This window comes from Paenibacillus plantiphilus, from assembly GCF_927798095.1.
Taxonomy (GTDB): Bacteria; Bacillota; Bacilli; order Paenibacillales; family Paenibacillaceae; genus Paenibacillus_Z; species Paenibacillus_Z plantiphilus.
The window spans coordinates 172,408-230,078 of sequence record NZ_CAKMMF010000005.1; the positions used below are offsets into that span (position 1 = coordinate 172,408).

The window sequence follows — 57,671 nt, forward strand, 5'->3', positions numbered from 1 at the left end:
CACAGCCCAGCAGCTTTAGCCGCAAGAATATCCGCATGGCTGTCACTGATAAATACAGCACTCGACTGATCCAAGCCCAATAGATGCAACGCTATATTCAGACCCTCGGGGTCTGGTTTAGCCTTATCAACGTCATCATCTGTAATAGCAATGTCAAAGAGGTCTGGTAAATGTAAAGTCTCGAATGCCAGCTGAAATGCGTGCTTGCTTTTTCCAGTTAAGATCCCAATTTTCATACCGTGTGCCTTTAAAAAATGAAGTGAATCTACAATCCCCTTATTGTTCTGGAATGTATCATAATGGCCTTTGTCAGCAAGTGTTCCGTCAAAATCCAATAATACAGCCTTAATTGACATGCAGATACTCCCTTTCTTTAAGGATTTCCGTGCGCCTCTTCCTTTTTATTGGTTTATCGTATCAATTAATGTAAATTTAAACAATAGCGCACGCAATGCGGAGTATTGTTCAAATTACGCAGCACAGGCAGTTGTATTTCGCGTTCAATAAGTATAGAATAAGATGACAAAAAAATTATGGAAGGAGTGGGAATATGAGGTGGAAACGGGAGATTGACATTCAATCGACTTTCACAATTTCATATTTTCATTCCATTGGGACACTAAAGCAATCATTGCTTTAGTGTTTTTTATTTTACGGAGGTGTGCGTATTGATCAGGTACAAGAGGGTCCTTATTAAACTAAGTGGCGGAGCAGTTGCGGGCAGCACGGAATTTGGTTTTGAGCCGGAAAGACTGAATTACATTGCCAACGAAATTATGTCCGTTGTGAATCTGGGTGTCGAGGTGTCATTAGTTATTGGCGGGGGCAATATATTCCGTGGCAATATGGGGGAAAGCTGGGGAATAGAGAGAGCGGAAGCCGACAACATCGGCACGCTGGCAACGGTTATTAATAGCTTGATGCTCCGTGGAGTTCTCAAAGCGAAGACAGGCAAAGAGGTGCGTGTCATGACAGCACTGCCTGTTACATCCGTTGCCGAGCCGTATATCAGACTAAGGGCAGCGCATCACTTGGAAAAGGGGTACATTGTAATCTTTGCTGGTGGCAACGGGCAGCCTTATGTTACAACAGACTATCCCTCGGTGCAAAGGGCGATTGAAGTTAATTGCGAGGCGCTGTTAGTTGCCAAACAAGGCGTTGATGGCGTTCTTAATGCAGATCCCAAGCACGACAACGGTGCACGAAAATTCAAGGCCCTTCATTACAACGATGTTCTGCAGCATAATTTAAAGGTAATGGATCAGTCAGCTTTCATCTTGGCCAGAGACTACAATCTGCCCATGCATGTGTTCAACTTCGACAGGCCGGGCTCGATGAGAGAGATTTGCCAAGGGGCAAATAACGGAACGATCATTAGTCGTGAATCTGTTCTGGAATTGGAGTAACCTTGAATGGGAAGTGCGTGTCTCAGATTTCAAGTCCAGCGGACTCAAAATGACTCACTGGTGCTCTGCCTATCGGTAGACTTGTAATGTTATGAGGCGCAGCTCATAGAGAGCCGACCGGTCCTTGATGTGTTCTTGAAGTGGTTGGAAGATCAGCAGCTTTGCGTCGGCATTTAACTGCTAAAGTACCTCTCCTGCATCCAATATAGCTGCCCAGATTCGGAATAACTGCAATAATACATCAACTATTACCAGAAACCAGCATATTCCGTAATTTGTTGCTTTTTTGCTGCACTATTGCAGGTAAGAAGCTTGAAATGGTCCATTCTGGTCATGTTACCTGTATTTTTGCAGTAACGTAGATGAAAGCAGCGATTGGAGCGGAATATTGTAGCGGACGCCGCAAAAAAAGAAGCTGCTCAAAAGTTCGCACTTGAGACAGCTTCCTCATTTAGATTCGTATAAATCCAGGCTCCACATGTGTGGAGCTAGTCACATCAAAGCATTCAATTCGCTGCCCGCCCCGCTATTCTTTCTCAGCAGCAATAATCAAGAACATCGGTCTTCGATTCTCATCGTTCATCAGGGGATCGCTCTTCAGCATTTCATCGGATGGCATCGTCTCTTTAACAGCCCTTAATGCAAAGCCGGCTCCAATCAAATCATTGATGTAGGTGGAGATTGTACGATGGTATTTCATCACATCTGCTGTCAAGAAGGCTGTTTCCCGCATTCCTTCTGACTGATAGTGATCTACCGGCCAGTGCAGACGGTTTCCTTGATCATCGTAATGCCAATCCTGCTCATGGCGGGAGGTGAATATAGGGTGCTCGACAGAGAAAATAAAGGTGCCGCCTTGTCTCAGACAATGATGCACCTTCCTGCTAATGGCTTCGAAGGATTCGATATAGTGGAAGGCCAACGAGCTGATAACGACATCAAATTGCTGCTGTGAGAAATGGATGTCCTCAATTGGCATTTGCAAATATGAAATTGCAGGATCGTCTGTTTGCTGACGCGCCTTTTGAAGCATTTTTGCAGATATATCAACGCCTACTACTGAGCTTGCCTGCTGTTCTCGGGCATACCGGCAATGCCAGCCGAAGCCGCAGCCCAGATCCAGCACGTTCTTATTGCGCAGCTCCGGCAGCAATGACCGGAACACATGCCATTCTCCCGCAGCAGCAAGTCCGCCAATTGAACGGGGCATTTGCTCATAGGCAGAAAAGAAGTTGGAATCATCATATTTGTTTTGTTTCATTAGATACAACATCTCCTATACAACTGCTCGAACTTTTTCAATACGATACCAGTATTTGCTCTAAACATTGTACCAATGCGATGGCCTCAACGCCACCGGATGCGGCAAACCTCGCAATAATTGTCGAAGACAAACAGGAATAGGGTGCTGATACAATGCAGTTGCAAAATAAATTAAAGGCGTCACAGAGTCCCTTTGTGCTGATGCCGATTTACTGCTAATGTGGGGTTCGCTTGCGGCTGTAAGCAAACTGCTGCTGAATCATTTAGACAGCTATCAGGTTTTATTTTATATGTACGGACTAGGGGCGGCTGTGTTTGTTATCATTATGTGCTTCAAAGCGTCCCTGACCGAGCTAGTAACTTGGAGGGCATCGGAGCTTACTTTGTTGCTCTTATGCGGCATTCTCGGCTTTCTCTATGATTTCTTTTATTTGAAATCCCTTGGGCTTATTCCTGCAGTGGAAGCGTCGATGCTTAACTACTTATTTCCGATCTTCATTGTTATATTTGCTGTTCCCATCCATAAAGAAAAGCTGGACCGTTATAAGATCGCTTCCATTGCGATGGGCCTAATGGGGACTGTTCTTCTTATGACTTTATACTGCCTGGCATGGTGGATTTCTACGGTGTTCTTTGGTTAAGCATGAGCAATATCATGCTTGGATTCTTTCTATATTTTCGAGCTTTGAAATATTCACCGGCTTCTATAATCGCCAGCTTCACCTTCTTCACCCCGTTTGTTACCCTGATCTTTATTATGCTGCTGTTGGGAGAGAAGCTGACTGCCCTGGACGGCGTCGCAGCGCTGCTCATTCTACTAAGCTTGCCTGTTCAACGAATAGGCAATCGTTCTCTGTCGAAGAGGCGCTCAGAATGAAAGCAGCCTTCATCGTTGCGGATGAAAGCTGCTGCTGCTGTTTGTCGTATGAATTGTCGTATAAGGAAACGAACGATTGGAGGCGGCGGCTATTCCTTCTGCTCCACACTTAATTCTTTAGATACGCCGAAGCTTTCCGTGTGATTGTTCTCAGCTAACACAAGTTTGATCGCATACGTACCAGGTTCCACTATTTGTAAAGGAAATGGAGCAGCATCCTTGATCGGGCCTAGCAATTTGCCGTCCAAATAAACATGGATATGTCCTTCTCCATCGACGGGTTCTCCTCCATAATGCTCGCTGGACAGCTTCAAGTCAGTAACGGCCTTAATATAAAATGTGCCCTTTTCTTCATAAGCGGTCGCATCAAGCGAATACGCTGCTTCCCCAGCAGGAGGGGTGCTGGCAGGCTGCACAGCAGGGTCCGATTGTGCAGCATGCTGATTATGAGATGGATCACTTGCCGTGTTATTCCCGCATCCAATCATGATGATGCAAAGTACCGATAGTGACAATACAACGAGCTGCTTCTTTATCACTTGTCCAACCATCTCCTTTAGGCAATAATTGTATCTGAGGGATATCCTCTAGTCATTATTCTAACGCGCGAGTTCACCTGCTTACATGCATTCATCAAAGAGTTTTCCTGATATGACTTAATCCGTGAAAGGATGGAATGAAGTGCTGGACCACATTGACATGGAAATCATACGCTGCTTGCAAAATAACTCAAGAATGCAGTGGAAACAAATCGGAGAGATCGTTCATATGTCCGGGGTAGCTGTCGCCAACCGCATTCAGCGATTGGAGGAGCTCGGGGTTATTGAGGGATATACAGTCCGTTTAAATGAGAAATTGTTAGGCAATATCTTCTGTATTTTCGTTATCGTGATGATAAAGGACTACAAGCATACGAAATTTCAAGAATTCATTCAGGAGCATGATGAAATCAAAGAGGCTCACCGTGTCAGTGGGGAGCCGTGTTTTATTCTCAAAGTACAAGTGCCTGATCACAACCGACTTTCCAAGCTTCTGGACGATATCCTATTCTTCGGCAATTATAAAATCAATATATCCATCGGCCAGTATAAGTAATCGGAGACTGCGAATTAAATAGATGTGTCGAACACTATTCACAAGCCCATATTCGTTGTAAAATGAATCATATAGTTCTGTCTGATAAAATGAAGTTCCATTCAATGAAACTCATTTATGGGAGGGATTCGTTTTGAACAGTAAAGAACGATTTTCGAACCGGGTCGATACATACGTAAAGTACCGCCCGACTTATCCGAGTGAAGCGATTGATTATTTGTACGATGTTGTCGGACTGCGCATGCATGGTGAAGTGGCGGATATCGGTGCAGGAACGGGCATTTTCTCTGAATTGCTTGTGCAGCGCGGGAGCCATGTGACAGCGGTCGAGCCGAATCAGGAGATGCGGGAGGCTGCCGTGCAGAAGCTTGGGGGGAAGCCGAATTTTCGCGCCATGTCCGGGTCAGCCGAGGCAACGGGGTTGCCGGATCACTCCGTAGATTTAATTGTTTGTGCGCAAGCGTTCCACTGGTTCGACCGTCCGGCGGCGCAAGCGGAATTCAGACGTATTCTGAAGGCGGGCGGGAAGGTTGTTTTGATATGGAATTCACGGCTTACGCACGGAACCCCGTTTCGGGAGGATTATGACCGATTGCTTCATACTTTCGGGACCGACTACCACAAGGTGAATCATAAGAACATTTCGCCTGAGGCGCTGGCCACCTTCTTCAAGGCAGGGGAGATGCACGAAGTGCGGTTCACGAATGGACAAGCATTTGATTTTGAAGGGCTGAGCGGCCGGCTGCTCTCCTCATCCTACAGCCCAGAACCCGGGGATCATAACTACGAGCCTATGATACAGGAGCTGCGGAGTCTGTTCGACCGGAATAAGCAGGACGGGAAAGTGTCGTTTGACTATGAGACGGAGCTGTTCTGGGGCGAGATTTAGTTTACAAAAACATAATTAACCTATAAAATAGTGGAAGATTATTGTTGGAAGGGGAATTCATACTTTATGCCAGTTTCTTTGTAATGGACTCAGAGAGCATCGGAAATTCTCGTTATTTACGTTAACGGGATACGTGCGTCTTCTTGACCCATCTCAAGGAACTTCAAGCAAAGTATGTGATCGATACTTGCGGAGTGCCCTTATTGGGGCACTCCTTTATTTGCATCGCCCTATCCAAAATAATCCACGAGGTGTTTGATAATGAGTAATCAGTTTACGATAGATGCAGCTTCCATTAGATTAAGAAGATTCTCGCAGCATGATTATGACGCGCTTTATGAGCTTACAAGGCAACCGGAAATTACAGACCTTCTACCGGATTGGCGCATGACGGAGGAGCAGCTCACGGAGTTTCTCAGCTTTATCATAACAAGCTATGAGAAGTTTGATCCTGAGGATGTTCGAGTTTTACTGGCCGTTGAGCATAAGGAGGAGGCGCGGCTTATTGGATGGTGCGGCGTATTCCCGAACGATATGCTGGACCCGTCAGTCAGAGAGGTGGCCTACGCCATCTCCAACAATTACCGCAATCGGGGTTATACGACGAGCGCAGTTCGTGCGCTGGTTTCATACCTGTTGGAGAACACGGAGCTCCATCAGATCGTTGCGATTGCCAAACTCTGCAACCCTGCTTCACGCAGAGTGCTGGAGAAAGCGGGCTTCCGCCACATTCATCAGGTCAAGCTATCGGATCAGGATAACTACGATTATTTCGAGATACGAAGCAGGGAGTGCGGTACAATGGCTCGCGCTGACATGCTGGATATTCGCAGAGCAGCGGTTGATGATGCGGAGGTGTTAATGGAGATTGCAGTAAGAGCATTTGATGCAGAGATGACCAAATGGCTTCAAGAGGGAGAAACGCCTGACAGCAATCTGCGCCCGCCAAGCTATGATTCGATAGCAATGCACAGCTACACGATTCGGGAAATGTTCAGCTATGTTATCGTATTCGAGGGACGAACGATCGGCGGGGCCAGCATCAATTATGCGGGGAGAAGACATGCGAGACTGGATAAAATATTTATAGACCCGATCTATCAGGGACGAGGGATTGGCTCGAAGGTCATGTTCCTCCTTGAAGGCGAGTTTCCTCTTGTTGAAGTGTGGAAGCTGGAAACCTCCGGCAGACAGGTCAGCAATCATCATTTCTATGAAAAGGCGGGCTTCACACGAACGTATGAGTCAGAGTCGGAATTCGGTTACGAGAAACGCAGGAAGGCGGTCAGTTCCACCACATCGGATAAAATAGAAACCAAGCAGATTGAGATGGTTCAATCCAGAATTGTGAAGCAGAACCTTTCGCATGCGGAGTTTGAGGAATGCTCCATGCAGGAGATCGATTATTATGGCATCCATATGGAGCATTGCCGGTACAGTAACAGCAGCTTGCGGGGCAGCCAGTTTACCGATTGCAATATGAGCGATGTCAAATTTACGAATATCAATTTCACCCATGCTCTTCTGGCTGATCTGAGGTTAAGCAATAGTGAGATTGGACTTGTTTCCTTGGACGGCGTCCACTTCCACGATACGAATCTAGGGGCAGAGAGGAATCCTATTCTCTTCGAACGATGTGATTTAAGCGGCAGTCAAATTCGCAGCTGCAATCTTTCGAACGTCAATATTCAACTATGCGAGATGTCGGGGATGCGTATCAATGACATACCGATTGAAGAGCTGTTGACGGCGTACTATAGAAGGGCAGCCAAACGATAGAAGGCTCCGCCCAGATTGCAAATATATGTTAGGGTTTCGCTGCTCCAACCTCTTGCTTGCATCTTCGTTGCTGCATAAATACATATGATTGGACTAGAAAGCGCTATTTCAAGCCAATTACGTGCAAAAGTGCAGCAAAAAAGCAGAGAAGTACCATATACGCTGGGGTTTGGCGATATCTGATGTATTTTTGCAGGTACTCCGTCTGCGCGAAGCTCTATTGGATGCAGGAGATGTACTTTTGCAGGTATGTACGATTGATAGCAGGGATGGTGGAGTTTGCAACTCATTCATATCCATCGGATTTTCTCAACAGCCTGAATATTGCAGGTATATGGGGAGTGGGAGTAGTTTCTTAAGATGGGTGACGTATTCGACGTCATGAGAGTTTTTGTTGGAATCTGCGAGTGAGTCAGTCCCTAATAATGAGCAAAGACGCCGCCAAAGCCACTATGCAAGTGGGATTGGCGGCGTCTTTGCGTATACAAATTCGGATGCGGCAGCCGCATCCTCTTCTCTGAGCGGGCTGTGTTAACCCTTGGCAACTAGCAGGATGTAGGATACCGCTTCGTTCGTGAGCTTGAGCGTCGTCTTGCCGTCAAAGCCCATGCGGTAGAGGGAGCCGCTGTCCGCTTTATTAATATAGAAGATACCATTGATATCGGCCTCATAGTAGGATATATCCCACAAAACACCCTCCATCTTTTTGAGCGTGGAGTCAGGTCTGACGATATAAGAGCTGTCCTCTGTGAACAATATAGTGGCCTGCACTTGGCCATTCTTCATCAGGTTGCTGACACTGACTACGTCCTTAACAGGGAGTGTCTTCGTGCCCGTTACTTTATTGTTGGCAACTGTGCTGACAAAGGCTTTGCCCGCGTCATTGAGATAGACGTATTTATTTTTATCCACGGCAGCAATGTCGGTCACACTGCTCTTGCTCAAATCGATTCTTGCACCGCTCTTCTGGATCAGAACGCCCTTGCCCTTCGTATAGTCGAAGTTATGCTCGGCATCGAGAAGAATGCCTTTGTTGTATAGAAAACTGCCATCGCCCGCCCATGAGCCGGAATCTACCGCATTGGCTTCGATCGGACTTTTGGCATTGACCGCTGTAGCCTTGCCGCCCTTCTTCGGAAGCGTGTAGAGCACCATGCAGTTGGTGGAGTAGCTTTGTTCCTCCGGTTTGGTATTGATCATGAGAGTAAGATGCGTACTGTCGGTGCGCGCGTAGTAAATATCTTCAATTGCGCCTGCTGCTATCCACTGCAGCTCTCCGCGTCCGTCAGCGGATCTCGAAGCAACCCATGTTGCACGGCCGTTGCGAATAGCGTTGTAGTAGACCCTTCCTTCCACAATTTTGAAGCCTGGAAATTCGGTGTCTGCCTTATCTACGACCAGCTTGGCTTCCTTGTAGCTTTTGGCGGTAGAGGGAGCGCGGTAGAGATTGCCCTTATCATTCATGAAATAAATATAATCGCCATGTGTTTCATAATACACGATTGTCATATCGCCACTGAAGGCAGACTCGCTCGGGCTCTCGTCTGTCGTCGATAAACGCAGCAGAGCTGAGGAGTTATTGTCGCTTTGGTAGTAGATGGAGCTTCCGGCAGCCTTGAGATCATAGCCGTCGAAATCCGCTTGGATTTTTTTCGCAGGCGACCCGTCAGTCCGAATACGATACAAGTCATCATTATGGAGATAATAGACGACAGCAACTTCCTTGGCATTGGCTGCTGCCCCTTCAACCTGATAGCCTTCCGCTCCTACTCCGGTCAATACAAGCGCAAGAATGAATAGCGATACTACGATTCGTTTCATAGAGGCTTGGATGATGTTCATTGAGAAATTCCCTTCTATATTGGATGATATTCAATACCATACAATATATCGGAAAATTTAGGAATACAATTAGATGCGATTTTATATGAATAATTGCCCTGCCGCTCGTGCCTGCAATCGCGGAAGCTCTACGATTTTACTCGTTTCAGTCGAATGAAGGCAACTGTAAAGGTCATGAGAATCGGTACACTGACAATTAAACTTAGCGCGCCTGCTGTTATGAGGATGTTCTCCAGAAGGGTGGTCTCTCCGGCAGATTGGAGCAAGGCGTACAGAGCAAACATGATCAATGTGAAGAGGGGAGCAGCAAGGAACGGCTTCATCAGCCTTACCAGATGCGCGTATTTCTCCACCTTCGTGTCGGTATCAGTGTATATCGGCTTAGTGCCAACGGGTGCGGAGAAAATATGGATGCGTTCCTCTGAACATATATGTGTCCAGCCGCTGGCTTCGAATATGTCGCAATAATCTGCCCGATCGCTATCGCTTACTTTGTTGTAATCTACGGCATATGTTAATTGCTGAGGCTCGCTCCTTCGCACATAATAGCCTAGAAAAGCAAAGGATTCGAGAATCCAGCCCTCGGCAGCGAGCCGGCTTAATTTGTTCATGTCCCGTTGTTCTGAGAAGGCAAGTCCGCCTGATAGAATGAATCGTCTGTTGTTAACCATGATATCCTTCCTCCTTCGCTGATTGCAGCGCTTGATGGCCGTGATCGGCCATTGTGCGTCTGCGTTCCATTTCTTTGTCCACTATGCGCTTGCCGATAGCTGTAATGCTGTACGTCTTGCGCCGGTCATTGTCTTCCTTGTCCGCCAGCACGATATACTGGTTATCCTGGAGCTTCTTGATCAAGGTATAGGCTGTCGCTGGACCGATTACAACCTCGCCCTCGGTCAGCTTCTCGATATAGCTCATAATGCCATAGCCATGTCTGGGGACGAGCAGGGACAGCAGTATATAATAGGCTGCGTCTGTAAGCTGTTCGGAATCGAACGTATTGTTTCTGGACAAGCGCGATCACCCCCAATTGGTATATCCATTCTTGTTATATCCGAAATAGATATATCTATAATGGATATATTACAGCGAAGTAATTCCCGTTGTCAATATGGTTCTAGAGTTGGACTGTCGAGATTAATTTTAATTCACAGTTGACGGGTAGGAATAGTTGGTATATGATGTTGATATTAGTAAAAAAAAGAAGACCTGCCGGTCTACCGGAGGTTTCCTGACCAGTACCTTCACGATGGAGGATTGGATCCAAGGAAACCTCCTTCTTTATTTTGCACACATATTATTAGGGGGACACATTCATGGGAACAAGAAAAGCAGGCAAAAGCATAACGGTAATATCCGTTGTTATATTAAGCATCGTATTGGTGCTGTCGGCTTGCTCGTCGAAGAATGGCAATAACGAATCTGCTGGGGGCTCATCATCAGCGCAGGGCAACACGAGCGGGGCGGGTGCGGACAATGCAAAATCGCCGGAATCCGGGAAAGCTGCGGAGGAGGAGCCGAAAGAGAGCAAGGAGCTTCGTTTCGGCTATCAGAAGTACGGTACGGTTAACATTTTGAAGGCGCAAGGGCATTTGGACAAAAGGCTGGAGGCGGAGGGCTACAAAATAACATGGACCGAATTTCCCGGTGGCCCGCAGCTGCTGGAGGCTCTGAATGTCGGCAGTATTGATGTCGGTCATACGGGGGAAGCACCGCCGATTTTCGCGCAAGCTGCTGGCGCTCCGCTCGTCTACTTGGGTCATGAGCCGGCGAGCCCGGGCAGTGAGGGCATTCTTGTGCCGAAGGATTCGAAGATCGGGTCTGTAGCAGATTTGAAGGGCAAGAAGATCGCTTTGAACAAAGGCTCCAATGTTCATTACTTGCTCGTCAAGGCGCTGGAGCAGGCCGGTGTCGCTTATGAGGATGTCGAAACCGTATTTCTGAAGCCGGGCGATGCCAGAGTTGCATTCGATAATGGCAACGTCGATGCATGGGTGATTTGGGACCCGTTCCTTGCGGCTGCTCAGACCGCGACAGGGGCGAAGCTGCTGCTGGACGGCAAGGACCTCGTGGCCAATCATGAGTTCTATCTGGCATCGCGCTCCTTCGCTGAAGGGAATGGGGCAGCGATCGATTCCGTGCTTGATGAGCTGAACAAAGTCGATGCGTGGGCCAAGGCGAATCAGAAGGAAGTCGCGGCACTATTGTCTCCGCAGCTAAACATCGACATTCCTTCACTGGAGCTGGCCTCCGGCAGGCGTGAATACGGCTTGCTGCCGATTGATGATTCCATTATTAGCGCGCAGCAGCAAATTGCGGACACCTTCTTCAAGCTTGGCCTGATTCCGACGGAAATTCAGGTTAAGGACGCAGTGATCAAATAACGAAACGTTCGGGTGGAGAGAGTGAGGCATACGTCATGAGTAGAAGAGTGAAGTGGAAGCAGAATGGATTCTCGCTGGGGCTGCAGTGGCTCATTCCTGTTTTTATCGTCGTTGTTTGGCAGTGGTTCGGAAGCCTGGGATGGATCTCGAATCGGGTGCTGCCGACGCCGTTGTCAACGCTTGAGGCAGGTGTGAAGCTTATCCGCAATGGCGAGCTGTTCGGATATATCGGCGACAGTACGCGTCGGGCATTGATCGGGTTTGCGATTGGCGGCAGCATTGGATTCGTATTGGGCTTCCTGAATGGGATCGTATCGCTCTCCGAGAAGCTGACGGATACAAGCATTCAGATGATCCGCAATATCCCGCATCTTGCACTTATTCCGCTTGTTATCGCCTGGTTCGGTATCGGTGAGGAGGCCAAAATATTCCTGGTCGCGCTCGGTGTCGCTTTCCCCGTCTATCTGAACACCCATCATGGCATTCGGTCTGTCGATCCCGCTCTGATCGAGATGGGTCGGACGTACGGACTGAAGGGCTTTGCGCTGTTCCGCAGCATTATTCTGCCCGGAGCGCTTCCGGCGATTCTGGTCGGAATCCGCTTCGCGCTGGGTATTATGTGGATTACGCTTATCGTGGCGGAGACGATTTCCTCAGACTCGGGTATTGGTTACATGGCGATGAACGCTCGTGAGTTCATGCAGTTGGACGTTGTCGTTCTCAGCATTCTGCTGTATGCCCTGCTAGGCAAATTATCTGACTGGTTAGCCAAACTGATGGAGAGGAGCTGGCTGAAATGGCATCCCCAATACCGATAAGCGACGATATTGAAGTACCCCGCTCGGAGAGGCCGGGACATGTTCGGCAGAGAGCTGGCGAGGCTACCCAAGCCGTGGAATCGGAAGGGCAGGCAGGTTCAGAAGCTGCGGGATCGGGAGGGACGACAACTTCAGAAGCTAAGAAATCGGATGGAACGTCGGCCTCAGAAGCCGTGGAATCGAAAGTGCAGGCGGCTTCAGAAGGGCTGGCTATTGAGGTTGAAGGGGGGCTCGTGCAATTTGGGCAGCAGACGGTGCTTAGAGGCTTGAGCGTCAGTGTGAAACCGAACCAGTTCCTCGCTATTGTCGGGAGGAGTGGATGCGGCAAGAGCACGCTGCTGCGGCTGATTGCAGGTCTGGAGAAGCCTGCAGAAGGAACAGTAGCATTCGATGGAACAGCGACAACGGGGCTGCGATCTGATGTCCGCATTATGTTCCAGGATGCGCGTTTGCTTCCATGGAAGTCGGTGCTCGACAACGTAAGAATCGGCGCGCCGGGAGGCGACCGGAGCAAGGCGCTGGAAGCGCTGGAGCTGGTGGGGCTTGCAGATCGAGCCAGCGAATGGCCTGCCGTGCTGTCTGGCGGTCAGCGCCAGCGCGTTGCATTGGCCCGGGCGCTGGCCGGCAGTCCGCGGCTGCTGCTCTTCGATGAGCCGTTAGGAGCGCTGGACGCCTTGACCCGTATCGAGATGCAGGAGCTGATCGAGCGGCTATGGCAGGAGCGCCGATTCACCGCAGTCATCGTTACGCATGATGTGAGTGAAGCGGTCGCGCTTGCGGATCGCGTGGTGTTGGTGGAGGATGGCATCATTTCGCTCGATGTCGATATTGCCCTGTCGCGCCCAAGGGATAAAGATACCGGCTTTGCCTATTACGAGAAAGCGATTCTGGATCGTGTCATGACGCGCAGCATGGATGGCACTGCGGCGAAGGATGGCTATTCCATCTGAGACGTCGAAACTTGCAGTGAGGCGGTATGCAGTGTTTGAAACAAGTCGTGGCTACGAGCGGATTAACCGTACAATATAACGGTTATTTCTGGTTCCAAATAAGCGACAATCGCCTATTGGCCTCCCATGAATCTTTTTCGAATTTCTTCAAATTTTTGCTTAGCCTCTATGGAGTTATCTATTTTCAGTACTGAGAAACCAACACTTCTATCTATTGGTTGTGCCCTTTCAATGGAATAGAGTTTATATCTTCTTCTGCTAGGAGGAAAGATTACAAAGGCTTCATAATTCGATGCAGGTTTGAACCCCATCTTTCTTAGCTTAGCTTTAGTGAACAAATTAGAAGGAACCTCTGATATGAAAATTTTCAACAATAGATCCTCCTTACGTTTTTTCATCTTGTTATATTGTTACACAAAGCTACAGTAGATAACATTAGCTGCTCCTTGCTTCAGTTCGAAGTCAAGGAACAGCATCTTGTCCACCTAGAGGAGTTGCTTAATATTATTTTACGGTCACACTAGCTGATTTGACAGGTAGTATATTGTACTGTGCAGATCTACCCACAACTACACCACTGGATTGAAGTCCATCTGACCGTTTAATGTTGCACCATCAACACCAAGCGGCTCATGCGTAAAATAGCCCACACCTATTCATCAGGATGTGGGCTTTGCTATGCTTCAATCAGCTCTTAAATACACGGCAGGTCAGCGGGATTTTATGTGATCACGCTGTAGATCGTCGCGCTCGCCTTCCCCGCGAGGCGTGTTGGCGAACAGCCACAAATCGCTTACGAACAAGAGGCGGACATGAATATTCGTTATTATTTTACAACAATCTATATGCTATAATGGTGGCGTTAACAGGTCGAGGGAGGTTATCCTATGTCCATAAATATGGCTCGGTTACAGCAATTATCCTTTTTTGACAGTATGAATGAAGAAGCTTTGACGGCGATAGCCGACTTATTCGTTACGGAGCAGTTCGATAGAGACCAGTATGTTCTCAGGCAGGGAGAGGACGGCAGCAAGTTTTATATTATTGAGAGCGGCAGCGTGGAGATTAGCCGGCTGCAGGAGGATGGGAATCGGGTGCTTCTGGCTGTGCTCAAGGAAGGCGATCATTTCGGCGAAATTGCCCTTATGAGAAAGACAGCCCGCAACGCAGACGTAACATCTGTGACGCCTTGTACATTCATAACGATCACCCGCGAGAAGTTCCATGCTCTATTGGAACATCAGCCTTATATTAAATCCAAGCTGGAGAAGCTCCTTTCCGAGAGAGCTTGACCATCTCAGGATGCATGCAAGCAGCGCGGGAACAAGAAAGAACCTCCAATGGTCCACTGACAAAGTGGTTCCATCGGAGGTTCTTTGTACATTTCACCGAGACTCGCGAGGCCTGCAGGCCTCGCCTGAGAATTCGTCTATTTGTTGTAGTCTTGCAGCAGTCGTGTGAAAGTGTCCTGGGAGCGTTTGATCTGCTCGACAGGCACACTGTAGGAGAGGCGGAAGAATCCTTTTCTGCCGAAGCCTGATCCCGGAACAATGAGCAGGCGGTAATCCTGCGCTGCTTTGAGACAGAATTCGACATCGTCCTCGATGGGGCTCTTAGGGAAGATGAAGAAGCCGCCGCGAGGCATGACGAAATCATAGCCTGCCGATTGAAGGACCTGTACCATCAGGTCTCTGCGCTCGCGATACTCGTGCTGAGGGACACGCAAGGAATCCATGGCGGCTATCGAGCGCTGCACAAGAAGTGGCGCATTGACGAAGCCGAGCGTCCGGTTGCAGAATACTAGCCCCGCTATAAGCGTTCCAACATCCTCCATGGATGCGTCGATGCCAATGTAGCCGAGTCGTTCACCTGCAAGACCGAGATCCTTGCTGAAGGAGCTGGCCAGAATGGTGCGATGATAAGCAGCAAAAGGATTAGGCGCTTCCGCATCATAGATCAATTGTCCGTAAGGATCATCGCAAAGCAAATAAATGGTGCTGCCGTATTTCTTCTCCGTATCAGCCAGCAGGTCGCCAAGAGCATTCAGAATGTCCTGATCCAGCAGCGACCCCGTCGGATTGTGCGGCGTGTTAATAATGATAGCCCGCGTGCGTGCAGAGAGTGAGCGCTCGATCTCGGCAAGATCCAGCGAGAACTGCTCATCAAGCTGGCAATGAACGACCGCTCCGCCATGATTAGCTACATAATAATCGTATTCGACAAAGTAGGGGGCCGGAATAATGACCTCTTCGCCAGCATTGAGAATACCCTTCAAGATGACGTTCAGCGCCCCGCCTGCACCGACGGTCATGACGACAGTGCCCGCCGTGACCCCGGTCTGGAAACGCTCATTAATAAAGTCGGCTACTTTGGCGCGAGCCTCGGGAAGACCTTGGTTCGGGATATAACGATGCTTGCCGGGCACTTCGGCGGATACGACCGATTGCAGAGCCTCCAGGAAAGCAGCGGGCGGTTCAACAATGGGATTGCCGAGAGAGAAGTCAAAGACGCTCTCTTCCCCATGCAGGCTTCTCAGACGGTTTCCTTCGTCGAACAGCTTGCGTATCCAGCTCCCTTTCTCCAAATGGTCCGCGATATAATTTGAAATTGTATTCATACATTGCCTCCGATGGATTAGCATTATAAACCTGTCTCATAATTGTATCAAATTAATCGCCCTTAGAATATTCCTTGTGCTCTTCAATCTTCGAATAAGTTACCGGCAGCAGCAATGCCTGTCCTATCAGTGAAGAGAGCGGCTGCCACTATCCCTTGCCCTTGTTGGTTGGCGCTATTGAGTGCGAGTATTTCCTTGCTTGTATGTTTGCGCCCGCAATTGGCGTTTTCGAGCAGGCTCTTCATTTTGAATCATCCATTAAACCTACCAGTGTACTATGTTTTGATGCTATAATGGTTTCAACATGAATGAGGGGTATCGGCATAGTCGCCAGTGGCGCTGAATCACATATGAGGAGGAATGGATGATGAGCGAAGCGGAGCTGTTGGAGCAATCCTTCGAGCTTGATTTGGGTGACGGGCTGATTGTGAGAGGCGAGGTTAGAGTGCGCGATGACGGGCGCGTTAAGCCTGCATTAATTGTGTCGCATGGCTTTAAGGGCTTCAAGGACTGGGGGTTCTTCCCCTATGCTGCAAGGTCATTGGCAGCCGGAGGTTATGCGGCAATCACGTTCAACTTCTCGTGCAGCGGCGTGAGGGAGACGGATTTCGATGAGCTGGGCAAGTTCGGGGTGAATACGTATTCGAGAGAACAGGCCGATCTGGCGGCGCTGCTCGCTGCGTTAATGGAGGGCCGTCTCCCGCTGCTGCATCTGGTTGACCAGAGCAGCATCTTCCTGCTGGGGCACAGCCGAGGCGGCGGCAACAGCGTGCTGTTCGCGGCTGAGCATCCTATAATCCGGGGGATTGTCAGCTGGAATGGCATTGGCGATTGCAACCTGTTCGACGAGGCATTCCGGGAGGAGGTTCTCCGCAATGGGATCGGCTATGTAGCCAATGCACGGACGAAGCAGCAGATGCCGATTGAAAGGGTGTTTTTCGACGATCTGGACCGCAATCGCGAGCGCTTCGATATTCCGGCGAGAGCTGCAGCCATCGATACGCCGATCCTGTTTATTCAAGGGGATGGCGATTCCGAGCGCCTGCTTGCGGGCAACCGCCGCTTGCGGGAAGCGGCCCCGAACAAGGCGCATGTTACGCTGGAGGGAGCCAATCATGCCTTTGGCGCTGTCCATCCCTTTGCCGGCACGACCAAGGAGCTGGAGAAGGCTGTCGAGCTGTCTCTTGCATTCTTGAACAACATTCAGGTCCGTATATAGAATGGGCTAAGGCTTTGGCATGTTCGCTGGGGGCCTTGCTCCGCGCTTCAGCTCGCGGATGGAGTAGCCGAAGTCCATCTGCAGATGGGGATAATCACGGAAGCTCTCCCAATCCCCGCCCCATGTGAAGCCCAGCCTCTTGGCAATCTCCACGACTTCCATCCAATCCGAAGCTCCATTCCCGTTCCCATCATATTCCAGGTCCCAGATTGCATCCCCACGCTTGTCAATTAGCGCGAAATCAATCGCCAGCCCGTAATTATGATACGAATCGCCGCCCTCCACCTTCGTGACAATGGAGCCTTCATCGCTCCGTCCTTTTCGATACAGAGCATCCTGCTCCTCCGAGCTGCGGAAGCCGTCCGTAATCAGAATGGTAATCCCCTTGCGCGCGGATTCCTCTGTAAGCTGTGCGCTCTTGGCGGCAACCTCAGGGTGCAGCTCCGTAACAGGTGGAACATCTGCTATAGGCGCATCCATAATCGTGCGTCCGAGAGAGAGCAGGTCTTCCCGGTAAATAACAGCAATCATCAGGAGTGCTGCAATAACCAGCAGTCTCCGCTTCCTTGATCTTTTGCGCGGTGGCGGTGGAGGTGGCGGTGAGGGAATGCCATATTTTCTGTGATCGATAATGTGGTTGTTTGTTCTCATTGTTCCTGCCTTTGTGTATCCTCTATTTTGATTTCCAAGGGAGTCTCTTTTCTGTAGAAGCGTCCTACTGTCAATCCTTCTATTGTAGGCTATATCGCTATCTATGGGAAACAGACGCGAGTTGGATTGCCTGCTGGACTTTGGTCGTGAAATGCTGTCATATGGAGAGAACGGTTATTCATTTTGTGCCGCCAGCCGTGTATGGAATACGGGAAATCGGAAACGCTACGAGTAATGACGGACGAATTGTTGCATGAATGAGGGAAAGTTGATGCAAATTGTCGTTATGTACACAGATTTGACGAACATTTTTGTCGTTTTAAGGGCGATTTCCAGCAGTTTTAGTTTACATTTCATGTAACATCTTTATACTTAATAGAGAGCTATAGAAAATTTAGGAGAAACAAGAGGAGGGCTTTATCTGAGCAAGGTTATTAAAGCAGGCATTGTCGGTTATGGAAATCTGGGTAAAGGTGTGGAGAAAGCAATTGCACAAAACCCCGATATAGAGCTCGTTGCCATATTTACACGGAGAGAGCCAGGACAGATGACCGCTCATGCGGCAGGTGTGAAGTTCGAGCATATCTCGGCGGCAGAGCAGTATAAGGGCATCATCGATGTGATGCTTCTGTGCGGCGGCTCAGCAACGGATCTTCCCGAGCAGACCCCTGTAATCGCCAAAATGTTCAATACAGTAGACAGCTTCGATACCCATGCGAAAATTCCTGAGTTCTACGAGACCGTAAACGCAGCAGCCAAGCAAGGCGGCACGGTGAGCGTCATCTCAACAGGCTGGGACCCGGGCTTATTCTCGCTTAACCGACTGCTGGCTGAAGCGATCCTGCCCGAAGGCACGGATTACACGTTCTGGGGCAAAGGGGTCAGCCAAGGCCATTCTGACGCCATTCGTCGTGTGCCGGGCGTCAAAGCTGGCGTGCAATATACCGTTCCTGTCCAGCAGATGATCGACCGGATTCGCGGTGGAGAGACTCCGGAATTGTCTACGCGCGAGAAGCATCTGCGCGAGTGCTACGTCGTAGCAGAGGCAGGCGCGAACGAAGACGAGATTCGCGAGACGATCGTATCTATGCCGAACTATTTTGCAGATTATGATACAACAGTCACCTTCATTACGGAAGAGGAATTAGCCGCGAATCATAAGGGCATGCCGCATGGCGGATTCGTCATTCGCAGCGGAATTACCGGAGAGGGAACGAAGCAGATTATCGAGTTCGGCTTGAAGCTGGAGAGCAACCCGGAATTCACGGCAAGCGTGCTGATTGCCTATGCGCGGGCAGCGTATAAATTGAGCGCTGAGGGCGTTACAGGAGCCAAAACCGTATTCGATATTCCACTCGGTTACCTGTCGCCGAAATCGCCGGAGGAACTCCGTAAAGAATTGTTATAAAATGTTCAAAATATGCGGACCTTATCACCTGCAAGGGTGATGAGGTCTTTTTTTATGCTCGTATTCCATTTTCTTGGTAATCAGACATCCATAGTGAAATAATTTGATTGACGAATAGACGGTTGTTTGTTTAAAATTTGTAGGAGTAAAATGCAAAGTTTCGGGCAAATAGTACAAACATTTTTTGGCATAAGAAGCATCATGAGTATTAATGAGGCTTAATTCAGATTAAGGAGCGTTGTTGAAATTGATAACATTTATTTCTGAGGAAAATCAAACAGCAGCAGAACAGTACGTGCAATCGGTGTATCAATCCGTTATTAAACGGAATCCGCACGAGAGCGAATTTCATCAAGCAGTGAAGGAAATACTGGACTCCCTTACTCCTGTGTTTGTGAAGCATCCCAAATACATGAAGAGCGGCGTGCTGGAGAGAATCGTTGAGCCTGAGCGTGTCGTTTCCTTCCGTGTGCCTTGGGTAGATGATAATGGCAACGTACATGTTAACCGCGGCTTCCGTGCGCAGTTCAACAGTGCGCTTGGACCTTACAAGGGCGGCATTCGCTTCCATCCTTCTGTTAACGCGAGCATCATTAAATTTCTGGGCTTTGAGCAAATTTTCAAGAACTCCCTGACAGGCCAGCCAATTGGCGGCGGCAAAGGCGGCTCTGACTTCGACCCTAAGGGCAAGTCCGACAATGAAATTATGCGCTTTACCCAAAGCTTCATGACAGAGCTGTACAAATATATCGGACCTGATGCGGATATTCCAGCTGGCGATATCGGCGTAGGCGCAAGAGAAATCGGCTTCATGTTCGGTCAATACAAACGAATCAGAGGCGGTCACGAAGCTGGCGTTCTTACGGGCAAAGGGATCGTATACGGCGGCAGCTTGACGAGAACAGAAGCTACTGGATACGGCTGTGTCTACTTCGTCAATGAAATGCTGAAATTCAAAGGACTTAGCTTCCAGGACAGCACCGTTGTCATCTCGGGCTCCGGCAATGTATCCATCTATGCAATCGAGAAAGCCCAGCAGCTGGGTGCAAAAGTTATTGCATGCAGCGACTCCAATGGCTACATCCACGATCCGAACGGCATCAACCTGGAAACCGTTAAACTTCTGAAGGAAGTTGAGCGTCAACGCATCAGTGAATATGTGAAACATCACCCACAAGCCACTTATACAGAAGGCTGCCAAAATATTTGGTCCATCCCCTGCGACATCGCTCTTCCATGTGCAACCCAAAACGAAATCGATGAAGAATCGGCGAAAACTCTGGTCGCTAATGGTGTGAAAGCGATTGGTGAAGGAGCTAATATGCCATCCACGCTGGAGGCAATTGAAGTATTCCTGAACAACGAAGTTCTGTTTGGACCTGCTAAAGCAGCGAATGCTGGCGGTGTTGCCGTATCCGCGCTGGAGATGGCTCAGAACAGCATGAGATTGTCGTGGACCTTCGAGGAAGTGGACGCGAAGCTGCACAGCATTATGAAGAATATCTATGAGAGCAGCGTATTGGCGGCTGAAGAATATGGCTATTCCGGCAACCTTGTTGTTGGTGCGAATATTGCCGGCTTCATTAAAGTGGCAGACGCTATGATGCTTCAAGGCATCGTATAATACAATATTCAAAAGGACAATTCCGTTCTCATTTCGCAAGAAGGAAGCCCAACCTTGGCAAGACAAAGGGGGGGGCTTCCTTTTGTATGTATGGAATCAAGAGGATCTGCACCAATTGTACTCCGCTTATTTGGAATCGGAAGGCTTCACAGGTGTTGAGGATAAGTTAGTTGCCGAAAATAGGAGCCACAGCCATGTTTTAATTACGTGGGAAGAGAAGCAATAACGCAGATGAATGAACTGTTGTGAGCTATAAATAGGATTGTTCTGGAGTATGATCAAAAAAAATCAACCTTTGGCCCGTGGTTCCAGCTCCTTTATTGCGGTATATTAGAAACGTTCATAGTTCGAAATATCTATATCCGAATAAGGGAGGCTGAAGAAACCGATGTTGAAGACCAGAATCAACAACCTGGCGCGGTTCACGATTGTTATTGGACTACTACTATTAATGAGCGCATGCGGGCAATCGGCTACCATTAAGACCAATGACGGCAACATTGAAGTGAGCAGCAGCGGCAATGAAGTGAAGCTGACGACAGATAAAGGCGCTTCGACCGTTATGTCAGAGGGAGACGATGGCTCGGTAAGTATGGAGACGACAGACGAGAATGGCAAGTCGCAATCCACCCAGTTCTCGGAGAGCAAGGAGCTTCCGAAGGATTTCCCGGAGAGTGTCCCGCTGCCGGATGGCGCTAATGTGACCGGTTCGATCAAGAACATTGTCGATGGGGCGGAATCATTCATCATTACGTTTGATGTGGAAATGACGTCTGATGAATTGCACAAGCTGTATGCGGATTATTTGAAGAAGGAAGGCTTCACGGATGTATTCGATATGGCCCAGAGTGATGTATTGATGCTGTCAGGCAAGCTTGACAGCACCTCGTTCTCAATAACAGCATCGCAGAACACAGAGGATAACAGCCGTTTCGATGCTGTTTTAACGTGGACAGAAGAAGCGGGGAAATAGGCGACAGCAGCTGCAGCAGTGACACCGATAGAAACCAAAAAAGACCGTCAGGATGGAAACTTTCCCTGACGGTTTTCTGCATGCACTAGTATTGGAGGAGGGCTGCTTTTATTTTGACCACTGCTTTCTTAATAGAAGTCGGTTGCAGCTTGCAGACACCCGGACGATGTAGATCGGCAGGGAAAAAGATCGCGTACATGCCCGGCTTCAGCAGCAGGTCGATCTCATCCTCAGTATCCTCGTATAAAGCGTAGTCGCTGCTTGCCAGCTCATCCTGAGCGATGACATGCCAATCCGCCAGCCTCGCGTAGCCGATCTGCTCCTCCTCGCCGCTGATCAAATATTGAATATCGATATATTGAAGATGAGCTTCCAGCTTCTTGGCCGACTTTGGCGCTGTGTCGAACTGTTGAATCAGCACGAACATGTCCTCGCCATCCAGCTCGTATTTACCCGGGGCTGCTCCCGCAAGATCCATCTTGTATAAATGATGAAGTGCCCGCTGCAGAACGGGGTGCAGAACGGTGTTTTCTTGTCCGATCGTTGTTGTAAGATCGCCGTGTATCATAACATCCACTCCATTGTTAGCCTATAGGTTTGACTGCCGACACACTAGCGCTCCATCACCGCGCGATGGGAGCTGCGCATCGTTCATGTGGGCAAACGGTGGTGCTGCCTTTATCTTTACCAGGAGGTTAATCCGCCATCGATGACAAGGTTATGTCCGACTGTATAGTCAGAGGCTGAAGAGGCCAAATAAGCAATGGAGCCCTTCAAATCTATGCGATCCCGGCCCATTCGCCCGAGCGGCACGAGACGCGTATAATTCTCTACGAATTTATCCGGCTGTTCCCGATAGAAGCCGCCCGGGGAGATGGCATTCACATAGATGCCGAATGGGGCAAGCGAAACGCCGATTCCTTTGGTCAGATTGATGACGCCGGCTTTGCTGGCCAAATAATCGGGCACGGTGGGCGACAGCCCTGATCCGGGATAGATTCTCAGGTCGCGGCCGACGATTCCGTCGATAGACGCCATATTGATGATTTTACCGCTTCTGGCTCCCTTCATATGAGGGGCAACTGTTCGGCAGCCAAGGAAGACGCTCGTTAAGTTGGCGTCCATCGTATATTTCCAGTCCTCCAGCAATCTGGTTTCCAGAAACTCAAAGGATGGATCGTCCTCGACAGTCTCGGGAATGACCGAAACTTTGCGTCCGCCTGCATTATTGATCAGAATATCGATCCTGCCATACTTAGCAACAATATCCTCCACGACCGCCTTCCAGCTAGCCTCGTCAGTCACTTCAAGTGCCGCTCCTGCAACCTCGGCGCCCGTCTCCTGAGCAAGCTGGGCTGCCGTTCGGGCGGCAGCCTCCTGCTCTCTGCGGGTGATAACGACGATTGCGCCAAGCTCTGCCAATGTTTCTGCAGCATCGTAGCCCAGATTATTGCCGCCTGTGACCAGAGCGACTTTGCCGGTTAGATCGAATAGCTGCTGTACCTTCACTTTAGCTGTCATGCTGATCAACCATCCTCCCTATATTTACTTGACATTCAAAAAGGAAAAACGTTTGGCGACCTCGTAAATGTCAGCGCGCTGTGCATCGGTCAATTGCTGAATCGGCTTGCGAGGACTTCCAACCTCGAAGCCCTGCAGCCGCAGAATTTCCCGCTCGAACGCGATGAAATCATAGCGCAGCAGCTCCCGAATGACGCGGTTCACTTCATATTGAATGGTCCGTGCTTCCTCAAGCTTGCCTGCATGGAACAAGCGGTACAGCTCAGTGAAGGGAGCTGTCATGATGTTGTAGGTTGAACCGATTGCCCCGCATGCGCCCATCGTAAGTCCAGCGAGACAGATTTCGTCGGGACCATTGAATACGAGGAAGTCCTCACCGCAGCTGTCCATGATTTGCTGCATCTCGAAGACGTTGGTGGAGGTGAATTTCAAACCGATAATGCCGTCGACCTGCGACAGCTCCTTGTAGAAGTCTACCGATGCATTCGAGCCGGTCAGGCCCGGAATATGATACGCGATCAAAGGGATGTCAGCGGCTTCTACAATGTCGATGTAGTGGCGCATGACCTGTTCAGGTCCGTGCTTATAATAGAAAGGAGTGACCGCAGATACGGCAGCTGCACCAGCCGTGTGGGCATGGCGGGTTAATTGCACGGCGGTAGCCGTATCCATTGCGCCGACATGAGCGATGACAGGCACTTCATTCTTCACTTCATCGATGACGATCTCAAGCAGCTGCTGGCGCTCCTCCGTTGATTGGAGGAAGCCTTCACCGGTGCTGCCGCTCAGGTAGAAGCCTGCAGCGCCCTGCGAGATCAGATGACGAACGAGCTGCCGTGTAACGGAATCGCTGATTCCGCCGTCAGCTCCGTAAGGAGTAATAAGAGCAGGGATAATACCTTTGAATTGCTCGTAGTTGGAAGTTGTCTTGGTCACAAGTATAGTCTCCTGTCATAGTGGAATAGCAAGCAAATAGCTCTGTAGATGCTGATCTAGACTGTTTAGAGGGCTCAAATGGACATTCTCAGCGAACGAACGGTATCTGCCCTCGTTTCTCAGCGATGGACTGCATCAGACGACCGCCGAGAATAATAAACCGAACCGAAAAGCGAGTACCTCGCGCCGCGCCCCACTTTTTCGTGCTGTAACACGCTATTTCCTTGTCTTACGGCTAAAGGCGAAGAGGATGCAGCGACAACTAGCCATCTGTAAGAGGTTTTATCAGTCTTACAACGCGCCGCACCCCGCTTTTTCGTGCTGTAACACGCTATTTCCGTCTTACGGCTAGAGGTGAAGAGGATGCAGCGACAACTAGCCATCTGTAAGAGGTTTTATCAGTCTTACAGCGCGCCGCGTCCCGCTTTTTCGTGCTGTAACACGCTATTTCCGTCTTACGGCTAAAGGAGAAGAGGATGCAGCGACATCTAGCCATCTGTAAGAGGTTTTATCAGTCTTACAGCGTGTCGCGCCTCTCTTTTCCGTGCTGTAACGCGGCAGGCAATCGGCAACATTGGCTAGCCTTTAATGCCGCCGGCTGTCAGACCTTCAATAAGCAGCTTCTGAATGAAGGCGAATATGATGACGATCGGAAGGATGACGATGACGCCGCTGGCGAGAATGCCGCCCCAGTTCGCCGCACCCATACTTTCCATCACCTCGGCAATGCCGACCTGTACGGTTTTGGCCGCCAGAGAGTTGGTCAGGATCAGGGAGTATTGATAGTCGTTCCAACCGAGAATGAACGAATACAGGCTGATGGATACGAGGCCGGGAAGAGCCATCGGAACCATGATCTTGAACAGCGTCTTCAGCTTGGTGGAGCCATCCATATAGGCGGCCTCTTCAAGCTCCTTCGGAACGGTTTTGAAGAATCCGCTCATTATCCAGACACCGACCGGAATGGTCATTGTATTGTAGATAAGAACGAGCACGGTCTTCGTATTGAGCAGGGAGAAGGTGGAGGCCAGCTCGTACCATGGAATCATGATCAAGGGACCTTGAATCATCTGGGCCAATACGAACAAGATAATGACAAGCTTGATGCCCGGCACTTGGAAGCGCGCAAGGCCGTAGCCGCTCAGACAAGCGATCAGGCCCGTGCATAAAGCGGTAAGCGTACAGACGATAATGGAGTTGGTAAGCAGTTTGCCGATATTCATTCCCTGCTCGCCCAGCGCCCAGGTATAATGCTCCAGTGTGAAATTTTCAATCCACCACGAAGGCGTTGAGGCAAACATTTCCTCCGTGCTCTTGAAGGTTGTATCGACCAACCAGAGGAACGGGAAGAGTGTGCACACCATCAGAACTAGCAGACTCATATATTTGAGTGTGCGATACGAAAGTGTCTCCTTCATAACATCACCCTTCTAATCATTTTCCTTGCCGAATAGTTTCGCATAGATGCCTACAATGAGAAGGACGAATACCATCGATAGCGTCGCGATAGCCGAGCCTTTGCCAAGATCGTAATAAACGAACGCATTCGTATATACATAAGTCGGCAGGATACTGGTTTCAAAGCCTGGTCCGCCATTGGTGAGTGCCCATATCATTTCGAACTTCGTCCAAGAGGATACGATAGCGACCATTCCTGTTACGTACATGATCGGCTTCAGCAGCGGCAGTGTAATTCTGGTGAATCGCTGCCAGGCTGTCGCGCCGTCCACTTGAGCGGCTTCCATCATTTCCTTCGAAATGCCGGTCAACCCTGACAGCAGCATCAGTGCAATGTAAGGGAAGCCCTTCCATACGGAAGTGAGCAGAAGAGCAGGCCAGACCCAGAAGTCGTCTCCAAGCCATACGATATTTTCCTGAATAATGTTCAATGCGCTAAGGTAGTAATTGGCTAATCCGTTATGTCCGTCATAGATCCATTTCCATACAATTCCGATAATGACCACAGGCGCAACCCATGGCACCATCATCAGTCCGCGCCACAGTCCGCGGGAACGCAGCTTGGCGCTCAAGATAAGAGCGGCTGGAATAGCGACCGCGAATTGGAACAACGTTGAACCAAGCACCCAGACGACACTGTTCCACATAATCTTCCAGAACTTATCGTCCTCGGTAATGAGAAATTTGTAGTTGTCGAGTCCGATGAAGGACATACCCTTATTCGCAATCAGGGAATAATCATACAAACTGAGCCGAATCGTCTCGAACAACGGGTAGAACTGGAATGCGACCAAATAAATAACTGCGGGGGCAAGCAGCAGATAGCCGAAGCCGTGTAATCTAATAAATTTACGGGTCATGATGTTCACTCTCCTCACCCAGACAGCTTACATTGAGATAGAAAAGGGGACTCATGATTATAGGAGCCGTCTGAGTCCCCGGGTTAACTAACAACCTGCTTATTTGGCGTACTTCGCTTTAACTTGATCGACACCTTTAATAATAGCGGCATAGGTTTCTTCTGGATCAGACTTGCCAGTCAGCATCTTCACCATGTTCTCCTGAACAATCGTCTCCATTTCCGGCTGGCCGACAATCTTGTCCATCGGCACACCGGAGCTTGCAACGAGTCCCATGAAATCCTCGATAATGCGCTTGTGTCCGTCGATCGCTTTCGGGTATACGCTCTCAGCCTTCTTGATGACATCCTCCAGGCTTGTTTCCTTCTTGGCGGTAATGTTGAGGATGGCGGCTTGCGTGCTGTTGAATTCAGGCGACAATAGCTCTTGCACCAATCTCCACGCGACTTCCTTGTTCTTGCTGCCCTTGTAGATACCGAAGCCGGAGTTGGCGACAGGCGTCTGAATCTTCGTGCCTGATGGTCCCTTCGGATACGGAATCGCACGGGAAACATTGATGATTTCCGGATTGATGCTGTACACATTGGAGGAGAAGAACGTTCCTGCTGGAATCATCCCAACCTCGCCGTTGCTGTAAGCTCTGAACATTTCAGGATAACCCCAGGTTAGATGCGCTTTAGGCTGGTAAGCCTCCAAATTTTTGAAGTGCGTAAGCAGCTCAATGTATTTGGATTTGCTCCCTTCCGAGGTGTCGGAGATCAATACATCGTTGCTGTAGCCTGCTGTGAAAGGCACGCGGAAAGCAAATCGCGCCACGCCCAGCGGATAACCGAAGCCATATTTGCCGTCCTTGGTCATCAATTGAGCGGCTTTCTCTACATCAGCCCATGTTTGCAGTTCTTCAAGCTTCATGCCCACATCATTGAGCATCTTCTCATTGACCATCAGGTTGAATGCGTTTGCAGTTGCTGGAACCGCATAGATGCCGTTGTCTACCGTCGAATAATCCAGCGTTCCGGGAAGGAAATCGTCCTTCTTCACCGTGGAATCCGCCCGTTCCATGAACGGAGCCAGATCTTCAAGGCCATCCATCTGAACGAAATTCGTAACGTCCTGCGTCGTTGCAATATCCGGGACATCGCCCGTGTTGATCATAACCGAGATTTTCTTCTCCATGTCTGCCCATGACAGATACATGAATTCGATATTTACATTGGGGTATTTCTCTTTCATTGCGTCCTTGAAGGTTTCAGCGAACAGCTTCTCGGATTCAGACGTGCCCGGATAAACGAAGCGAATGTCGGCCTTGACCGTCTTCCAATCGATCTCTTCGCCGGATTTGTTATCCGTCGTGTTGGCCGGGCTCTTGTCGCCAGCATTATTGGCGGCGTTATTGCTGCCGCATGCTGCCAGTACCAAACTGAATACCATGGTCAAGCCAATCAACAGAACCAAGCTTTTTTTATAAGGCTTCATGCTAGTACCCCCTAGTTGATTTTGGTGGAGCGCCTTGCACCTTTATTGTATGTTCTCCGGCAAATGTCCCACAATGAGACAACCTCAAGATATGGTGGACATATTCTAGAACTCGTGAGCTTGTCCGCTTTAACGATTGTATCACCGCTTTGTTTTTGTTACGCTTCTTTTCAATAGAACCTTTGGGGAGGTAGAGAAATGCACCTATTCCGCAAGCTGCAAACGAAGATTTTTCTCTACTTCATTCTCGTCGTGCTTATTCCGCTCATCAGCATCGGGACCTTCTCCTACTTCACATCGACCGATCTGCTGGAGAAGCAGGTCGTTGATCACGGGACTCAGACGATTGGATTGATTGAGAACAATATTAAGCTGATGCTCGACGATGTGCAGGACATCTCATCCTATATTATGAACAATGAGACCTTTCAGAATTTACTGAACCAGCCGAAGCCGGACTCCTACAATCAGGCCCAGCAGACGATGTTCGCCTACTTGTCGAATTTGAAGATTGCCAAGAAATATATTTCCTTCATCATCGTATATGGTGAGAACGGCTTTCTGTTCCGCGATTTCAACGAGTTCTATAGGGAAGTCATTCCCTATGAGCAGTTGAAGGATACGCCGACCTATATCTCGACTGCGGCCAAAGAGGGCGAAGCCAACTGGATGTTCTCCAGTGATCCGCTCTTCCCTTACTTGCAGCAATATAATGAAACGATGATCGGACGCCGCATTACGAATGTCTATGACCCCGATCAGAAGCTGGGCATGCTGTTCATGGGGATTAGCCGCGATGCTATGCTGGACTCCATTAAGGATATTAGAATCAATAGCTCCACACATCTTCTTTTAATTGATGATAACTATAATCTTGTCGCCAGCAATCAGAGCAATCGGGATGTTCAATATTATCGGGAAGGGGATCTGGCGTTCAAAAAAGGGCTGCTGGGGCTGGACGAAACGTCGCTGCTTCATGTGAATGGAACCGATTATTACGTCTCGACCGCCAAGGTGGAGCCTTACGATTGGAATGTCGTGAGTCTTACGCCTGTGAAGGAAATCCGTGTTCAGCATCAGGTTCTGCTGCGGTTCACATTGATCGCATCGGTGTCCCTCCTGCTCATTGTAGGCTTGATCTCCATGTTCCTGTCGCGCAGCATCACATCGCCGATCCAGAAGCTGCTGCGTTCGATGAACAACTTCAAGCGGGGCGACTTCAATCAGAAGGTTCCTGTAGAGTCCAAGGATGAGGTCGGGCTGCTGACGCAAAAATATAACGGGATGGTCGCGGATTTGAACGAGCTGATCCAGAAGGTGTATATTAGCCAGACGAATCAGAAGATGATTGAGCTCAAGACGCTGCAGGCGCAGATCGAGCCTCATTTTCTCTATAATACGCTGGATTATATTTTCCTCAATTCCAAGATCAATGGGGATAACGATACCGCCGAGGTCGTTCGGTCGCTAAGTGAGCTGTTCCGGATATCGCTCAATCGAGGCAATGATTACTACAAGCTGGAAAATGAGATTAACCAGATCAAAGCCTATGTGCGTATTCAGCATGCCCGCTTTCCAGACCGCTTCCGGGTAGAGTATGACATTGATCCTGCAGTTGAGCCGTATTTGACGACCAAATTGCTGCTGCAGCCGATCGTGGAGAATGCGATCATTCATGCCTTTGATCATAGAAGCGGGCAGGAGGGCGTTCTTCGCATTACTGGCAAGAAGACAGAGGAGCATATTGTGTTCACTGTGACGGACAACGGCAGAGGGATGACGGCGGAGCAGATCGCCGGGCTGCTGGTCGTATCGCCGCAGGGCAGCGGCGGCTACGGGATCAAGAATGTCAATGAACGGCTGACGATGCTGTTCGGTGAGGAATACAGGCTGCGAATTGCAAGCATCCCGGGCAAGGGGACGGAGGTTACCGTCTTCCTGCCGATTATCCAATATGAAGAAGAATGGGTGAGGCTGTATGAAAGTCATGGTCATCGATGATGAACCCATCGTGCGCAAAGGATTGCAGAAGCTGATCGCTTGGGAGCAATATGGTTTTCAGTGGCTTGGGACGGCCGAGAATGGCGAGGAAGCACTGGAGCTTATTGAGGCGAAGCATCCTGATCTCATCATAGTGGATTGCAAGATGCCTTATATGGACGGCTTGCAGCTGCTTAGTGAAGTGAATGAGCGCGGCATTCCGCTCAAGTCCATCATTCTCAGCGGCTATGACGAGTTTATGTATGCCCAGCAAGCTCTGCAATTGGGCGCTTCCGATTACTTGCTGAAGCCGCCTGATTTGGAGCGGTTTCTGGAGGTAATTCTGCGGGTCAAAGGGGAGTGGGAGGCTGAGAATCGGCTGAAGCAGCAGCTCAAGGACAATCATCCTGTTATGGTCGAGCGTTTCCTGCTGAGCTTAATGGATGGGGTCAGACAAAGCGCGGAGAGCTTTCGGGAGAAGATTGACTATTTGAAGCTGCCGATTGATTCAGGGCCCTTCCGCATGTGCAGGCTGGAGATCGAGGATGAGACGGGACAGCTGGACCGTTATACGATAGAGGATCAGCAGCTCATCGGGTTTGCGGTCGTGAACATCATTGGCGAAACATTCCAGGAATGGCCGTCCAAGGTGTTCTTCCAGGAGGGGAACCGCCGTTTTATTATACTGTTCAACATGGAGGGTGACGAGCAGGTTCCGATGCTCCACCAGCTGTTGATGAAGCTGATCGATAATTTGAAGGCGACCTTGAAGCTTGCGTCGACAATCGGTGTGTCGCGGCATTTCGCCAGCGTTATCAATGAATGCAAGCCAGCGTATGAGGCTGCTAATATTGCGCTGCAATACAAGTATTATACAGGCGCGAATAAAGTGATCTTCCTCGATGACATGGAGGAGGAGCAAGAGGGTGTCGTTGCTGCCCCTAAGGAAAGAGCGCTGCTGCATGAAGAGGAGCTGCTCATGTCCATCCGGGTATGCAATGAGAGCGGGCTGGATTGCTGGATAGCATCGTTTATCCTGCTGCTGAAGGAGCAAGGCTATTCCAGCCATGAGACGAAGACGTTAAGCCTCCAGCAGATGATTGCGGTCACGCATACGATGATCGAGATGCATCCGCAGCTACAGCTGGACGAGCTGTTGACGGCGGGAGACATTGAGCAGATTTTCCAGGCGCATACATTGGATGAATTGGCACAGCTGCTGCGCCAGTTTCTGTTCAAGCTGCTGACACTTACGCAGAACCTGCGCAAATCCGGCAAGAATGCGGTTATTGAACGGGCGAAGGCATTCATTCAGACCCAATATGGAAGCAATATTACGCTGGAGACGATTGCAGCAGAGGTATTCCTGTCGCCCGTCTATCTCAGCTTCCTGTTCAAGCAGGTCGAAGCGATGAATATTACCGATTATATTGCCAATATTCGTATCGAGAATGCCAAGCGCCTGCTCAAGACGACTAGCAGCAAAACCTACGAGATCGCCAATTTGGTGGGCTATCAGGATGACAAATATTTCAGTCGGATATTCAAGAAGAAGGTAGGGATCACACCTACAGAATACCGTAATCAAATGTAGATCGGCTGATGGATGGCGCGGCGGATTATTAGCCGAAGGCCTGGATGAGCTGGATATCATGACTTTCGGCATCAGTGGCTGCGAACCGCAGCAGCCGCTCGCCCTCCTCCTGCAATGCGACACGATCCTGCCGAGCGAGCGGCTCGAACAATTCAATTGTCAGGACAGCAGCACTTCGCTGGCGCTCGATCTTCCAAATGCCGCGGACGTAGCCGTCGATGAGAACGGCTGCCCGAATAATGCCGTTTCTGGTGAATACCCGGGGGCGGTAATGATCTGCCATAATGCGGGTCCGATCCCCGTAAGACAGGAGCATATTGTCGAATTCGCCGAGGAAGCGGGGAGGAGCAGGAATGTCAGGGTCCGGCAGCGGAGCATCCGGCAAATCCAGCAGCTCATTCTCGTTCTCGTCCTTGAAGGAGCGCAATTGCTGCAGCTGCAGCAAACGGTCCACGGCTTCACGCAGCCGAGTCAGCCCCGACCATACTTGCATATCCTTGACCGTTGCCGGGCCGAATGCGCCGAGATAACGCAAAATCAGCTTATCCACCGTATAGCCGTCCTCAAGCGGCTGGCCGAGCCATGCTTCTGACGAGGTGTGCACGGCCTGACCGCTTACCCCCCACAGCCCACGAGGCGGAACCTGTACCAGCGGCACTTCTGTGCGGACGACTCCGGCGAGAGCCTCCGTGCTGCAATTCGTCCACTGCTTCTGAAGAAGCGTGCCCAGCTCGTTGTATGTGCGCGGGTATTCCTCCACCAATGCGCGTCCGGCTTCCGCGATCGCTTGAACATCCAGTCCGGCAAGTTGCTTGCCGTAAGCGCCATTCAGCGCGCGTGTCTGAACTGCATGCAGCAGCGGACGCAGAGAGAGGCAATCGCTGGCAGTAACGAGATGGATCGTAGAACGCATAAGCGCGATGCGAACGGCCTGCCGATCGATGATCAGCTCAGCCAGTTCATCCTGACTGAAGTCTGTTAGCCGGCTCCAGAGAGCGAAATATGGCGGGTTCGGCGTCTGCGACTGTATACCGACAAGCCGCTCTATGAGTTCCAGAGCAGTTAAGCTGGAACGCCGCAGCAGACACTGCCGTTCGAGCAAAGCGCGGTTTAGAGCGCGGGAACGTAGCACCTTTTCGATGGGCAAAGGAATTCCTCCGTCTATATATTTCTTTTCTTCCTCCATTATAGCAGCGCAACCCTGACAATAACGGTCAGTGTTGTAGGCTGATTTAAACATAGAACTACCGGATAGGTGATTAGTTGAACGATTTTTTTATGAACAATTACCATACTGTAGCTCTTTAGACGACGAAACCTGTTGTAGATTTGTAATATTAACCTGACACATTATATTCACTATTTTCATTCGACATCATTCGTTAATAATAATGTTTTTTCTTCGAAAGACATTTTGAAATCCTGTGAGAAAGCGAAGATTATAAAAAAACAGGTCAATCATGGTGGTATCTGACCATAATCGACCTGCTTCGTGTAACTACATTCTTCGTTTTATCTCAGGCCCAAGGTTAGAACTTAGTTAATAATATAAACCTGTCTATCATATTCTATTTGATTATTATCAACGTCTACTTTAAGCTGACCTGATAATACCTTATCCAAGTGCCACCACCATTGAGTTATTGGCTCCGCGCTTTTGTTCCAGATAAAAATTGGTTGTAAATAATCGTGATATTCCTCGGCCCTATCTAGAAGAGCTTTGTCATATTCCTTTAAATTTACTTTATCCTCTTCATCAAGCGCTGAATATGCCTCCCATAGTGAACTTCTAGATGCTAATAAATAATGATATTCAAAAGGACTCAGGACTAATTCGTCTGATATGCCATAACCAAAGTTTCTAATAGTAACTTTAATGTCTGTCATTATTTAAGCACATCCTTTATTTGACCTATATATTTATATCCTTTATCTGGTGCCAGATAACCTTCATATGAAGGTTTGGTTGGAGGGAACGACGTTTCCATAATTCCATCTTTTCCAACCATTACAATCCAATCTTTATCCCCAATAACATAGTATTTTTGAGAGAACCCTTCTTTATAATACTCGTATATCTCATTGTTTGAGTTCCTAACTAAACTCATAATCTTATTATTATAATCTTCTGCTGTCCATGTATCTGGTATATGTCCATACTTCTTTCTCGTTTGAATGTGTTCTTCTAATTTTCCAGGTTTCCATTGTGGCCCATTTTCAAACATATTACTCAGTAAATCCTGAATTACTTTCCTCGTTTCAGCATCAACTTTCCCCGTACCCTCAACCCGCTCACCATTCTCCAATTCCTCATTATGCTCAAGCTTCTCTTCCACCAGCTTGGATTCCTTTGAGCCGATTCGTTCAAATAGCTCTCTCAACTGAGGACCCAGCCTTGCCATGAGCTGAGCGCCTTTTGCCGTGCCGCCTACAACGGTCAGTATCTCTACAACTTTGGCTAAGTCACGACCAAACTGCTGGTTTTCCGAATATTTCCCGTGACCATCCAAAATATATTGATAATTGTTCGATACATTCTCGAATGGCTTAACAAATTCATTCGCCAGCGTCTGCCCGACTACTTCGCCGATCGCTTTTATTGTAATCTTCTTATCGAAAATCGCTTTCCCCAATTCGAATATGCCTGGTATGGTTTCATTATACAAGCGTGAATCAAAAGGGTTCAACGCCAGCACGCCATCGATAATTTCTAGTCCATCCTCCACTAATTGGCTGACAAATCCATCCCCAATCCCAACGACTGTCGCCATTTTGTTCAAATAGCTCGAAGAAATCTCATCCGGCGAATTGGCCCAGTGAATCTTTCTGCCTAAGGAAACATCGGTGTGAGCCATGTACAGCAGCTCGCTGTTGATCTTGCCGTCCACCTCAATGCTCGTATTAAATACGCCCTGATAATAGGAGTTGTTCTTCAGCACATGCTGATACATCCCGACTGCGATGAGAAGCTCCTTATTGTATGAGCCCGTTATACCGCCTTCATAGAAGCCTAATTTCTTCAGATAGCCCTGCATCTTTTCGATATCAGCTTTAGGTACATCCTTGTTGTATTGTGCTATTGTATCACGGAACATCTTGTCCGTACGTAATTGCTTCCAATCGATCTGGAAGAAATTCGGCTCTAGCTTCTTAATATCCAGCGTTGCGCCATGCTCCAATTGATCATAAGCTTCCCAATAGGATTGTAACGCTTTCTCAGAGTCGACCTGCTTGATCGCTTCTTTCATTTCTTTGCGCAATGTCATAACCGCTTGATTGCGTGTATCCATAACAAAGGATGGCAACGCGAATAATCCCTGTTTGCCATTGGTATGCTGATTGAGTGCCTCCAGCATGCTCTTTATTTTGGCCGTTCTCGTATCAATTGTATGCTGATAGTTCTGATAGGGCTGTGCTTGATCATTGGTACTTGCCCGAATGTCCCAGCTCATTTTCTTGTATTCATATAGCTCTTTCATTTGCTTGTCTAACTCATTCGTATTGGTGGGAATTAAATAGTTTCCCATTCCCGCTTTCTTAGCCAGCTCCACATTATGAACTCTTGCAAGCTTGCGATCCTGAACATTCGCTTCCATATGTTCATCGCCTTTATACGTCCACTCCATCATAGAAATGCGAATGGTCTCACTATTGATTGCATCCAGCTTCGTATCGAAAGCTGTACTCAATGTTGTGTATTTACTGTTAGCTGCATTCTTCAAAGAGGCGAGCGCCGCTGTCATTTGACTCGAATTCGCACTGGCAGCGCCCTGCCAAAATTGCTGTTTAGCCAATAGAACGCTTGTATTCATCTTATCAAGCTCAACAATGGCCGTTGCAAGAGGATCAGCTTTGAGATTGTTTTTCGCAATTACTTTTAGCGCTGCGATGTTTCGATCCGGAGACTCCATCCTCTCCATCTGACTCCATTCCGTTTTTTTCAGATGCAGGAGGAAGCCGTCTACCTTAGACTGACTGACAGATGCTGATCGGCTAATAGTAAGCGTCGTTCCTTGAGCCCGGAGCTGCTGAAGATGCTCAATCGTATTGATCGCATTGTCATAATTGCCGTTCTGAAGATGCTCACTGAGCTTATTGCGCGCAGTCAAAAATGTCGTGTTCTTCTCATCTACCTTGGTCTGACCAATAATCCCTTTTACATTGCTATATTGATTCTGCAAGCTCGTAATCGTTTTCTTCAATGCGATGTACCTGTCGGAATTACCCAGGTCAACCTCATTCCAATAGTCTTTCTTCAATCTCATGATCTCGTTATTGACTCTATTCATTGCAATGTCGTGGAAGTCAACAGAAAGCTGTACCCCGCGGAACTGGTTGAAGATCCCTTCCAACTCTTTAAGCACCGCCGTATTATCTATTGACTCGACTGCAGTGGAATTGGCGACATTGGACCAGTATTGCGCCCGCTTGTTCACAATCCCGTTCAATCTGCTGTTCATCCCGTCGATAGTGGGTTGGGACAGCTGAATTAGCCCAGCTTGCAGCGGCGAACCTACGCTATTGCGAATTTGTCTGGCTTCCTCAAGCGCCCTGGCTGCTGCTGCATGACTATTATCCAATGTGAGGCTGCCATACTCCGCGAATTTAGTAAGAATGCTTTTGTTAAGCTGATCTAACTTGTAGCCATCACCTGATAGAGAGCTGCCTGATCCCGAAGCCCGTGTCATCGCTAACTGAGCATTCTCCATTCCTTTGGAATCAAATTTGCTTCTGGCTTCGTAATAATCCTTCTTGGCTTGCAGGAACTGGTTGTTCTGATTATCAAGCTGAGTCAATTCGTTGGTTCTTGTATTTACATATCTGACCGACGCTGCCGCTTTGCCAGCCCGGTCAGCCGCATCCATTCCTGCTTGATCCAGATTAGCTCTCGCCTGCCACCAAGCTTTCTTCGCCTGCAGCAGCTTCTCTTGAGCCTGCAGCTTTGCATTGTATAGAGCCGTTTGCTGATTCTCAAGTGCTATCAGCTTGTCCGTTACCTTAGCTCCCTGTTTCTTCAATCCTTCATAAGCTTGATTCAGCTCATTAGCTTTGGACACATCATCATTTAATTTTGCAGTCCAGAACTGCTGTCTTACTGAGAACAGTCTCTCATTCAATAGGTTCTGAGCTGTGTTCGGATTCGGTGCTGGAGGTGCTGGAGGTGCTTTGGGTATTGATGCTTTTGCCCTTTCCTGCGCTTCGTATTTGGCCCGATACTGGCTCTCCATCTGTCTCATCGAATCCGTGTCCACAGCACCTTTGGCTCGCCACCTGGCACCCTCGGCTTCCGCATTTCTCAAACCGGCTTCATTACCAGCCAGCTTGGCTTCCCACCAATTTCTTTTGGAATTGTATAGATTGTCATTGACGAAGCTCTGCCATCGTTTCTGATTGGATTGATCCAACTGGGCCATCTCATTCGTTTCTTGAGCTCCCTGACTGCGCAATGTAGCACCTAGAGATGCAGCAGTGTTCATGCCTGCCTGATCATCACGAAATCGGGCATCCCACCATTGGCTCTTGGCACTTAATAGCAGTGTGTTCAAAGTGCTCTGAGAAGGTTTGCCATATCCCGAAGAGGAATAGGATGTGGAAGAGGATGATGAGGTTGAAGGAGTCGTCGGACGACTTGGTGTCTGCGTTGCTGGCGGTGTTGGACTTGAACTTGTTGAACCCTCATTCCTGCGGGCAATATTATCCCGTATTGCTGCAACAACTGCACTTACGTTGATAACAGCATTTGTGGACGAGGATGAAGATGATGAGGTTGAAGGAGTCGTCGGACGGCTTGGTGTCTGCGTTGCGGGCGGTATTGGAGTTGAACTTGTTGAGCTCTCATTCCTACGGGCAACATAATCCCGAAATACAGCAGCAACTGCACTTACGTTGATAACAGCATTTGAGGATGAGGATTGACTGCTGGTTGTTGGAGGTGGTGTTGAAGTTTTGCTTGTAGCTGCATTTTCTTTCTCTTTTTTCGCTTGCATGTATTCTTTTAAGAGTGCACCATTAATGGTAGTCACAAATCAAACCCCTTTATATACAAAATGCAATAATGTTGATTCTAAGTCTTTTTGATAAAATATGTCAATAATCGTATTTATTAATTTTTTATCATAATTCATAGACTTAACACCACAAACCATCGCTTAAATTGGCAATTATGATGAGGTGCAATTGTCACTAGCGATACAGGGCCGTTATTTAGTGCCATTTTCCCAATCACGTCCGATGATCGTTTGTCCCGATCTAACCTTTCCCTTACGGATCGAATAAACAGTTTTACGTTTCGTAAATATTCTTTGCTGTCCGTATAATGATCTTTGCAGTCGACTTACATGATTTTCGATTTGAACGAATGAACTGCACCAAATGGATACTCAGCGGCGCATAGATAAAATTCAAGTCGTGCATGCAGTCAGAAAAAGTAAATCCGCAACAATCGCAGCATTTGAAAATCGATTCTTATCGGGCATCTTTATATGGAAAATAATTAGGCGTATGTCCTTCGGAATAATGACAAATAATCTAGGAAAGGGTTGGTTAGCTGGCGATTAATGGAGGGATAGAAGCGATGCCGAACTGGATGGAAGTGGCCCTGCGCACTTTATTGGCCGTTGTGGTGCTGTTCGTTATGACCAAGCTGCTGGGGAAGAGACAGGTTAGCCAGCTGTCGTTGTTCGAGTATATTACAGGAATCACGATAGGAAGTCTGGCAGCATATATATCGCTTGACCTTGATGCAAGATGGTATATGGGAATTGTTTCTCTGGTCGTATGGGTAGCTGTATCAGTAGGCATCGAATTTCTGCAGATGAAGAGCAAGAAGGGGCGCGATTTCATCGATGGCAAGGGAACGGTGCTGGTTAAGAAGGGCAGAGTGCTGGAGGACAACCTGAAGAAGGAACGAATGACCTCGGATGAGCTTCTGGAGCAGCTGCGCAAGAAAAATGTCTTTAAGGTAGCAGATGTCGAATTCGCAATGATGGAGCCGAGCGGCGATATCAATGTGATGCTTACGAAGGAAAACCAGCCGTTAACAGCCAAGCATCTGGGCATAAAGATGGCGTCCGAGGACGTGCCGCAAGCTGTTATCATGGATGGGGTCATTATGGACGAGGCATTGCAGACGGCCGGTTATGATCGGGCTTGGCTGAAGGGCCAATTGGATAGACTTAGGACGACTACGGAGCAAGTGTTTCTCGCTCAGGTGGATTCAAACGGGAAGCTGGACGCAGATTTGTACACCGGCGACACGCAGGCGCAGTTGCAGTCGCAAATGAAGCAGGCTGAGAAGGCCGACTTGTACTCGATGATGACCAAATGCAAAGCCGATCTGGAGCTGCTTGGCAGCCTTGCAGCCAAAAACAAGCGAGAGCAGCAGAAGTATCAGCAATCCGCGAGCAAGCTGCAGGATGTCATCGTAGAAGTGGAATCGCTGCTTCGCAAATAGTGCAGCTATATAATACGGATGGCGGATGGGAACAGAAGTCGCTGCGCAGGCAGAATGATCATACGATCGCTGTTGTTTACAGATTTTCTGATGATAGCGGGCTTCTCCATAATGAAGCTGCAGGAGGCGGGCAGAATGAGCTGCCAGCCTCCCGCAGCTTTATTGTATCTTCATATTGCACGCATTGACACTTTAAGATGCCGTCTGCTAGACTGATGGTCAATATATTGACTAATAAGGAGAGATGTATGGACCAGCTTCAGAGAGAGATTGTCCTCAATGTCTACCGATGCTCCAATCTATTGGAACGAGTGGGCAGAGGGCTGGTGAACGAGGTAGGCTTATGCAGTGTGCAGCAGTGGTTTATTCTTGGGGTGCTGTATCGGCAGGGCGAGCTCTCGCTCAAGGATTTGACTAATAATCTGCTTGTCACTAAGCAGAATATTACAGGGATGGTGCAGCGGCTGAAGCAAGGCGGTTATTTGTCTGCCTGGGAAGATCCAGCGGACAGGCGGATAACCCGTGTCGGCTTGACTGATTTGGGCCGACAGGTATTCGAGGAGCTGTTTCATTCGAGCTCCGCGAGTAATGAGGACACCTTCTCCAGCTTCTCCCGTGAGGAAGTGGAACAGTTGTCGGAATTGATGGCGAAGCTCGTTAATGTATTGCAGCTGCAATCTGAGAGAGAGAAGGAATTAAGAAATGGACAAGAGTAAAACCAATACGACCTGGACGGTCGCTGCTCTGCTGCTTGGTTTGTTCATGGCAGCGCTGGATCAGACGATCGTCTCTACAGCAATGCCGACAATTATCGGAGAGTTTGGAGACTTTGAGATGCTCGTTTGGGTATTCTCTGCGTATATGATAGCCAGTGTTATCGCAACACCGATATTCGGCAAGCTGTCTGATATGTATGGACGCAAAAGATTTTTTGTCATGGGCCTGATCGTCTTCCTCATTGGCTCGATTCTGTGCGGAATGGCAACGAATATGATTGAGCTCATTCTGTTCAGAGCGCTTCAGGGTATTGGCGGCGGAGCCATTATGCCGCTTTGCTTTGCCGTTATATTCGACATCTTCCCGCCGGAGAAGCGCGGCAAGATGAATGGTCTATTCGGTGCTGTGTTCGGCTTGTCCAGCGTATTCGGGCCGCTGGCGGGTGCTTATTTTACAGATCAAATCGATTGGCGCTGGGTATTCTATATCAATGTGCCGCTTGGCATCATCGCGCTCATTCTGCTCGGCCTCCACTATAAGGAGACGGTCAACAAGGTGAAACAGGTGATTGACTGGGCGGGAGTTGCGCTTCTAACAGCGACGATTCTAAGTCTGATGTTTGCACTTGAGCTTGGGGGCAGCGGGAAGTATGCCTGGGGCTCGGTAGAGATTGTTAGCCTCTTTGCCGGCTCCGTCGTGTTCTTGATCCTGTTCCTGCTCGTAGAGCGTAAAGCAGTCAACCCGATTGTGTCGCTGCATTTATTTAAGAACAAAGTGTTCACTGCCAGCCAGGCAGCCAGTTTCTTATACGGAGCTATTATGATTGCCGGAGCTACGTACATTCCGATTTTTGTCCAGGGTGTATACGGGGGCTCGGCAAGCGCGGCAGGACAGACGCTTACACCGATGATGCTCGGCGTTGTTGCCAGCTCCGTCATTGGCGGACGGTTTGTCGGGAAGTTTCTCTTCCGCAATATTATGCTTGTATCCGCGCTTGTGCTTGTCATATCGCTGTCCTTGCTGGGAACCATCAATGTGGATACAGAACGCTGGGTCGTCACTATGTACATGGTATTCGTCGGTCTTGGAATCGGGGTATCCTTCGTCGTCTTCAATATTGCGACGCTTCATGGAATCAGTCCGCAGCATAAGGGAGCTGCTACGTCGATGGTCGTCTTCTTCCGGACAATCGGCTCCGCGCTTGGCGTGACGATATTCGGCGTCATTCAGACCGCTCAGATGAAAAGCAATATAGCCAAGGTTATACCGGATGCACAGCAAGCAGAGGCGCTCTCAGACCCGCAGGCGCTGCTGCAGCCTGCTGTACGGAGCATGTTCGATGCTGAGATGCTGAAGAAGCTGACGGGCGGACTTGCGGATTCTATCGCGTTTATCTTCCAGTGGAGCTTAGTGCTGCCTATATTGGCAGGGCTTCTTGTACTGCTGATGGGACGTGCGAATGTAGGGCAAGAGAAGTCTGCTGAGCCGATTCGCAGCTTTGAATAACGAATAGGAACGAAGGGGGAAGGGGCTGTAGCAGGTATCCGCCTCGCTGCTTTCCTGTAAAAGCAGGGCCATAAAAAAAGTTGGAGAGGAAACGTTGCGTTTTCCTCCAACTTTTTATTTTCGGCGCTTCATCGCCGTGATCGTCTATACGAGGAAGCATCGTTTATCATTCTGGGCGCGTCAATCCTCTTTAGTACTCTCCAAGATGATTCCCCAATCTAGATTATTTTCAAGCACCCTCTTTTCAAAAGCATCAATTCCGTTAGTTGTAATCGCAATTGTAATTTCATCCGAAGAATCGTCCAATGGCTTAACTTCAATAAACCCTTTGTCCAATAGGTAGACAATCGCCCTATGTTGCTCAATATCAGATTGCTGGTAGAACATGCACCTCCAAGATTAGCCCATCCAGTGGGAGTATACCATACCCAATAGATAGGCTATTAGTTGTTTGCTGAATTTATTCAAATGGTTATCCGCCAACCATATATTCTCCATCAAAAGACTTTTGTCCTGAAAATTACATGTACATCACAAAAGAGACTTTTTTACAAAGTTTATATTATAGGAACTTTTATATGTATATAAAGAGGGAAGCTCCTTGTCCTATGCTTATCAATGAAAGGTGTTGATAAGCGGATGTCGGAGACTCTTCTTAAGCTCGTCGGGGCTAAGATTCGTAGCGCCAGAAAGGCAAAAGGGTTATCTCAGGAACAGCTTGGAGAACAGGCAGGATTCCATTTAACTTATATAGGTGGAGTAGAGCGCGGTACTAGAAACATCTCGTTGGCAAACCTTGAACGAATTGCTGTCGCACTTGAGATGAAAGCCCATGAGCTGCTTCAATATCATCAAGAATTTGGGGATTTAAGGAATAGAAATGACGCTCTAAAAGAAGTGATTGATCTGCTCGCTAACCGCGAAGACAGTGAGGTTAGAATGGCAACCCGAATTCTAAATGAGATTTTCCTGGAATACTCCCAAAAACAGAAATAAAGTGGAACTCCTGATCCAGCTTGTTATTCTAATCATCTGCATGTGGTTAATTTTGTCCAATTGCAGTGGGACATATCGCTCGAATCCGCCAAAAATACCCGCATATTCCAATACAGCGAAGTGGTGCATTATAGTCCGCTTCTTTTTTATTTGCTTACACACAAGCCCTACAAACGACTGTTGACTAGTAAATGGAAAATGCTTACTATAAGAAACAAGTATCGGGAATTTTTGAAGATTCCAAATCGAATTCATAATCTAAAGAATCTCCACATTCAACTATGACAAGGAGGGAGCTCATGTTGAATTATCCCTCTTATATTTTTCTGAAAGGGAGTTGATCACGATGAAGTACATGGTAAGCGCACTTTTTTTCACAGTTAGTTTTATGATGTATGCTTTAACTGAAGTCATTGAAGTTGTCGTTCACAAAGCAATTATTGCCTATCTTACAGTCAACCAGGCCGCCTACTCTGAGGATATGTTCCAACTCGATTTTCAAACGATTAAAGTCGTTTTTCTGTGGTTTACAGTTGCATTTGGACTACTGGCTATTTACTCATTTATTGCAGAGGAGAGAAAAATAAATAAAGCCAATAGATAAACGCTATTTGGTACGTCGAGCGACTGGAAGCAGCAGGTATAAGCCTCGTTGCTTTCCTGCAAAAGCAGGGTCATAAAAGTTGGAGCGGAAACGTTACGTTTTCCCTCCAACTTTTTATTTTAGGGGCTTATTGAACAGCCCCTTCGCCGTATTCCAAGCATCTTTATATTTCAATATACTTAGAATATCTATTTTTCATTTCTTTCCCCATGTTCATTGAGCTAAATTCTAATGCATCATGGAAATCTATCCTCGATGCGCTCAAAATTAGTTCTCGGCTCGCAGTATCGTTTTGTTCAAAAAAGTATCTTGGAAGATTGTGAAGAGATCGAATAATATCATGGATTAAATTTTTATGAACGTTGGAGATAAATACCCTTTTGATCTTTAATATGTTTAACAACTCAGAAGTTAGCTCTTCCATTAAATCGACTATTGTTTCATCTTCACTATTTTTACTGTTTTGCAATACATCTATATACGCTTCTTCTTTCAATTTTACGATCAAATCGAAAGATGTCTGATAATATTGTTTCGCTTCTTTAGTCATTTCACACAGTTCTATGTACTGATTTAATATGTTCTTATCTGCTTCCGAAAAACTGACATCTTTCATACGGGAGATCGTATTTTTCCATAATTCAGCTTCTCGTAGTATAAAATTCCTATATCCGTATTTCCAAACCTGACTGTACACCCTTCCTTTTTCAAGAACAAAACCGTTATACAAAATCACTGCATACAATGTGTTTTTTTTTCAAATACGCCCCTCCTTATTCCACTTATTCACTTGAGAGTTTGTTCTTGGAGAAGTACCATTTTTATTTAGTGGTTGTCCACTTATTCCAGTTTTAGCAACGTCTCCTGTAGCCTTTTCTGATATTTCATAACCATGTTGTGGTTTTGTGCTAGCCTTACTATTACCATTAGGGACTTTTCCCGGCCCCTCAGTATCCAATCCATCTCCAGCCTTCGAAGACTTCCCTAAATTAACTTTTGTAGTACTCTCCTCAATTACATCATCCGCTTTATCTCCCCAATTGAAAAGCTTAGGCACTTTTTTTTACATGCTTAAGTGGCGGAATAAAGATACTGAACCCCGACACCAGATAATCGCCAAAAGATATTATAAATGTTTTAGCAGAGTTGCCTATGTCAAATGAACCCTTTCAATAGATGAGACTTACAACGTGACAGTAAGATCAGGGCATATTCCAACTTGAACCATGAGGTAGGAATATGCCTCTTTGCATGCCCAAAATCAAAGGTGGAAGAAAATATTTACAAAGCAGATACATGAAGTTGACGTAAATGCAATCCTAGATTTCATGCCAAGAGTAGGCTCCGTAAAAGGGAAAAACCTGTTAACCAGATGGCGATCATCCAGCGGGCAGCGATGGGTGAGATGCCGGAAGATATTCTCCGAGCAATTGGGAAGAACGGATTAAATGCTTCGAGTGAAACGCTATTAATGACAGCGGCAAAAGGAGGTATAATAAAACCAGGTCTGTGGAAGGGAAGCATTACTGCAAACGATATCTCGCAATTAACCCCCTCGCAGCTGAAAGAAATGGACAAGCTGCTGCAAGCAGGCAAGATCTTGGATGATGCAGAGATCCAGCGGGTCGGGGACACGACAGTCCCGAATCCAATCAAGCCACCGGAGAAACCACCGGTGACTAAGGGGACGGGTAAACTTCCAAATCGTATTTTTGATGAATATGGTAATCCTCTCCCCTATGGCTTTTCTAACGTCAAACAATATAATGATTTTGTTAAAGTCATGAAAGCTGATTTACCAGCGGGAACACAAATTTTATTCCAAGGAAGTTCTGTTTCAGGGAAAAGCTATAAATCTGGTAAAGTTTTTGATGAAGGAAGGGTTAGTGATTTTGACATTGCTTTGGTAAATGATGATTTATTTCTTGAGGCACTGGAGATAGGGAGAAAGGGTGGTTTTAAAATGAAAACAGACTCGAATCGAATAGGACCACTTGATAAAGACCAACTTGCGGAATTAGGATTAAAGAAACTCATAGATAAACTATCGAAGGAAGCTGGAAGGCCTGTTAGCTTTATGCTTTGTGAAAGTGTAGAACAAGCACTTAAAAGACCCAGCTTAATGGTGACGCCATGACAGAAAAATATATAAAGCTTGGAGCAACTATAGATGATATTGACAAAGTAACAAATGACTTGCGTAATTTGTTGCAAATTAATTTTTCAGAACACGAAAGTAGTTACTGGGGTATTTATAATTTGGCGAAGTTATCTGATTCAGAGGAGATTAAATTAGGATTTAACTATGTAGATGATGACTGGAGAGAGGAAGACCATACAGACTGTCCTTTAATACTCGAATTAAATTGCTTACAACAAGCAGAAGAGACGATGAACTTGCTGTGTGATAAACTGTCGTATCTAGTGCCCTTATACATGAAGGAAATTGACTCTGAAATCTCTTCAAAGAAATATATTTTTGAGAAAAGCCAACCAAAGCTTGTGTACGAACATTTTTATAAAAAAAGGAAATAAAAAACTTCTTGAGAATAAAATTAGCATCACAGATATTGTATAGGGTTGGTCTGTCAAGATTTTTGAGTAAATCATTTACAATCCAAACAACAAGATCGTACAATCTAACCAACAAAGCCACAATACGAGCTAGTCGCTCGTGTTTTATTTCATTCTCCGAAATGGATGGTAAACGGCTTGGTGAGATTCAGATTGAGAATAAACCGTCTGCATTTGATGACCTGATGAAGTTCGTCAAGAAGCATACGACAAAAGGCTTGACCCCTGTTTATGGGATGGAAGATATAGGCGGCAACGGCAGAGCCTTAACCGTTCCCTGTCGAGAAGAAGCAAGTTGTTAAGGAAGTCAATTCCGCCTTGTCTTACAGCGAACGAATGAGCCATGCCACGACCGAAAAGAGTGATAGTTGGGATGCGTTCTGCATCGCCAAGGTGCTTTGGTCCTAGAAGAATTGGGGTTTCAGGTGTATTCGGGCTCCAAAGCGGGGCAAGAACCTTACAGTCGGCAAGAGCTTCTCAAGCTTTATCTTTACTGCTATATGAACGGTATCCGATCCTCTCGCAAGATGGAATCCGAGACGAAAAGAAATATTGAACTGATGTGGCTGATTAGTAAGCTCCAGCCAGATCACGGTACTTTATCTGCTTTCATGAAGAGTAACCAATCGGCCATAAAAAAGCTGTTTAAAGAATTCACCTTACTGTTAAAAGGTTTCGGGCTAATTGATGGTCGACTTGTCGCGATTGACGGCACAAAAATAAAGACGAACTGCTCTAAAAAGAAACACTTTAATGACAACATTATCAGTAAGAAGCTGGAGCATATCGATGAAAAAATCGATGCCTATTTGCGCGACTTTTTAACGGAGGACAATCGCCTTAAAAGCAGGACATCACAGAAAAGTTAGAGGTTTATCACGAGAGAATGCACAAGTTGCAGGCAATGAAACAAGAACTCAAGGAAACAGGTGAAATTCAGCTGTGTGTTACTGATCCGGATGCCAAATCGATGAAAAACAACGGGAAGTATGAAGTTTGCTTCAATGTTCAAACTGCAGTGGATAGCAAGTATAAATTGATCGTGGACTGTGATACGGTCAATGATGTCAATGATCAAGGGCAACTGTCCAATATGGCAAAGAGAACAAAGCAAGTTTTCCGTAATCAGAAAATCACAATTCTGGCCGATACAGGATATTACAACTATCTTGAAATCATCGACGTTGTCGACGAAAACACCGAACTCTTAATAAAGCCACAGAAGGGAAAGCATAACAAAGTAGTTAGCGGATTTGATAAAGGGAACTTTGAGTATGATGCCATAAACGATAGATATATTTGCCCGTTGGGTTATGAATTACCTTTCAAATGGAATGGGCGTTACACCTGCGAAGCCTTAGATATTTGCGGACAAAAGGGATGCACATCTGCCAAAGGTGGGAGGTCGGTAACCAGACTTATAGATGAAGAAGTGATTGGACAGATTGCCGAAAATACCCATAGTAAAAGCAATGCATATAAGCAAAGAGCGGCAATCATTGAGCACCCTTTTGGGACGATAAAACGTCACCTGGGATATACATACTTTTTAACGCGAGGATTGGCATCAGTAAGCACTGAGACCAATCTGATTTGTCTTGCCTATAATCTCAAGAGATTGATCAAAATAAAGGGAGTGAAAGAGCTCATATGTCTCTTCAGAGACCGAGCTCCTTCGATTTCTAATATGCACAACTCGACTTAGGGACTTATTGGACAGCCCCATGTCTGGACATTCATGCTTTGCTTGTGAGCGTTGCTGTGTTATGCCGGAGCTTGCAAGCCGCTCCCGCAGCATGTGGTCGGCCGGCTTATGAAGCGGCCGCAGCTGCCCGGGAGGCTTGCCGCTGGAGCAGAATCGCACAGACAATAAGGAGCAGCATAACGAGTGCAATAGCTGCGAATAGCCAGCGAGTGGCATCCGGTCCATGCTGATCCATGAACCATCCTGCCAGCTTGGGCAGAAACGCTCCGCCGATACCGCCGAAGCCGATTAGCAGGCTCGTTGTTTTCTCGGTCATGCCGGGCATCGCGCGGTTGGCAAATACAAGCGCTATGGCGAACATGCCGGACATGGTCAAACCGGCGATTGTAGTCAGGATGAACGTATCTGCTGTTCCGTCCCGCCAACCCATAAGGGCGAACAGCACCGCCGATATGATGCAGGTGAGGAGCAAATAAGCGCCTCCTCCAATACGATCGGCGATTTGCCCTGCCGCCATACGGCCGATGACCATCGCTCCCCAGAACAGGCTGATCGCCAGCGTTGCCGAGGATTCAGTCAATCCGTTGGTCTGTACAAGCAAAGAAGGCAAATAATGAACATAGCTCATCTCTAATCCGACATAGATAGCGAAGAACAGGGCACAGGCGATCAGGACCGCAACGCCGTAGCGCCGATTTACAGGCTTGCCCGCGCTCTGCTTCTCATCTGCGTCTGTATGCGCAAACGGAGCATTCACAATTGACGGCCAGTAAATGATCCACAGCACCAATGCCACGACAGCGAGCAGCCCGACAAAGCCGAATGCCGCTTTCCAATAGCTGATTTTAATCAGCGCAGCGCCAGCGAAAGGCATGATGAGCGCGCCCACGCCGAAAAATATTTCGACGCGGCTCATCGCAGTATTCGCCTTCTTCCCGGCAGCGCCAATAACGAGAGAGCCGATCACAGCCTCCAGCGTTCCCAGGCCGAAGCCTGCGACTGGAGCGATGGCAAGCATGACGCCCCACGGGGGGAGCAGGGTGTAGATCGTCTCCGCTGCGGCGGTTATTCCTAATAAGAGAAGAATAATGAGCTTTTTGTTAAAGCGCCGTATTAGCCAGGGAGTGCTGAATATACCGAGCAATCCGCCGAGGAATTGATGCATGACAAGCTGACCGCCGTCACCGTATTGGACGCCATAGGCATGAACCATAGGCTCCATTACGGCTCCGATTGCAAGCTGTCCAAGTCCCACGACGAAATAGGTTACACATGCCAGAAAAATAAGCCGGGACAAATTGAAATCTCCTTTCACTAATCAATGCACACTTTCTTACCATACCACCGAAAGCGATTTTTGAGTACAGAAACATCCCTTGGAACAGAAACTGAGCCCGATAGGCAATAACTGAAAAAATTGCTTATACCATGAACTGGTCTTAAGTCCAGTATCAGGTGCGTCTGGAGCGGTATTGAATATCCTAGTAAATGGTATATACTTTATGAGGTGAATCATTACATAAATAAAGGGAGATTAAGAGATATGGGTTCAATAATCCGATTCAGTATGAAGAACACAGTAGCGGTTCTGCTTATTATTATCGTTTTAATAGGCGGCGGGCTGTATGCTGCGGGGAATATGAAAATGGAGATGTATCCCGATGTGGACATCCCGTACATGCACGTCAATATTATTTATCCCGGGGCATCGCCAGAGCAATCCATGCGGGATATCGGCGAACCGCTTGAGAAGGCGCTGGCTAATATTGACGGAGTCAACAATATTTACACCTGGGGCAGTCCGAACCGGTTTCAAGCGGTTCTGAAGACAGATATGTCTGCCAGCATGGATGAAGTGGAGCAGGAGGTCCGCGATGCGCTTGCGAAGACGAAGCTTCCGGACACAGCTCAAGAGCCGATGGTTATGCGCGAGAAGATGGACCCGGAGGTCTACGAGATTGCCTTCTCGGGGCCGGATCAGGACCTGCTTCAGCAGTTTATTGAAGAAACGGCAGCTCCGGCTATCCGCTCAGTCGAAGGTGTGGATTCGATCGAAATGAAAGGCGTGCTCGACAAGCGTGTATACATACGAGTGAAGCCAGAAGCTCTGGCCAAGTATCGACTTACACTGGACATGGTACAACAGCTTATTACTGCGAATAATATTTCAGTCCCTATTGGCGACCTGCGCACGGATGAACAAATATTGCCGCTGCGTATTAGCGAGACGCTGCAGTCTATCGATGATATTCAGAACATTCGAATACCCGTGAGGCCTTCCGCTGGACAGGAGGGTAATGCCGGATCGCTGAAGCTCGGTGATATTGCGGATGTTGTTCATGAATCTGTCAATAAGAGTGTTACCCGTCTGAATGGCAAGCCGGCGATCTCCCTTACTGTGCTGGCCAAGGGCGGCGAGGATGTAGTGGCAATAGTAGGGCAGATAAAAGAGAAGCTCGACGGTTTGACCTATCCGGCGGACATGAAGCGGGAGCAGTTGCTCGACCAATCGGTGGACATCGAGGACTCGGTCTACAGCATGCTTCGCGAGGTGCTGATCGGTGCTTGTATGGCAGTGCTTGTGACACTGCTGTTTCTGCGGAATTTCCGTTCCACAGTCATTGCTGTCATCTCCATTCCACTGTCTATGTTTGCGTCCTTTATCGTGCTTCAATATCTAGGCTACACCCTTAACATGATGACGCTCGCAGGGATTGCAGTTGCAATCGGCCGGGTCGTAGATGATTCTATTGTCGTTATTGAAAATATATTCCGGCGCGTGCGCAGCGCCCAGCATCGTGATGGCGAGCTTGTAGAGCATGCCACTCGCGAGGTTGCTTCTGCGATTACTTCATCCACGTTGACGACGGTTGCGGTGTTTCTGCCGCTGGCATTCGTTCCGGGAATTATCGGGAAGTTTTTCGTCCCGCTGGCATGGACAATTGTCGTGTCCCTGCTGTTCTCCTTGCTAGTAGCGGTGACGGTTGTGCCACTTATGTCGCGTCTATTCCTGCTCAAGCTGAAGCATAACGAGCAGCGCGAGAATGGGCTGCAGCGCTTATACCGCCGTGTTCTTCGCTGGTCGCTGGGCCATCGGCTGGCAACGCTCGGAATCGCCCTGCTGATCTTGGCGGGCAGTGCCTCCATTCCGGCTGCCGGCTTGATCGGATTCAACTTCCTGCCGGCGGAGAAAGCAACGAATTTCAACGTTAGCATCGGGATGCCGATTGGCTCCACCGCAAGCAATACGGAGCGTGTGGTGGCTAAAATCGAAGAAGAGATCAAGGTCTATCCAGAGGTGCTGAACATCATTGCTTCCGCCTCGAATGAAAGTGGAAGTGTCGCCTTCCAGCTTGCCAAGGAATCGGATACAGAGCAGATCGTTGATGAGCTGCAGAATAAATTTGCTCTGGTGCAGGGTGCGAAGAGCATTACGATAGTCGGTACTGGCGGAATCGGCGGTTCGAGCCTGAATTTCATCGTCAATGGATCAGACCTGGCATCCATTGCGGAAGGCACAGAGCTAATAACGCAGGCGCTTAAGAAAGTAGAGGGTCTAACTAATATCCGCAACTCCGCAGAAGGCGAAAAGCCAGAGGTAGTCATCGACTTCAATCCTGACAAGCTTGCGGAGAACGGTCTTACGCCAGCGCACGTGGCGATGAGCCTAAGAACGATGGTAGAAGGGAATACCATCACGCAGGCGGATATTAACAACAAGCGAACCGATGTTGTCCTTCAGCTTGATACTGGTCATACAGCATCCGTTGAAATGCTGAAGAAGCAGTCCATTAGCAACGGCCATGGCGGGATCGTTGCGCTTCATGAGCTCGGTGAGGTAATGGAAACGAACAATGCTACACAGATTTCGCGACTGGACCAGAAGGAGTATCTGCAGGTATATTCGACGATAACTGATACGAATACATCGAAGGTAAGCTCCGATGCGTTCGCCGCTATCGATAAATTGAAGCTGCCGGACGGTGTGACCTGGTCCAATGAAGGCGCAGCCAAGGAAATGAACGACGGCTTCATTAGTATGGGGATTGCACTGCTGGTTAGTATTGTGCTCGTATACTTCGTCATGCTGCTTGCTTTTGGCGAGGCATTGATGCCGCTGGTTATCCTTGCTGCCATTCCATTCTCGATTATCGGCGCTATTGTAGGGCTGTATCTGGTTGGAGAACCAATCGGCATGCCGGCCATGATCGGACTTCTGATGCTGAACGGAATTGTCGTGACGAATGCAATCGTGCTGCTGGACCGTGTGAAGCAGAATGAGCGCAGAGGAATGGAGAAGGGGGAAGCGCTCTTGGAAGCGGGTGTCACCCGGCTGCGGCCTATACTGATGACAGCCGTTGCAACGATCGGGGCGCTCCTGCCGCTCGCATTATCATCCGAGGCGGGCCTTGTTTCACGGGCGCTTGCCATCGTCGTAATTGGAGGTCTTGCCAGCTCGACGCTGTTAACGCTTGTTATCGTTCCGGTTATTTATCATCTTCTGCTTCGTTCGAAGGGGAAGAAGCAGCAGCAATCGCAAGCAGCACAGGATTTCATCGCATAATGAAACAGGAACGCCGTCCATGCCGCCCCTAAAGGGGGGAGATGGGCGGCGTTCTTCATGCACTGATTGTCTGCGCGTATCGTCCCACCGCGCGCTGGGAGCTGCGCGCGGTGCAGAAATTATTCGGCTGCTCGCAATTCCAGTCCGAGCAGCTTCTGAATATGATCGGCAAGAGAGTGAAGCTGGTTGCCGATGGCAACGCCTCTCTGCTGCGAGACAAGATCGGCTGCAGGAACCATGGAGAGCTGGCCTGCCACGATTCTTTTATGCGGATTGTGCGCTATGACTCTATCGAGTCCCTCAGATACGGCCTGTATATAGGCCTCTTTCTTCCCCTGCATGATAAGCGGAAACGTATTCTGGAGCAGAGCCGATTCAATCTGTATGTCCTTGCCCATTAATCGGGAGTAGGACATTATTTGCTGCATAGACCCGTCAACCGTGCTTGGATTCGTGAAGACGACGACTACAGGCTGGTTCAGCTGGCATATATCGTCGGAAAGCGGTTGGTCGATTTTAATTAGCGGCATGGGGAATTGTGAAGTGTCATTCGGCAGCTGTGCTATGAAATATGTGCATGTAACGAGCAGAGCATCCACATGACATTGTGAAATCCAATGAATGGTTTCCTTGATCTTCTTGGTAGCGGCTTGAGTGGTGAAGGCAGGATCACGCTTAATCCGGTCCAAGCCCGGATCTACAAAGTGTACAAGCTCGACCTCATAAGGAAGCATCGCTCGTTCGATATGCTCAATATTGGAATGATGGGCGTGAAAGCAGCCAATCGTCGTCATACGTGCCAGCCTCCTTATTTTTATGGAGTATAGCAGCTTAGGACATGTCTGTAAATGTAAGAGCAATAAGGAATTGTTCTTCTCAGACTGCCCAGAAAGTCCGATGAAAAATGTGTTTGCAATTCCAATTACAATCACTACCCACTACATGATCAATCGGCGGCATATAACTGCAAAAGTACCTCTCCTGCATCCAATAGAGCTGCTCGCAGACAGAGTACCTGCAAAAATACATCAAATATCGCCAGAACCCAGCGTATACGGCACTTTTCTGGTTTTTTGATGCACTTTTGCAGGTAAGGGGCTTGAAATGGTCCATTTTGACCATAGTAACTGTATTTTACAGTAACGCTGATGCAAGCAACGGTTGTAGCAACGTATACCGACGGGAGACGTCCCGTGGACTTTCCCGACAGCCTGGTAAGAATAATAAGGAATTGTTCTTCTATTGGACCTGCTGTTGCCTTATAATGGAGGAAGACAATTTTACGAGACAAAGAAGGTATGCAGCATGAGTCATCTTCACGGGCAGTACAACGAATTTATTGTAATATTATCTTTTCTCATTGCTGTTGCAGCTTCTTACTCCGCGCTTAGCCTGGCAAGCAAAATATCAAGGGCTAAAGGGAGGAGCTATACCGTTTGGACGGTGGCAGGAGCCTGCGTAATGGGTGCAGGGATATGGTCCATGCATTTTGTCGGCATGCTGGCCTTTCATGTTGAGGCATCGGTAAGCTACAATATCTATCTCACTTTGCTCTCCTTGGCTGCGAGCATCCTGGCTTCGTATATCGCGTTTCGAGTTACCTCAGCTGCTGACTATGGAACCAGAAGGCTTCTTCAAGGCGGCTTTTTCATGGGCAGCGGTATCGTTGCGATGCATTATATCGGCATGTCGGCGATAAACGAGCCGATCAGGATTGCATACAACTCTCTATTCGTAAGCTTGTCCATCGTTGTCTCCTTTATAGCGTCCTACGGCGCGCTCTACCTCTTCCGCAAGTTTCGTACTACGGAAGGGTACAGCAAATGGAAGCTGATGAGCGCATGTATTATGGCGCTTGGCATTTGCGGGATGCATTATACGGGGATGAGAGCCTCTCAATTTGTTGTCGATGCTGCACATCAGCATAATGATCTGGTTGGACCGCAAACCTTTCTGCTCGCAGGGGTGGCTGGTGCAATCTTTTTCGTGCTTGCCGTAACTCTCGGAGCGATATTCTTCGACCGCAATGTACTGGAACGGATGGCATATACCGATTCACTGACAGGAATGCCGAACCGCAACCAGCTGACGCGCTACTTCGAGGATTCGTTCTCGGGGCGTGAGAGCGGCTTTTTGTTGTTCATCGATTTGGATCGATTCAAGACGATTAACGATACACTCGGACATGATGCGGGCGATCTCTTTATAAGAGAAGTGGCTCAGCGGCTCCAGCAGACGACATCGGGCGATCAGAATGTGTTCCGGCTTGGCGGCGATGAGTTTCTGGTTGTGTCCAGCAATGGCACGAAGGAGGAGGCAATCCGGCTGGCCGAGTATTTGGTCTCCGTCATTAAACGTCCGTATTCCGTTCTTGGCAATGAAATCTATATGACGACAAGCATTGGGATCAGTCTGGCGCCTGAGCATGGCGATAATCGGACGATGCTGCTGAAGGCGGCGGATGTGGCGATGTACCGTGCCAAGTCGGCGGGCAAGAATCAATATCAGCTTTTTGATGAGGAAACAGACCGGATGCATGTGCGCAAGCTGGAGCTGGAACGGGACTTGCGCAAGGCACTGGCTAACAATGAGCTGTGTATCTACTATCAGCCTAAGTGGGATGCGGAGTTGGATTGCCTCACGGGCATGGAAGCCTTGCTCCGCTGGAATCATCCAAGGCTGGGCATGGTATCGCCAGCCGAATTTATTCCCATTGCCGAAGAAACCGGATTAATTGTATCAATGACAAGATGGGTGCTGAATGAAGTGTGCATTCAGAACAGGGAATGGCAGAAACGGGATATCGTCCATGTCTGTGTGTCGGTCAATATGTCCATCCGCGTGTTCGAGAGCGGCATGTTATGCGAGATGGTAGAGGAGTCGCTTCAAGAGTCGAATATTGATTCTGGCAGTCTTGAGCTTGAGATTACGGAATCCATTGCCATGTATGATGTTCAAGATACGATCAGGCAGCTTCAGCACCTCAAGTCGTTGGGGGTAAGAGTATCGATGGATGACTTTGGGACGGGCTACTCCTCGCTGGGCAATTTGGATGAAATACCGATTGATGCGCTCAAAATCGATCAGATGTTCATACGTCAGAGCGCCCAGCCGTCCAAGCAGGCTATTATCAGTACGATTATTGCCATTGCGGGGCATCTAAAGCTGGAGGTCGTCGCAGAAGGCGTGGAGACAGAGGAGCAGATTGGCTTCCTGCAATCCAGAGGCTGCAGGGTTATGCAGGGCTACTACTACGGAAAACCGATGGATACGGAAACGTTGGAGGCCTGGTTAATCGCGAATAATGAGCGCGCGAAGCAGGGAGCTTCTTAGGCGCTGCATTCGACAAAAAACGCCAATTTCTAACAAATATTAATAGCTTGCCTATTTCTTCTATGATAGAATCTTAACTAATAGAGGTGTACAGGAGGGTATGTTGGTGCGAAAAATTTCGATAACTATGCTATGTCTGTTTCTGCTGCTGGGCATCATTGCAGTTCCGGCAAGCGCAGGCGCAACGGGCTCGGTTGTGAAGCCTGTTAAAGCGATGACAACAGGCGAGAATTGGATATATATCACATTCGATGGGCAGTTGACTGCAACAGATCATGGATCATCCTCGCTTCCCAGCTCGGCCTTCTCAATTGGCCTTCCGGACTACACGGTAAACATGGCAACTGCTGTAGGAGATGTCGTCGTCCTCATGCTGAACAAGCCATTGATCGATGTGGATAGTGTCGATATCGGCATGGAAGAGGGGGTCGTGGAAAACGCTGCAGGAGGCGCTCACAACCTCGCAATTACAGGCTATAAGGTTGTTACGCCGCAAGGAAAGCTGGCCTTGAAGGAGACGCTGGACCCGAGCGGTTCGGGGGTCACATTGAATGGCATCGTGAAATATGTGAAGACGCTCCCTGCCAGCAGCAACATAGTAGGCGCTTCCGGCATTGACAGTGAGGATGTCCGTTATTTGCTTTCAATAATGGACATTGGCGAAGTCAACAAGGAAGAGCTGCTGGGCGCTATTGAGAGAATGCAAATTTTCATCGATGGACCGCTAGGAACGGTGGAAGCGCGTCAGGAGCTGGCTGATCTGGCTGCAGCAGCGCAGACTCTTGTGGATAACGCAAGCGCAACCCAAAGACAGGTGGACAGTAAGCTAGTCGAGCTGCGGCACGGCATCAGCAACTTTATTCTGCTCTATCTAACAAATGTTCCGCAGCTGCTTCCTACGCCGATCAGCATTGAGCCAACGGCGGGAACCATGCTTGCTGATCATCTTGTTACAGAAGATGAAATCAGTGCAATACAAGGACTGCACTTGCCAGCCTCCTCTTCCGATCCCAAGTTTACGGTAACGCTGCCTAAGAACCCGAGTGCAGCAGGCGGCTATGCGATCGGCGATATTATTCATATCGTATTAGGACAATCGAATGCGGAAATTTCATATACGCTGACAGTATCGGATATTGCAGCAATAAACAACAATCTGCCAGGCAATGCGGTCTTTACAATTGACGCTCGCAGCTTCTTCCTGGACGCATCGTTGGAGGATCAATCATTCACGCCGTTTGTTTTTGTGGAGAAGGGCGATCACTCCATCGCCTCCTTGATAACTGTGTCTGCGAACCCAGTGACAATCAAACGCCGGCCTGTCATACATTTGCATCAGTCTACCGGATATGTAGAACGCGGAACATTACTCGGGGCAACGGCGAGCAAGGCGGGCATGGTCTATCTCGTACCGGCAGAAGCGGTTGTAACATCAAGGGCTGATCTTGTGAACCATGGCAATAGTTATGCGCCGGCTGCAGCGGCACATGCTTCGGTGTTTCTATCGACCACGGGTCTGCTTGTTGGCGAATCCTACAAGCTGTATGCTATCGATGATGCCGATCAGATATCAGCGCCGACAGCGGCTGTTACAATAACTGCTGCCGCCGAGCACCAGTTGAACGCAAGAGGCACGCATCCCGATGTAGAGGTTGACACCATTGAAGGTGAGACCGTTGTTTATATACCTGCGGGTGAGAGTATGGACGTTGGCACACTCAAGTCGCACTTAATCTCCACAAGAACAATTAAAGTGCAGCGCGGATCGGATGATTTTACAGAAATGGACGATTCGGAGCTCGTAACTAGCGAAATGGCTGTGGCTGTAGGGGATGGACCGGTCGAGATATTTAATATCCGCACCCAGCTGCCAGTTACAGCATTTAGCGGGATTGTGGAAGCAATAGATAATTCCGATATTGATGCGATTAAATTGAATAATAATATCGTCGCTTCAGAAGAGATTCTGGTGATTTACGACCGACAAATCAGTTTCCGTGCGAAGTCTCCGCGCATGTTGACGGTTGGCGGAGTCGATATTGGCGAGGATGACATTATTGAGAAGAGCAATGTCACCGTCATTGCTGATGTAGGCACGGATGATGCTCGATTGGCAACATCGGTCAGCCCTAGCAGTATTGCGGATGAGGTGCGTATCGGCACTCTTAAAGAGAACATAACAGGTCCTCTCAAACGCTCGGAAACCCACAACGGGGTTTATGTGAATACTGATAATGTCGCAGTAATTAGCGAGCTATTCGGCTGGGAGTATGCCTCTGGCGACAGTAGTATCAATACGATCTACTTTGCTGCTGACGTAACGACATATATTGAGATTGTATTGCCCGTGCATCCGCTGAACCTGTTCGGAAATGGGCGGCTGCTGACTGGATATCCCATTACAGGCACATTAAACGGGGTGTTCGACGGGGTTTCAGTTGAGATTGCGATTCCTTAGCAAAAGCATAATTCAAGCAAGCTATTGCATCCAGACCAATAACAACGTGTGAAAAAGGCTGCGCCTGCAGGAGTAATCCGGGGCGCAGCCTTTTTGTCTATTGTTGCAGAAGGAATGGAGTTGGTCTGTATGGGCAAGACA

At 48.3% G+C, this 57,671-nt stretch carries 52 protein-coding genes and 1 pseudogene; 30 read left to right on the forward strand and 23 right to left on the reverse strand.

The annotated features are described in order from the left end of the window. Positions 1 to 5: 5 nt before the first annotated feature. A pseudogene (locus tag L6H65_RS26540) lies at positions 6 to 356 on the reverse strand (HAD family hydrolase); the annotation flags it as partial. A gap of 312 nt (positions 357 to 668) precedes the next feature. On the opposite strand from L6H65_RS26540, the gene pyrH reads away from it, so the two are divergent. Further along, entirely contained in the window at positions 669 to 1,406 is a 738-nt protein-coding gene (gene pyrH, locus L6H65_RS06150; protein WP_236339619.1) for a UMP kinase, read from the forward strand. Between the two features lie 526 nt (positions 1,407 to 1,932). Here the strand turns inward: pyrH and L6H65_RS06155 are convergent. Then, the gene (locus tag L6H65_RS06155; protein ID WP_236339620.1) at positions 1,933 to 2,667 is read right to left on the reverse strand and encodes a class I SAM-dependent methyltransferase; all 735 of its coding nucleotides are present in this window, start codon (positions 2,665 to 2,667) and stop codon (positions 1,933 to 1,935) included. Between the two features lie 220 nt (positions 2,668 to 2,887). Here L6H65_RS06155 and L6H65_RS06160 point away from each other — a divergent pair, with 220 nt between their 5' ends. Then, a complete protein-coding gene (locus L6H65_RS06160; protein WP_236339621.1) occupies positions 2,888 to 3,310 on the forward strand; it encodes an EamA family transporter in 423 nt (140 codons plus the stop codon). Between the two features lie 14 nt (positions 3,311 to 3,324). Continuing rightward, positions 3,325 to 3,546, forward strand: coding sequence for an EamA family transporter (locus L6H65_RS06165; protein ID WP_236339622.1), 222 nt, complete (start codon positions 3,325 to 3,327; stop codon positions 3,544 to 3,546). A gap of 89 nt (positions 3,547 to 3,635) precedes the next feature. Here L6H65_RS06165 and L6H65_RS06170 read toward each other — a convergent pair whose 3' ends face one another. After that, on the reverse strand, positions 3,636 to 4,085 hold the full coding sequence (locus L6H65_RS06170) for a hypothetical protein (protein ID WP_236339623.1): 450 nt from the start codon (positions 4,083 to 4,085) through the stop codon (positions 3,636 to 3,638). Positions 4,086 to 4,227: 142 nt separating this feature from the next. On the opposite strand from L6H65_RS06170, the gene L6H65_RS06175 reads away from it, so the two are divergent. The 3 genes from L6H65_RS06175 (at position 4,228) to L6H65_RS06185 (ending at position 7,309) form a co-directional block, all read left to right on the forward strand. Then, entirely contained in the window at positions 4,228 to 4,641 is a 414-nt protein-coding gene (locus L6H65_RS06175; RefSeq protein ID WP_236339624.1) for an Lrp/AsnC family transcriptional regulator, read from the forward strand. Between the two features lie 133 nt (positions 4,642 to 4,774). Beyond that, positions 4,775 to 5,530, forward strand: coding sequence for a class I SAM-dependent methyltransferase (locus L6H65_RS06180; protein WP_236339625.1), 756 nt, complete (start codon positions 4,775 to 4,777; stop codon positions 5,528 to 5,530). A 261-nt stretch (positions 5,531 to 5,791) separates the two neighbouring features. Then, positions 5,792 to 7,309, forward strand: coding sequence for a GNAT family N-acetyltransferase (locus tag L6H65_RS06185; RefSeq protein ID WP_236339626.1), 1,518 nt, complete (start codon positions 5,792 to 5,794; stop codon positions 7,307 to 7,309). Between the two features lie 531 nt (positions 7,310 to 7,840). Here the strand turns inward: L6H65_RS06185 and L6H65_RS06190 are convergent. The 3 genes from L6H65_RS06190 to L6H65_RS06200 form a co-directional block, all read right to left on the reverse strand. After that, the gene (locus tag L6H65_RS06190) at positions 7,841 to 9,151 is read right to left on the reverse strand and encodes a DUF5050 domain-containing protein (RefSeq protein WP_236339627.1); all 1,311 of its coding nucleotides are present in this window, start codon (positions 9,149 to 9,151) and stop codon (positions 7,841 to 7,843) included. A gap of 128 nt (positions 9,152 to 9,279) precedes the next feature. Continuing rightward, a complete protein-coding gene (locus tag L6H65_RS06195; RefSeq protein ID WP_236339628.1) occupies positions 9,280 to 9,822 on the reverse strand; it encodes a DUF2812 domain-containing protein in 543 nt (180 codons plus the stop codon). Next, positions 9,815 to 10,165, reverse strand: coding sequence for a PadR family transcriptional regulator (locus L6H65_RS06200; RefSeq protein WP_236339629.1), 351 nt, complete (start codon positions 10,163 to 10,165; stop codon positions 9,815 to 9,817). The genes L6H65_RS06195 and L6H65_RS06200 overlap by 8 nt, the downstream gene beginning before the upstream one ends. 302 nt (positions 10,166 to 10,467) lie before the next feature. Here L6H65_RS06200 and L6H65_RS06205 point away from each other — a divergent pair, with 302 nt between their 5' ends. The 3 genes from L6H65_RS06205 to L6H65_RS06215 all read left to right on the forward strand — a co-directional run bounded on the left by L6H65_RS06205 (position 10,468) and on the right by L6H65_RS06215 (position 13,303). Beyond that, complete coding sequence (locus tag L6H65_RS06205) at positions 10,468 to 11,535, forward strand: sulfonate ABC transporter substrate-binding protein (protein ID WP_236339630.1); 1,068 nt, start codon at positions 10,468 to 10,470, stop codon at positions 11,533 to 11,535. A 35-nt stretch (positions 11,536 to 11,570) separates the two neighbouring features. Beyond that, on the forward strand, positions 11,571 to 12,353 hold the full coding sequence (gene ssuC / locus L6H65_RS06210; protein ID WP_236339631.1) for an aliphatic sulfonate ABC transporter permease SsuC: 783 nt from the start codon (positions 11,571 to 11,573) through the stop codon (positions 12,351 to 12,353). 185 nt (positions 12,354 to 12,538) lie between these two features. Next, complete coding sequence (locus tag L6H65_RS06215) at positions 12,539 to 13,303, forward strand: ATP-binding cassette domain-containing protein (protein WP_236339703.1); 765 nt, start codon at positions 12,539 to 12,541, stop codon at positions 13,301 to 13,303. A gap of 113 nt (positions 13,304 to 13,416) precedes the next feature. Here the strand turns inward: L6H65_RS06215 and L6H65_RS06220 are convergent, their stop codons facing one another. Further along, complete coding sequence (locus L6H65_RS06220) at positions 13,417 to 13,674, reverse strand: hypothetical protein (protein ID WP_236339632.1); 258 nt, start codon at positions 13,672 to 13,674, stop codon at positions 13,417 to 13,419. A 516-nt stretch (positions 13,675 to 14,190) separates the two neighbouring features. On the opposite strand from L6H65_RS06220, the gene L6H65_RS06225 reads away from it, so the two are divergent. Further along, positions 14,191 to 14,595: a cyclic nucleotide-binding domain-containing protein gene (locus tag L6H65_RS06225; RefSeq protein ID WP_236339633.1), complete on the forward strand. Its 405-nt coding sequence runs from the start codon at positions 14,191 to 14,193 to the stop codon at positions 14,593 to 14,595. A gap of 137 nt (positions 14,596 to 14,732) precedes the next feature. Here L6H65_RS06225 and L6H65_RS06230 read toward each other — a convergent pair whose 3' ends face one another. Continuing rightward, complete coding sequence (locus L6H65_RS06230; protein ID WP_236339634.1) at positions 14,733 to 15,920, reverse strand: pyridoxal phosphate-dependent aminotransferase; 1,188 nt, start codon at positions 15,918 to 15,920, stop codon at positions 14,733 to 14,735. Between the two features lie 364 nt (positions 15,921 to 16,284). On the opposite strand from L6H65_RS06230, the gene L6H65_RS06235 reads away from it, so the two are divergent. Continuing rightward, positions 16,285 to 17,139: an alpha/beta hydrolase family protein gene (locus tag L6H65_RS06235; RefSeq protein ID WP_236339635.1), complete on the forward strand. Its 855-nt coding sequence runs from the start codon at positions 16,285 to 16,287 to the stop codon at positions 17,137 to 17,139. 6 nt (positions 17,140 to 17,145) lie between these two features. On the opposite strand, the gene L6H65_RS06240 is transcribed toward L6H65_RS06235, so the two are convergent. Continuing rightward, entirely contained in the window at positions 17,146 to 17,790 is a 645-nt protein-coding gene (locus L6H65_RS06240) for a M15 family metallopeptidase (protein WP_236339636.1), read from the reverse strand. A 421-nt stretch (positions 17,791 to 18,211) separates the two neighbouring features. On the opposite strand from L6H65_RS06240, the gene L6H65_RS06245 reads away from it, so the two are divergent. The 4 genes from L6H65_RS06245 (at position 18,212) to L6H65_RS06260 (ending at position 21,795) form a co-directional block, all read left to right on the forward strand. Next, the gene (locus L6H65_RS06245) at positions 18,212 to 19,198 is read left to right on the forward strand and encodes a diaminopimelate dehydrogenase (RefSeq protein WP_236339704.1); all 987 of its coding nucleotides are present in this window, start codon (positions 18,212 to 18,214) and stop codon (positions 19,196 to 19,198) included. Positions 19,199 to 19,448: 250 nt separating this feature from the next. After that, positions 19,449 to 20,822: an NADP-specific glutamate dehydrogenase gene (gene gdhA / locus L6H65_RS06250; RefSeq protein WP_236339705.1), complete on the forward strand. Its 1,374-nt coding sequence runs from the start codon at positions 19,449 to 19,451 to the stop codon at positions 20,820 to 20,822. A gap of 82 nt (positions 20,823 to 20,904) precedes the next feature. Then, on the forward strand, positions 20,905 to 21,048 hold the full coding sequence (locus L6H65_RS06255; protein ID WP_236339637.1) for a hypothetical protein: 144 nt from the start codon (positions 20,905 to 20,907) through the stop codon (positions 21,046 to 21,048). 162 nt (positions 21,049 to 21,210) lie between these two features. After that, entirely contained in the window at positions 21,211 to 21,795 is a 585-nt protein-coding gene (locus L6H65_RS06260) for a hypothetical protein (protein WP_236339638.1), read from the forward strand. 85 nt (positions 21,796 to 21,880) lie between these two features. Here L6H65_RS06260 and L6H65_RS06265 read toward each other — a convergent pair whose 3' ends face one another. The 6 genes from L6H65_RS06265 to L6H65_RS06290 all read right to left on the reverse strand — a co-directional run bounded on the left by L6H65_RS06265 (position 21,881) and on the right by L6H65_RS06290 (position 28,046). Further along, a complete protein-coding gene (locus L6H65_RS06265; protein WP_236339639.1) occupies positions 21,881 to 22,363 on the reverse strand; it encodes a NanQ anomerase/TabA/YiaL family protein in 483 nt (160 codons plus the stop codon). 116 nt (positions 22,364 to 22,479) lie between these two features. Then, positions 22,480 to 23,316, reverse strand: coding sequence for an SDR family NAD(P)-dependent oxidoreductase (locus L6H65_RS06270; protein ID WP_236339640.1), 837 nt, complete (start codon positions 23,314 to 23,316; stop codon positions 22,480 to 22,482). Between the two features lie 24 nt (positions 23,317 to 23,340). Further along, positions 23,341 to 24,252: an N-acetylneuraminate lyase gene (locus tag L6H65_RS06275; protein WP_236339641.1), complete on the reverse strand. Its 912-nt coding sequence runs from the start codon at positions 24,250 to 24,252 to the stop codon at positions 23,341 to 23,343. A gap of 578 nt (positions 24,253 to 24,830) precedes the next feature. Beyond that, positions 24,831 to 25,670, reverse strand: a complete 840-nt coding sequence (locus L6H65_RS06280; protein WP_236339642.1) for a carbohydrate ABC transporter permease — start codon at positions 25,668 to 25,670, stop codon at positions 24,831 to 24,833. Between the two features lie 12 nt (positions 25,671 to 25,682). Further along, a complete protein-coding gene (locus L6H65_RS06285) occupies positions 25,683 to 26,570 on the reverse strand; it encodes a carbohydrate ABC transporter permease (protein ID WP_236339643.1) in 888 nt (295 codons plus the stop codon). 99 nt (positions 26,571 to 26,669) lie between these two features. After that, complete coding sequence (locus L6H65_RS06290) at positions 26,670 to 28,046, reverse strand: ABC transporter substrate-binding protein (RefSeq protein WP_236339644.1); 1,377 nt, start codon at positions 28,044 to 28,046, stop codon at positions 26,670 to 26,672. A 198-nt stretch (positions 28,047 to 28,244) separates the two neighbouring features. Here L6H65_RS06290 and L6H65_RS06295 point away from each other — a divergent pair, with 198 nt between their 5' ends. Together L6H65_RS06295 and L6H65_RS06300 are read left to right on the forward strand one after the other, a co-directional pair. Beyond that, positions 28,245 to 30,047, forward strand: a complete 1,803-nt coding sequence (locus L6H65_RS06295; RefSeq protein WP_236339645.1) for a sensor histidine kinase — start codon at positions 28,245 to 28,247, stop codon at positions 30,045 to 30,047. Beyond that, on the forward strand, positions 30,025 to 31,620 hold the full coding sequence (locus L6H65_RS06300; RefSeq protein ID WP_236339646.1) for a response regulator: 1,596 nt from the start codon (positions 30,025 to 30,027) through the stop codon (positions 31,618 to 31,620). Before L6H65_RS06295 ends, L6H65_RS06300 begins: the two co-directional genes overlap by 23 nt. A gap of 28 nt (positions 31,621 to 31,648) precedes the next feature. Here the strand turns inward: L6H65_RS06300 and L6H65_RS06305 are convergent, their stop codons facing one another. From L6H65_RS06305 to L6H65_RS06315, 3 genes are all read right to left on the reverse strand, one after another. After that, positions 31,649 to 32,767, reverse strand: a complete 1,119-nt coding sequence (locus L6H65_RS06305; RefSeq protein WP_236339647.1) for a winged helix DNA-binding domain-containing protein — start codon at positions 32,765 to 32,767, stop codon at positions 31,649 to 31,651. Positions 32,768 to 33,156: 389 nt separating this feature from the next. After that, positions 33,157 to 33,507, reverse strand: coding sequence for a hypothetical protein (locus tag L6H65_RS06310; protein ID WP_236339648.1), 351 nt, complete (start codon positions 33,505 to 33,507; stop codon positions 33,157 to 33,159). Next, positions 33,507 to 37,166, reverse strand: a complete 3,660-nt coding sequence (locus tag L6H65_RS06315) for a peptidoglycan-binding domain-containing protein (protein WP_236339649.1) — start codon at positions 37,164 to 37,166, stop codon at positions 33,507 to 33,509. Before L6H65_RS06315 ends, L6H65_RS06310 begins: the two co-directional genes overlap by 1 nt. A 43-nt stretch (positions 37,167 to 37,209) precedes the next feature. Between L6H65_RS06315 and L6H65_RS06320 the strand changes: the two genes are divergently transcribed. The 4 genes from L6H65_RS06320 to L6H65_RS06335 all read left to right on the forward strand — a co-directional run bounded on the left by L6H65_RS06320 (position 37,210) and on the right by L6H65_RS06335 (position 41,296). Then, on the forward strand, positions 37,210 to 37,476 hold the full coding sequence (locus L6H65_RS06320; protein WP_236339650.1) for a hypothetical protein: 267 nt from the start codon (positions 37,210 to 37,212) through the stop codon (positions 37,474 to 37,476). 718 nt (positions 37,477 to 38,194) lie between these two features. Beyond that, positions 38,195 to 39,073: a DUF421 domain-containing protein gene (locus tag L6H65_RS06325; protein WP_236339651.1), complete on the forward strand. Its 879-nt coding sequence runs from the start codon at positions 38,195 to 38,197 to the stop codon at positions 39,071 to 39,073. Positions 39,074 to 39,321: 248 nt separating this feature from the next. Then, positions 39,322 to 39,789 (forward strand): MarR family winged helix-turn-helix transcriptional regulator, encoded by a 468-nt coding sequence (locus L6H65_RS06330; RefSeq protein ID WP_236339652.1) that lies wholly within the window; start codon positions 39,322 to 39,324, stop codon positions 39,787 to 39,789. Then, on the forward strand, positions 39,776 to 41,296 hold the full coding sequence (locus tag L6H65_RS06335; protein WP_236339653.1) for an MDR family MFS transporter: 1,521 nt from the start codon (positions 39,776 to 39,778) through the stop codon (positions 41,294 to 41,296). Before L6H65_RS06330 ends, L6H65_RS06335 begins: the two co-directional genes overlap by 14 nt. A gap of 180 nt (positions 41,297 to 41,476) precedes the next feature. Here the strand turns inward: L6H65_RS06335 and L6H65_RS06340 are convergent, their stop codons facing one another. After that, positions 41,477 to 41,683, reverse strand: coding sequence for a hypothetical protein (locus L6H65_RS06340; RefSeq protein ID WP_236339654.1), 207 nt, complete (start codon positions 41,681 to 41,683; stop codon positions 41,477 to 41,479). A gap of 252 nt (positions 41,684 to 41,935) precedes the next feature. Here L6H65_RS06340 and L6H65_RS06345 point away from each other — a divergent pair, with 252 nt between their 5' ends. Then, positions 41,936 to 42,292 (forward strand): helix-turn-helix domain-containing protein, encoded by a 357-nt coding sequence (locus L6H65_RS06345; protein WP_236339655.1) that lies wholly within the window; start codon positions 41,936 to 41,938, stop codon positions 42,290 to 42,292. Between the two features lie 346 nt (positions 42,293 to 42,638). Continuing rightward, the gene (locus L6H65_RS06350; RefSeq protein ID WP_236339656.1) at positions 42,639 to 42,896 is read left to right on the forward strand and encodes a hypothetical protein; all 258 of its coding nucleotides are present in this window, start codon (positions 42,639 to 42,641) and stop codon (positions 42,894 to 42,896) included. 163 nt (positions 42,897 to 43,059) lie between these two features. Here the strand turns inward: L6H65_RS06350 and L6H65_RS06355 are convergent, their stop codons facing one another. After that, entirely contained in the window at positions 43,060 to 43,641 is a 582-nt protein-coding gene (locus L6H65_RS06355; protein ID WP_236339657.1) for a hypothetical protein, read from the reverse strand. A 12-nt stretch (positions 43,642 to 43,653) separates the two neighbouring features. Then, a complete protein-coding gene (locus L6H65_RS06360; RefSeq protein ID WP_236339658.1) occupies positions 43,654 to 43,953 on the reverse strand; it encodes a hypothetical protein in 300 nt (99 codons plus the stop codon). Positions 43,954 to 44,268: 315 nt separating this feature from the next. On the opposite strand from L6H65_RS06360, the gene L6H65_RS06365 reads away from it, so the two are divergent. The 4 genes from L6H65_RS06365 (at position 44,269) to L6H65_RS06380 (ending at position 47,175) form a co-directional block, all read left to right on the forward strand. Further along, positions 44,269 to 45,033, forward strand: coding sequence for a hypothetical protein (locus tag L6H65_RS06365; RefSeq protein ID WP_236339659.1), 765 nt, complete (start codon positions 44,269 to 44,271; stop codon positions 45,031 to 45,033). Beyond that, the gene (locus tag L6H65_RS06370) at positions 45,030 to 45,431 is read left to right on the forward strand and encodes a hypothetical protein (protein WP_236339660.1); all 402 of its coding nucleotides are present in this window, start codon (positions 45,030 to 45,032) and stop codon (positions 45,429 to 45,431) included. Before L6H65_RS06365 ends, L6H65_RS06370 begins: the two co-directional genes overlap by 4 nt. A gap of 407 nt (positions 45,432 to 45,838) precedes the next feature. After that, a complete protein-coding gene (locus L6H65_RS06375; RefSeq protein ID WP_236339661.1) occupies positions 45,839 to 46,339 on the forward strand; it encodes a transposase in 501 nt (166 codons plus the stop codon). 35 nt (positions 46,340 to 46,374) lie between these two features. Beyond that, on the forward strand, positions 46,375 to 47,175 hold the full coding sequence (locus L6H65_RS06380; RefSeq protein WP_236339706.1) for a transposase: 801 nt from the start codon (positions 46,375 to 46,377) through the stop codon (positions 47,173 to 47,175). Between the two features lie 106 nt (positions 47,176 to 47,281). Here the strand turns inward: L6H65_RS06380 and L6H65_RS06385 are convergent, their stop codons facing one another. Beyond that, entirely contained in the window at positions 47,282 to 48,472 is a 1,191-nt protein-coding gene (locus tag L6H65_RS06385; protein WP_236339662.1) for an MFS transporter, read from the reverse strand. Positions 48,473 to 48,718: 246 nt separating this feature from the next. Here L6H65_RS06385 and L6H65_RS06390 point away from each other — a divergent pair, with 246 nt between their 5' ends. Next, a complete protein-coding gene (locus tag L6H65_RS06390; protein WP_236339663.1) occupies positions 48,719 to 51,739 on the forward strand; it encodes an efflux RND transporter permease subunit in 3,021 nt (1,006 codons plus the stop codon). 119 nt (positions 51,740 to 51,858) lie between these two features. Here L6H65_RS06390 and L6H65_RS06395 read toward each other — a convergent pair whose 3' ends face one another. Further along, entirely contained in the window at positions 51,859 to 52,533 is a 675-nt protein-coding gene (locus L6H65_RS06395; protein WP_236339664.1) for a hypothetical protein, read from the reverse strand. Between the two features lie 511 nt (positions 52,534 to 53,044). Between L6H65_RS06395 and L6H65_RS06400 the strand changes: the two genes are divergently transcribed. Together L6H65_RS06400 and L6H65_RS06405 are read left to right on the forward strand one after the other, a co-directional pair. Beyond that, positions 53,045 to 55,072, forward strand: coding sequence for a bifunctional diguanylate cyclase/phosphodiesterase (locus L6H65_RS06400; protein ID WP_236339665.1), 2,028 nt, complete (start codon positions 53,045 to 53,047; stop codon positions 55,070 to 55,072). Between the two features lie 106 nt (positions 55,073 to 55,178). Next, on the forward strand, positions 55,179 to 57,530 hold the full coding sequence (locus L6H65_RS06405) for a hypothetical protein (RefSeq protein WP_236339666.1): 2,352 nt from the start codon (positions 55,179 to 55,181) through the stop codon (positions 57,528 to 57,530). Positions 57,531 to 57,671 lie beyond the last annotated feature (141 nt).

Excerpts from the sequence above, each read along its gene's own strand:
- L6H65_RS06160 (WP_236339621.1), top strand. The coding sequence starts at position 2,888 with ATGTGGGGTTCGCTTGCGGCTGTAAGCAAACTGCTGCTGAATCATTTA.
- L6H65_RS06205 (WP_236339630.1), top strand. The coding sequence starts at position 10,468 with ATGGGAACAAGAAAAGCAGGCAAAAGCATAACGGTAATATCCGTTGTT.
- L6H65_RS06270 (WP_236339640.1), bottom strand. The coding sequence starts at position 23,316 with ATGACAGCTAAAGTGAAGGTACAGCAGCTATTCGATCTAACCGGCAAA.
- L6H65_RS06380 (WP_236339706.1), top strand. The coding sequence starts at position 46,375 with ATGAAACAAGAACTCAAGGAAACAGGTGAAATTCAGCTGTGTGTTACT.
- L6H65_RS06230 (WP_236339634.1), bottom strand. The coding sequence starts at position 15,920 with ATGAATACAATTTCAAATTATATCGCGGACCATTTGGAGAAAGGGAGC.
- L6H65_RS06195 (WP_236339628.1), bottom strand. The coding sequence starts at position 9,822 with ATGGTTAACAACAGACGATTCATTCTATCAGGCGGACTTGCCTTCTCA.
- L6H65_RS06340 (WP_236339654.1), bottom strand. The coding sequence starts at position 41,683 with ATGTTCTACCAGCAATCTGATATTGAGCAACATAGGGCGATTGTCTAC.
- L6H65_RS06400 (WP_236339665.1), top strand. The coding sequence starts at position 53,045 with ATGAGTCATCTTCACGGGCAGTACAACGAATTTATTGTAATATTATCT.
- L6H65_RS06325 (WP_236339651.1), top strand. The coding sequence starts at position 38,195 with ATGCCGAACTGGATGGAAGTGGCCCTGCGCACTTTATTGGCCGTTGTG.
- L6H65_RS06280 (WP_236339642.1), bottom strand. The coding sequence starts at position 25,670 with ATGAAGGAGACACTTTCGTATCGCACACTCAAATATATGAGTCTGCTA.
- L6H65_RS06185 (WP_236339626.1), top strand. The coding sequence starts at position 5,792 with ATGAGTAATCAGTTTACGATAGATGCAGCTTCCATTAGATTAAGAAGA.
- L6H65_RS06345 (WP_236339655.1), top strand. The coding sequence starts at position 41,936 with ATGTCGGAGACTCTTCTTAAGCTCGTCGGGGCTAAGATTCGTAGCGCC.
- L6H65_RS06240 (WP_236339636.1), bottom strand. The coding sequence starts at position 17,790 with ATGAGAACAAACAACCACATTATCGATCACAGAAAATATGGCATTCCC.
- L6H65_RS06370 (WP_236339660.1), top strand. The coding sequence starts at position 45,030 with ATGACAGAAAAATATATAAAGCTTGGAGCAACTATAGATGATATTGAC.
- L6H65_RS06290 (WP_236339644.1), bottom strand. The coding sequence starts at position 28,046 with ATGAAGCCTTATAAAAAAAGCTTGGTTCTGTTGATTGGCTTGACCATG.
- L6H65_RS06390 (WP_236339663.1), top strand. The coding sequence starts at position 48,719 with ATGGGTTCAATAATCCGATTCAGTATGAAGAACACAGTAGCGGTTCTG.
- ssuC (WP_236339631.1), top strand. The coding sequence starts at position 11,571 with ATGAGTAGAAGAGTGAAGTGGAAGCAGAATGGATTCTCGCTGGGGCTG.
- L6H65_RS06265 (WP_236339639.1), bottom strand. The coding sequence starts at position 22,363 with ATGATACACGGCGATCTTACAACAACGATCGGACAAGAAAACACCGTT.
- L6H65_RS06285 (WP_236339643.1), bottom strand. The coding sequence starts at position 26,570 with ATGACCCGTAAATTTATTAGATTACACGGCTTCGGCTATCTGCTGCTT.
- L6H65_RS06260 (WP_236339638.1), top strand. The coding sequence starts at position 21,211 with ATGTTGAAGACCAGAATCAACAACCTGGCGCGGTTCACGATTGTTATT.
- L6H65_RS06310 (WP_236339648.1), bottom strand. The coding sequence starts at position 33,507 with ATGACAGACATTAAAGTTACTATTAGAAACTTTGGTTATGGCATATCA.
- L6H65_RS06225 (WP_236339633.1), top strand. The coding sequence starts at position 14,191 with ATGTCCATAAATATGGCTCGGTTACAGCAATTATCCTTTTTTGACAGT.
- L6H65_RS06165 (WP_236339622.1), top strand. The coding sequence starts at position 3,325 with ATGCTTGGATTCTTTCTATATTTTCGAGCTTTGAAATATTCACCGGCT.
- L6H65_RS06395 (WP_236339664.1), bottom strand. The coding sequence starts at position 52,533 with ATGACGACGATTGGCTGCTTTCACGCCCATCATTCCAATATTGAGCAT.
- L6H65_RS06330 (WP_236339652.1), top strand. The coding sequence starts at position 39,322 with ATGGACCAGCTTCAGAGAGAGATTGTCCTCAATGTCTACCGATGCTCC.
- L6H65_RS06335 (WP_236339653.1), top strand. The coding sequence starts at position 39,776 with ATGGACAAGAGTAAAACCAATACGACCTGGACGGTCGCTGCTCTGCTG.
- L6H65_RS06155 (WP_236339620.1), bottom strand. The coding sequence starts at position 2,667 with ATGAAACAAAACAAATATGATGATTCCAACTTCTTTTCTGCCTATGAG.
- L6H65_RS06235 (WP_236339635.1), top strand. The coding sequence starts at position 16,285 with ATGATGAGCGAAGCGGAGCTGTTGGAGCAATCCTTCGAGCTTGATTTG.
- L6H65_RS06365 (WP_236339659.1), top strand. The coding sequence starts at position 44,269 with ATGGCGATCATCCAGCGGGCAGCGATGGGTGAGATGCCGGAAGATATT.
- L6H65_RS06295 (WP_236339645.1), top strand. The coding sequence starts at position 28,245 with ATGCACCTATTCCGCAAGCTGCAAACGAAGATTTTTCTCTACTTCATT.
- L6H65_RS06300 (WP_236339646.1), top strand. The coding sequence starts at position 30,025 with ATGAAAGTCATGGTCATCGATGATGAACCCATCGTGCGCAAAGGATTG.
- L6H65_RS06190 (WP_236339627.1), bottom strand. The coding sequence starts at position 9,151 with ATGAACATCATCCAAGCCTCTATGAAACGAATCGTAGTATCGCTATTC.
- L6H65_RS06350 (WP_236339656.1), top strand. The coding sequence starts at position 42,639 with ATGAAGTACATGGTAAGCGCACTTTTTTTCACAGTTAGTTTTATGATG.